Genomic DNA, 57671 nt, shown 5'->3' on the forward strand with positions numbered 1-57671 from the left:
GCTGACCAATACTAATCGGTCGAGGGCTTATCCAAATTTCTAACACGCAGATTCGTTTCGGATTCAGTTTTCAGGAATCAAGTTCCTGTGCGGATTTACATGGCTACCATTAATTTGGAGAGATACCCAAGTGGCTATAAGGGGACCCTCTGCTAAGGGGTTAGACTGCGTAAGCGGTGCGAGGGTTCGAATCCCTCTCTCTCCGCCATTATAAATCCAATACTTGTAGTGTGGCGGCGTAGCTCAGCTGGCTAGAGCGTACGGTTCATACCCGTGAGGTCGGGGGTTCGATCCCCTCTGCCGCTACCATACATACCCGGAGGCTTAGCTCAGCTGGGAGAGCATCTGCCTTACAAGCAGAGGGTCGGGGGTTCGAACCCCTCAGCCTCCACCATTTTTATTTTTGAATTGTATTGCCTTACACCGTGCCGGTGTAGCTCAACTGGTAGAGCAACTGACTTGTAATCAGTAGGTTGGGGGTTCAAGTCCTCTCGCCGGCACCATTTTTAAGAGCAAATTGTGGAACCGTGGTGTAGTTGGCCTAACATGCCTGCCTGTCACGCAGGAGATCGCGGGTTCGAATCCCGTCGGTTCCGCCATTTTTTTGTTTTTCAGGCTTTTTTCATGGCTCGGTAGCTCAGTCGGTAGAGCAAAGGACTGAAAATCCTTGTGTCGGGGGTTCGATTCCCTCCCGCGCCACCATACATGGAGGCTTAGCGAAGTGGCCAAACGCATCAGACTGTAAATCTGCTCACGTACGTGTTCGGTGGTTCGAATCCATCAGCCTCCATCCCTTTTTATGAGCCATTAGCTCAGTTGGTAGAGCACCTGACTTTTAATCAGGGTGTCGAAGGTTCGAGTCCTTCATGGCTCATCTTAAATCAAACGGTCATCACTTTAGGTGGTGGCCTTTTTTTGTATTTGATATATGTTTCAATAATGCTCATAAGCGCAAATTCCGCATTTTACAGCAAAATATGATAAAATAAGCGAAAAAAGCAAAAGTGGTGGAGAATGGTGATGATGGATAGTGAGGGTTTGCGTCAAAAATTGGAGCAACTCACCGGAAAGAGGACCGGAATCAAGCAGCTGGGGAGGCAGCATTCCGCTTCACTTTTTGGCATAGGTACGGATAAGGATCAGGAATTGCCGGTCATTCATGAGGGATATCTTTGGCTTCCCCTCTATGAGAATGATGGCCGTGTTACAACAGTATGGGTGGAGACAGAAGGGCTGTCACCGCTTGAGCTGCAATTGGTGAATTATGCCGGGCGCAATTTTGCGGTAGCACTGAAGGCAACCGGCTTCAAGGAAGAAGGAGAGATGGAGGCAAGGCAGCTTAGCGGATGGCTGAACGCCCAACTGGAGCAGGAGAAGGACGATGCGGAGATCCCGGATGAAATCTCACTGAAGGGCCGGCTGTTCGGAGATATGATTCCCTTCATGCTGGTAAGCGAGAATGTTCATAATCCGCAAATGACGTATCGCTCCTTAATGAAGCTGCTGCGCAGTTATTTCGAGAATGATGTATTGCTGGTTCCTCTGCAGGATAAGGAATGGTTAATTTTAGCCCGTAAGGAACTCCTCACTGACGGAGATGATAAAGAGGATGAGGAAGAGAGTGCTGAGGATTTGCTGTCACAGACTTCTATGGGGCTGCATGAACTGATTGCGAGCGAGTGGGTGGGCGTCTTTCATCTTGCAGTCTCTCCAGCCATTATTCCGGTTAAAGGTCTGACAGGAGCAGTCGCCTTGCTGCGGGAGACTATTATTCTTGGCCGCATCTTCCAGGTAGGGGATTACATTCATCTGCCGTGGGAGCTGCACATGGAGCGGCTGGTTAACAGTATTCCAGATGACCGGCGGAGACAACTGCTGGGCCAGATCGGTGATTATACAGCGGTACTGGCGGATAAGGAACTGCTACTGACGCTGGATACCTTTTTTGAAATGGACTGCAATGTCAGTGAAACCGCCAAGAAGCTGTACATTCACCGTAACACGTTGCTCTACAGGCTGGACAAAATCAAACAGGAAACGGGTGCCGATGTCCGCAGCTTTGGGGATGCCGCTATTGTGAAGCTTGCCATGTTATTGTATAAAGTGACGAAAAGAAAATAGGTTTTTTGTGAACCTTACAAATAGCCATGAGGCCGGCTCTGGGGTAAGATAAGTGTACAAGAAAGCGTTTGATTTTCTAATCCAATAATAGACTCGAGGGGGAAATACAATGGCAGGCGTACGTTTAGAGCATATTTTCAAAAAATACCCGGGTTCCGATAAAGCAACAGTAATCGATATCAATCTTGATATTAAAGATAAGGAATTCCTCGTACTGGTTGGTCCTTCCGGTTGCGGTAAATCCACAACCCTGCGTATGATCGCTGGTCTGGAAGAAATCTCTGAAGGTAAAATGTACATTGGTGACCGTGTAGTGAATGACGTTGCTCCTAAAGACCGTGATATCGCGATGGTATTCCAATCCTACGCCTTGTACCCGCACATGAGTGTATATCAGAACATGGCTTTTGGTCTGAAACTGCGCAAAGTGAAGAAAGAAGAAATCGACAAGAAAGTGCGCGAAGCAGCAAGAATCCTGGATATCGAGCATTTGCTGGATCGTAAACCTAAGGCACTGTCTGGTGGTCAACGTCAGCGTGTCGCTCTAGGCCGCGCTATTGTCCGTGATCCACAAGTCTTCTTGATGGATGAGCCTCTTTCCAACTTGGATGCTAAACTTCGTGGTCAAATGCGTGCTGAAATCACTAAGCTGGTTAAACGCCTTGAAACCACTTGTATCTATGTAACGCATGACCAGACAGAAGCAATGACAATGGGTGACCGTATCGTAGTTATGTACGACGGTATCATTCAGCAGGCTGCTTCCCCTGAAGAACTGTACAATGAGCCTACGAACCTGTTCGTAGCCGGATTTATCGGTTCCCCTACAATGAACTTTATCAACGGAACTCTTTCCGAAGTGAACGGCGCTGTTCGTTTCCGCGCAGAGAACCTTGATGTTGAAGTTCCAGGCGGCAAAGCTACAATCCTGCGTAACAAAGGCTTCATCGGTAAAGATGTAATTATGGGCGTTCGTCCAGAAGACATCCATGAAGAGCCAGTATTCCTGGAAGCTTCCCCTAACACAATCTTCACTTCGATGGTTGATGTTACGGAAAACCTTGGTCATGAAATGCTTCTCTACTTGAGCGGTCTTGGCAATAACACTGTAATTGCGCGTGTAGATGGACGTTCCACTACCCGTGAAGGCAGCAAGCCTAGATTGGCCATCGACATGAACAAAGTCCACATCTTCGATAAAGAATCCGAACTTAACGTTCTGCTGGGATAAGATCTCTGCAGGGTGAACATAGTTTATAATGAAGAAAGCCGCCTGGTTAGGCGGCTTTTTCTTGTAATGATCATGGTGGATTGGAACGATAACAGCTGGGGTTAAGATTGCATTCACTGGCATAATCCATTAAGATAGCAGGAGAATTACCTGTAGCTGGAATGGATAAAGATGTAACCGGTATGCGGGGAAGCGGCATAAGCCGCGGGTGACGAAAGGACGGACATATATGGCTAAGAAGGTAAAAGTATCGGAATTAGTGCAGCATTTTCAATTAGAGGTAGTATCCGGACATGATGGTCTGAAGAGACCGATAACAGTGGATGATTTGAACCGTCCCGGGCTGGAAATGGCCGGTTATTTCGAATATTATCCGGAAGAACGTGTGCAGTTATTAGGCAAAACAGAGCTGGCGTTCTTCTCTATGCTCTCAGAGGAAGAACGGAAAAGCCGGGTACGCGGAATCTGTAACGACAATACCCCGTGTATCGTCATTACTCGTGGGCTGGATATTCCGCAGGAGCTTGTGGATATCAGCAACGAAAAGGGACTTCCGGTGTTGCGCAGCTCAATGGCGACTACGATTTTCTCAAGCAGACTGACCAGCTTCCTTGAGGGCAGACTGGCACCGACAGCAACAATTCACGGTGTTCTCTGTGATGTGTATGGGGTAGGGATGCTGATTACAGGCACCAGCGGCATTGGTAAAAGTGAAACAGCGCTTGAACTGGTTAAGCGCGGTCATCGCCTGATTGCCGATGATGCGGTGGAGATCCGCCAGACCTCGGATAATCAGCTTCATGGTACCGCACCGGAATTGATTCGTCACCTGCTGGAGATTCGCGGTGTAGGGATTATCAATGTTATGACGCTCTTTGGGGCAGGCGCTATCCGTAACCACAAGCGGATTACACTGGTGGTTAGACTGGAAGCCTGGCAGCAGGACAAGCAGTATGACCGTCTGGGACTTGATGAGGAGACGACACGGATTATTGATACCGATGTGCCCCTGGTTACCATCCCTGTCCGTCCGGGACGTAACCTTGCTGTCATTATCGAGGTGGCTGCGATGAATTACCGGCTCAAGCAAATGGGCTTCAATGCCGCGCTGCAATTTACAAATAAACTTACAGCCACCATCTCAGAAGATATGGATGATCTGGATTAGGAGTGTGAGAGCATGTTTTATTCACTAGCGATTAACCCGATTGTCTTCTCTATTGGATCGCTGCCGGTTCACTGGTATGGCCTGATTCTGGGTCTTGGTGCGCTTACCGGGTTATTCCTATGTATTCAAGAAGGCAAACGCTTCAACATTCCACAGGAGTTCTTCATGGATATGCTGTTGCTGGGTTTGCCATCGGCTATTATTGGGGCGCGTCTATACTTCGTAGCCTTCAAGTGGGAAGACTATAAGGATAACCTGCTTGATATCTTCAAGGTGTGGAATGGCGGTATTGCGATTTATGGCGCCTTAATCGGTGCGATTATCTGCGCGATTATTTATTTCCGCTATAAAGGCTACCCGTTCTGGCGTATCGTGGATATCTGTGCTCCCGGACTGCTCGCCGGCCAGATGATCGGCCGCTGGGGGAATTTCATCAACCAGGAAGCCTATGGCGGCGTGGTAGAGGAATCGTTCCTGCGGGATAAGCTGCATTTGCCGGACTTTATCGTTAATCAAATGTACATAGGGGATGCTTTTCACCATCCAACCTTCCTGTACGAATCACTCTGGAGTCTGCTGGGCATTTTGCTCCTCTTGGTGCTGCGCCGCCAGAAGTTCGTACGTGCCGGAGAAATCTTCATGTCTTACTTCATCTGGTACTCCATCGGCCGCTTCTTCATTGAAGCTCTGCGTACGGACAGCCTTGCCTTTGACGGCAGCAGCGGTGTGGCAGCCTTCATTAACGGGCTATGGAGTCCGATGAAGTGGATGGGCTTCGAGCAAGGATACCTTGATCCGGCTTACGGGAATATCCGCATCTCTCAGCTGCTCGCGCTATTCATCATTATTGCTGCCGTTGCCTTGATTATTGTTCGGCGGGTAAGTGGTCAGCCGAAGGATCATTACCTGGACCCGATCATTAGCACCAAACCGGCAGCAGCGGATACTGTGGTTCCAGAGAGTGCTGCTAATACGCCTCAGAAGCCTTCTCAGCCTGTTCAGCAGGTGGAAGATCCCTCTGAAGATAAGGAAACAAAGGAGTAATACAATCAATGATAGAATGCGTGTTATTTGATCTGGACGGAACGATTGTGAATACGAATGAGCTGATTCTTAATTCATTCATGCATGCGCTGAAGGAGAATAATCTGCCGGTTCTGACCCGTGAACAGATCATTCCCCTGATGGGAACTACACTTCAGCAGCAGCTAGGCGCGTTCTCCGGCCTGGAGCCGAAGGATATAGAAGTGCTGGAACGGTCCTACCGTTCGTACAACAATGCGCATCACGATGAGCTGGTCCGTTCTTTTCCAGATGTGAACGAGACGATGGAGGAGCTGCAGCGCCGGGGGATCAAGCTTGGGGTGGTGACCACCAAGATCCGGCCTAACACATTGAAGTCGCTGGAGATGTTCGATCTGCTAAAATATATGGAGACGATTGTTACGGTGAATGATGTGACTCATCCGAAGCCACATCCGGAACCGGTGCTCACGGCAGTTGCCAATCTGGGTGTTGATCCGGCCAAGACACTGATGGTAGGTGACAGTGCTGTCGATATTCAGTCTGCGAAGGCAGCAGGAGTTCGTGTAGCCGCTGTAGCCTGGTCGCTTAAGGGTGAGGCTGTGCTGCGCACCTATGAACCGGATTACATCATCCAGGAGATGAAGGACTTGTACTCTATTGTGGAGCAGGAGACTATGCAGCCGTGAGAAAGATAAGCCGTTATCCCGTGGAGGGGCATAATTCGCTCTGGCATATTTACCGTACGGTCAGCCCATGGAAGGGTGTGCGCAATTTTATTTTTATCCAGATTGCCCGTTATTGCCCGATTCTGCCGCTCAAGAACTGGATTTACCGCCGGGTGCTCGGGATGAAGGTAGGCAAGCATACTGCGTTTGGACTTATGGCGATGGTGGATGTTTTTTTTCCGGAGAAGATCTCTATTGGGGAGAACACGGTTATCGGCTATAACACTACGATCCTGGCCCATGAGTACCTCATCAAGGAGTACCGGCTGGGTGAAGTTATTATCGGCGAGAATGTAATGATTGGAGCTAACACGACTATTCTCCCTGGGGTTACGATTGGGGATGGGGCTACGGTTGCGGCGGGATCGGTGGTTCACAAGGATGTTGCTGCCGGTTCGTTCGTCGGGGGGAATCCGCTCCGCGAGCTGCGTAAACAGGAGGAATCATAATGGCTCAAAAAGAAAGAATACCACAGCTTGATATTTTTCGGGCAATCGCTATTTTTGCGGTGATCGCCATTCATGCCACTTCACGCACGTTGGCTGAGACACTGGGCACTTCCATGTTCGCTCCGTTTCTGTTCATAAATAAGTTCAGCCAGTTTGCGGTGCCTTCCTTTATATTCTTAAGCGGGTTCGTCCTCTTCTACAATTATATTGACCGTCCGCTGGGCGGGAAGGTGCTGGCCAAATTCTACAGCCGCAGGCTGATCTATATTATTGTGCCTTATCTTGTGTTTACGGTACTGTATTTTGGACTGAAAATGACGGCTGGTCATACCTGGGGGATGCCTCTTCAGGAGATGGGCGGGAAGTTCTTCAAGTATCTATGGACGGGTACGGCGTATACGCATCTCTACTATATCATCATCATTATCCAGTTCTATCTGCTGTTCCCGCTGATACTCTGGTGTCTGCAGAAAGTCCGGCATCTCGCGGCCTGGGCACCAGTGATTGGGCTTGCGTTACAGTGGGGCTTCGTGCTGCTTAACAAATATATGGTGAACCACGGGTATTGGCAGTTGTCCAAGGGGAGTCTGGCCATTACGTATTTCTCGTATTTCCTGCTGGGTGCGGCGATTGCGATCTACTACAGCTCTCTGAAAAAGTGGCTGATTCCCTCCCGCGAAGGCTGGCGTTCAGGTAAAGGTATGGGCTGGATGGTACTGTGGCTCTTATGGGCCGCTGCCGGGGCTTACCATGTGGTATTGTGGTATAACAACTATACGAAGAAAACATTAATCAACAGTCTGTGGTATGAAGGGTTCTCGAACCTGCATGCCTTACTCTCTTGTCTGGTACTGTTTCAGCTGTCCTTCCTGCTGTACGGTGCAGGACGAAGCGTGCTGACAAGATTGCTGCTCTCGGCTGGGGCGTGCTCCTTCGGTATCTATCTGCTCCATCCGCTGCTGCTGTTCATGTACCGGAAGCTGCCGTTCCACGGCGGATCGCTGGCCTATACGGCGGCAATAGCGGGCGGCTGGCTGGTAGCCCTCGTGGGCTCCTGGCTGGTGGTTGCGCTTGCCTTCCGTTATGTGAAGCCGGCCTGGATGGTGTTCGGCTCCGCACCGCAGAAGCCGGCAGCAGCGCCAAAGGCGACAGTGTAGACTTAGTAATATATTAAAAGCGCCGGCTGGCCGCAGATGCGGCTGTCCGGCGCTTTTGCTGTAAACAGGCGGTTCTGAAGAGCACATTAGCCGCGCTGTTCCCCGGCCTGCTCGCGCTGGAAGTCGGCGATAGCCTGATACTGATCCTCCAGACTGCGGGATACTGAGATGAAGATGGGCAGCAGCTGTTTGTAGGCTTTGGCATGGGCAGTAACCGGCTCATGCCGGTGAGTGGAGCCAATCATGCTGTAGACAGCATCGAAGGAATCAATCCGCCGGATGGCGTATAATCCCAGGACGACTGCGCCGAGGCAAGAGCTCTCAAAGCTCTCAGGGACGACTACCTCCTGATCAAAAATATCCGCCATCATCTGCCGCCATAACGCCGAGCGGGCGAAGCCGCCGGTAGCCAGGATTCTAACGGGCTCGCCGATGCATTCCTCCATGGCCAGCAATACAGTGTACATATTGAAGATGACACCTTCCAGCACCGCACGAATCATATGCTCCTTACGGTGATGCATGCTTAGCCCGAAGAAGGAGCCGCGGGCATCGGGATTCCACAGCGGTGCGCGTTCTCCGGTTAGATACGGGTGGAAGAGAAGTCCGTTGCTGCCGGGCGGCACTTGCTCAGCGATCCTGGTTAATACTTCGTAGGGATCAATGCCCAGGCGCTTCGCGGTCTCTACTTCAGATGCGGCGAACTCATCACGCACCCAGCGGAAGAGCATCCCGCCATTATTCACGGGGCCGCCGATTACCCAATGCTTGTCTGTCAGGGCGTAGCAGAATATCCGTCCTTTGGGATCGGTCAGCGGATGGTCAACTACAGTACGGATGGCACCGCTTGTGCCTATCGTTGCAGCGATTACCCCCGGCTCCATGGCCCCTACGCCCAGGTTAGACAGAACGCCGTCACTGGCGCCTGCGACAAACGGAGTGTCCTTGAGCAGACCGAGCTTTCCGGTAAGCTCAGGAAGCAGTCCCTGCAGGATATGGGTGGTCGGGACCGGACGGGATAGGCGCTCCGGAGTAACACCGGCAATCTGGAGCGCCTCCTCGTCCCAATCGAGCTTCTCCAGATTGAACATGCCGGTGGCAGAGGCGATGGAATGGTCAATCACATATTCGCCGAACAGCCGGAAGAAGATATATTCTTTGATGGAGATGAACTTGTAGGTCTGACGGAACAGCTCGGGCTGCTCCTCCCCCAGCCACATCAGCTTGGTGATTGGAGACATAGGGTGTATGGGCGTTCCTGTCCGCAGGTACAGCTCATGTCCGTTCAGTTCGTCCTTCAACCGCCGGGCACAGCGGCTGCTCCGGTTATCGGCCCAGGTAATGCAGGCGGTCAGCGGCTTACCCGCAGGATCTACAGCAATGACGCTATGCATAGCGGAGCTGAAGGAGACCAACAGAATGTCTTCAGGTGCGGCAAGGCTCTCCTGCATGACCGCTGCTATGGTATGAATTACGGCTTCCAGAATCTGCTCCGGGTCCTGTTCTGCGACAGAGGGGGAGGGCTGATGCAGCGGATAGCCCTGATTGCTCTGAGCGACAATCGTTCCGTTCTCCTCAAAGAGGACAGCCTTCGTGCTGGTGGTTCCAATATCAACGCCAATCATATAGGATGTACTCAAGCCGTCAGTCCTTCTTTCTGCTTCTGAATTAGATACCGGGAATACTTCATGGAGGAAATAAAGTACAATCATATTAACCTATTATATTCGCCGCTTATCCCGGTGGCAAAAGGAACTCTGTAATTCAAGCGAATTGTTGACGCAAAAGGATAGTCCGTGATACGATATTGCCACTGCTTTACTTTGCTACCACTTTACCATGATAAAGTATTCAAAGATACTCTTTAACATATCCGATGAGGTGAACAATGAAGATGGCCAAACCAAAAGGATTTGAAAAGCCTGCCGGCGTAAGGGATTATCTCCCGCGTGCGGTAACGAAGCTGCGCAAGATCGAGAAGGATGTACTTCACTGTATGAGCCGCTGGGGCTACCGGCAGATGATTACGCCTACTCTTGAATATTACGATACGGTCGGTGTAGCCAGCTCTACCTCCGATCAGAAGCTGTATAAATTGCTTAACAACCGTGGGCAGGCGCTGGTGCTGCGTTCAGAGATGACGGCACCTGTAGCCCGAGTAGTCTCCTCATTATTGAAGGATGAGCCGCTGCCGCTGCGTCTGTCCTACCATGCCAATGTCTTCCGGGCGATTGAAGAAGAGGCCGGGCGGGAGGCGGAATTCTTTCAGACCGGTGTGGAGCTTGTCGGTGATGATTCACCGGAGGCTGACGCAGAGGTAGTCGCGCTGGCGATTGCTTCACTACAGGCGGCAGGCGTAAAGTCTTTTAAAATAGCTATTGGACATGTCGGCTTCCTCGACGGTCTGTTCCAGGAGGCGGTATCCGGCTTACCGCAGGCTCAGGAGGAGCTGAAGAGCCATCTGCTCAGCCGCGATTATGTAGCCTTCCGCGAGACGCTGCGGCGTCTTGAGCTATCCACTGCACAGAAGCAGGAGCTGGACGGACTGCTGCGGCTGCGCGGCGGGAAGGAGATCTGCGGACAGGCGCTGGAGCTGAGTAACCATCCGGTGGCGCGCGCGTCGATCGAGCATCTGTGCAAGGTATGGGAGGTGCTGGTGGCTTACGGTGTCTCGCAGCATGTGCTGATTGATCTGACGATGATCGGTGATTTCTCTTACTATACAGGCATGACCTTCGAGGGATATGCTTCCGAGCTGGGCTTCCCGGTATGCAGCGGCGGCCGGTATGACAACCTGTTGCAGCAATTCGGGCGTCCGATTCCCTCTACCGGCTTCTCTCTGAAGACCAACCGTATTTTGGATGGAGTCTCCGGGCTGCCAGAAGAGGAAGAGCTGCCGGTTCTGGTCCAGTATGATGCACTGCGGCGCCAGGAGGGTCTTGCCGAAGCAGCGAGGCTGCGGTCGGAAGGGCATGTTGTGGTCACGCGGCTGGCAACCGGTCCGGAGGAGCTGAAGACCGTGAAGCGGCTGGATGCGGATACTATTCAGGCAGAGGGCGAGCTGTACGGCGAGATATACACGTTCGTGTCGTTTGTCAGCGAGCATGGGTGAGCGGAGCTGCTACAGGTAATTTTGAAATGATGATTTAACATGAAACGGGGGCGGGTATTGATGGCACAGATTCTTAAGGTAGCCATGCCGAAAGGCCGGATTTACAATAAAGCGGCAGAGCTGTTCCGCCAGGCGGGACTGCCGATTCCTCCGGACGGAGAAGAGTCGCGCAAGCTGGTAATTTCATTGCCGGAGGCCGGAATGGAGTTCATTCTGGCCAAGCCGGTGGATGTGCCCACTTATGTAGAGTATGGAGTGGCGGATATCGGTATTGTCGGTAAAGATGTATTGCTGGAGGAGAGCCGTGATGTGTACGAGCTGCTGGATCTCGGGATTGCCCGTTGCCGGATGTCGATTATCGGGCTTCCGAACTGGCAGCCGGGCATTCAGCAGCGGGTAGCCACCAAATACCCGAACGTGGCTTCGCGGTATTTCCGTGAGCAAGGCCAGCAGGTGGAGGTTGTGAAGCTGAACGGCTCCATTGAGCTGGCACCGCTGATCGGGCTGGCTGACCGGATCGTAGATATGGTAGAAACTGGCCAGACACTGAAGGATAACGGTCTGGTGGAGATGACGAGCATCTTCGAGATTACCAGCCGCTTGGTGGCGAACCGGGTGAGTTACCGGATGAAGAATGCTGAGATTCAGCAGCTGTGCGACCGGTTGCAGGCTGTTATTGCAGAACCGGGGTTGCAGGTACAATAATATAAGCAAAACTATAGAGCTCAAGGGGGAAGCGGCGGTGAAGATCCAGTCCAGTAAGGAATTTAAGCTGCAGCGTGAGGTGGAATATGGCACGCCGGAGCAGAACAAGGCCGTACGTGAAATCGTGGCCGATATCAAGCGGGAAGGCGACGCGGCACTGCTCCGGTATACGGAGCGCTTCGACGGCGCTGCACTGACGCCAGCGCAGCTGTGCGTAACGCCGGAGGAGCTTGAGGCCGCCTATGGCCGGGTAGAGGAGTCCTTCGTGACAGCAATTCGCGCAGCAGCCGTGAATATCCGTGCGTTCCATGCGCGGCAGAAACGCAATTCCTGGATGGATCTGCAGCCGGACGGCACGATTCTCGGCCAGATCATCCGCCCGCTGAAGCGCGTGGGCGTCTATGTTCCCGGCGGCAAGGCGGCCTACCCGTCCTCGGTGCTGATGAACGTGATACCGGCACAGATTGCCGGGGTGCCGGAGATCGTGATGGTGACGCCGCCTTCGACGGGCGGCTCTGAAGGCATTGATCCTTATATTCTCGTGGCCGCCGCTGAGGCGGGCGTACACGAGATCTACCGCGTAGGCGGCGCGCAGGCCGTCGCCGCTCTCGCCTTCGGCACGGAATCCATCGTGCCGGTCGACAAGATCTGCGGGCCAGGGAACATCTACGTGGCCCTGGCCAAGCGCGAGGTCTACGGCGCTGTCGACATCGACAGCATCGCCGGACCGAGCGAGATCGTCGTGCTCGCCGACGATACCGCCGAGGCCGCCTACATCGCGGCCGACCTGCTCTCGCAGGCCGAGCACGACGAGATGGCGTCGGCGATCCTCGTGACGCCGTCGCAGCGTCTCGCGGAGGCGGTGGCTGCCGAGGTTGAGCGGCAGCTGCAGGCATTGCCGCGCGAGGCGATCGCGCGGGCCTCGGTGGAGAACTACGGCGCGATTATCGTCGTAGACTCGCTTGAGGAGGGCATCTCCGTGGTGAACCGGCTGGCGCCGGAGCATCTGGAGATTGTGGTGAACGACCCGATGGGGCTGACCGGCGCAATTGAGAACGCCGGGGCGATCTTCCTCGGGCCGTACAGCTCGGAGCCGGTCGGCGACTACTTCGCCGGACCGAACCATATTATACCGACGAATGGCACAGCGCGGTTCTCCTCCCCTGTAGATGTGGACGACTTCATCAAGAAGTCCAGCCTGATCTATTACAGCAAGGAGGCGCTGCTACGGGACGGGGCGGCGATTATGGAGCTTGCCCGGCGCGAGGGGCTGGAAGGCCATGCACGCGCCATCGAAATCCGGCTTACGAACGAAGCGAAAGGTGGAGATACTAATGGAGAACAATAACAACGAATCGGCGCTGCGTAAGGCCGGACTTAGCCGTACAACCAATGAAACGGACATCAAGCTAACCTTTGCCGTGGACGGCAGCGGGGACTGCGAACTGGAGACTGATGTGCCGTTCCTGAATCATATGCTGGATCTGTTCACGAAGCATGGACAATTTGACCTCTCGGTGCAGGCGCGGGGAGATATCGAGATTGATGATCACCATACGGTGGAGGATATCGGTATCTGTCTCGGACAGGCCCTGCGTGAAGCGCTTGGCGATAAAAAAGGTATCAAGCGGTACGCCAGTGTCTTCGTCCCTATGGATGAGGCGCTTGCCCAGGTAGTGATCGATATCAGCAACCGGCCGCATTTCGAATACCGGGCAGCCTATCCTTCCCAGCAGGTAGGCAGCTTCTCAACAGAGCTGGTAGAAGAATTCCTCTGGAAGTTCGCGCTGGAGGCGAGAATTACGTTGCATGTCATCGTTCATTACGGCTCTAATACCCATCACATGATTGAAGCGGTCTTCAAGGCGCTGGGACGGGCACTGGACGAAGCGACTATCGTTGATCCCCGGGTGAAGGGCGTGCCTTCAACGAAGGGAGTGCTGTAGGATGGCCGTTGCAATCGTCGATTACGGCATGGGCAACCTGCACAGTGTCAGTAAGGCCGTAGAGCGGCTGGGGTATACGAGTCTTGTAACCTCGGACGCCGCCGAGATCCTGGCGGCAGACAGTGTCATTCTGCCGGGAGTCGGTGCCTTTGGCGATGCGATGGAGCACTTACGGGAGAGTGGAATGGACGATGTTGTCCGGGCCGCGGCGTCAGCGGGCCAGCCGGTGCTGGGCATCTGCCTCGGAATGCAGCTGCTGTTCAGCAGCAGCGAGGAGCATGGCGAGCATAAGGGGCTGGAGCTTCTGCCCGGCGCAGTGGTGCGCTTCGCCCCCCGGGACGGCTACAAGGTACCGCATATGGGCTGGAACAAGCTGAGCTTCCGTCAGCCGGAGAGTCCGCTGCTGGCAGGTCTGACGGAGGGCCATGTGTACTTCGTGCACTCCTATCATGTACTCGCGGCGGACAGCGATCTGCTGGCCGTCACAGACTATGGACATCCGGTAACGGCTATAGTGGCGCGCGGCAATGTCTACGGCATGCAGTTCCACCCGGAGAAGAGCGGGGAGCTTGGCATCAAGCTGCTGGGTAATTTCCTGCAGCTCCGGGCACAGCAGGCGTAGCCTGCCTGAATCACTAATTTGCAATGAAAGCGGGGAGTATTCATGTCTTCTTTTATCCTATATCCGGCGATTGATATCCGGGACGGCAAGTGTGTCCGGCTGCAGCAGGGTGATTATGCCCAAGAGACGATCTATAACGATAGTCCGGTAGAGGTGGCTAAGTCATGGGAAGAGCAGGGCGGGCAGTATATCCATCTTGTGGATCTGGACGGAGCCAAAGCAGGCTGTCCTGTGAATGATGCCATTATTGGAGCTATTGCTAAGCATGCGAATGTTCCTGTACAGGTCGGCGGCGGTCTCCGTACACTTGCCGATGTCGAGAAGCTGCTGGGCCTCGGCGTCAGCCGGGTGATTATCGGAACGGCTGCCATCAATGATCAGACTTTTACAGAAGCGGTTCTTGCCAAATACGGCGACAAAGTTGCCATCGGTATCGATGCGCGTAACGGCTTCGTGGCAACCCACGGCTGGCTTAATACCTCGGAGGTGCGCGCGGAAGACCTGGCTAGAGAGCTGGCTGCCAAGGGCGCTGAGACTTTCATCTATACCGATATCTCCCGCGACGGGATGATGCAGGGGCCGAACGTGGAAGGCATTCTGTCTATGGCCAAGGCAAGCGGCCGCAGCGTAATCGCCTCCGGCGGCGTGACCAGCCTTAATGATCTGCAGCGCCTGAACGTACATAGCGGCAGCGGGATCGGCGGGGCGATTGTGGGCAAGGCGCTGTATACCGGCAATATTAATCTGGCTGAAGCGCTGCAGACCCTGGGCCAATCCTCTGGATTGCGGTAAGTCTATACTAAGGAGGGGTCTTGGCATGTTGGCGAAACGGATTATTCCCTGTCTGGATGTGAAGGACGGGCGTGTGGTAAAAGGTGTGAATTTTGTGAATCTGCGCGATGCCGGAGATCCGGTGGAGCTTGCTGCACTGTACGACCGCGAGGGAGCGGATGAGCTGGTATTCCTCGATATTTCCGCTTCTGTGGAAGGCAGGGCGACCATGATTGAGGTGGTGCGGCAGACGGCGGGTGAGATTGCCATTCCCTTCACGGTGGGCGGGGGCATCTCGACCTCTGATGATATGAAGCGGATCCTGCGTGCCGGAGCGGACAAGATCGGCATTAACACAGCTGCTGTAAATAACCCCCAGCTGATTCTGGAGGGGGCCCGTCACTTCGGCTCCCAGTGCATTGTAGTGGCGATGGATGCCAAATATAATGAGGCTTGGGGCGAATGGGAAGTGTATACGCACGGCGGACGTACGCCCACGGGTATCCGGGCTTTGAACTGGGCTAAGGAAGCTGAGCGGCTGGGGGCCGGCGAGATTCTGCTTACAAGTATGGACGCGGACGGGACCAAGGACGGCTTCGACCTGAAGCTGACAGCGGCGGTCAGCGACCTGCTGAGTATTCCTGTCATTGCTTCTGGCGGGGCCGGGAGAATTGAGCATTTCTATGATGTATTTACGGAAGGCCGGGCAGATGCCGGACTTGCGGCAACCATTTTTCACTATAAAGAGATTGCTATTCATGATCTGAAGGCTGATCTGAAGCAAAGAGGAGTAGAGATCCGATGAGCGAGGACAAGAAGGATATCGTACTAAGCCAGCAGGAGGCAGTGTCCGGCATCCGCTGGAATGAAGCAGGCCTGCTGCCTGCTGTCATTCAGGATGCGCGCACCCTGGAGGTATTAATGTTCGCCTATATGAATCCTGAGTCGCTGCAGCGCTCACTTACGAGCGGCCAGACCTGGTTCTGGAGCCGTTCACGCAGCGAGCTGTGGCATAAGGGGGGGACGTCCGGCAATACGCAGGCGATTACCTCGATCCAGTACGATTGTGACAACGATACGCTGCTGGTGAAGGTAGTGCCGGAGGGTCCGGCCTGCCATACCGGGGAGAACAGCTGCTTCTTCCGCGAGATTCCGCTTGATTCACCGGCAACCGTAACTGACACTGCCGGGGCTGCCGTGAATGCTGCTGAAGCAGAGAGCGGCCGATTTGCGGTACTCGGTGAGCTGGAGCGTGTCATTGCCGAGCGTGAGGTGAACCGTCCGGAGGGAGCGTATACCACCTATCTGTTCGACAAGGGCGTGGACAAGATCCTGAAGAAGGTCGGTGAGGAAGCCTCCGAGACGATCATTGCCGCCAAAAACAAAGATAATGCTGAGCTTCGCCTGGAGGTCAGCGATCTGATCTATCACCTGCTCGTGCTGCTGCAGGAGCGCAAGCTTCCGCTGGATGAGATTCTGGAAGAGCTGAGCGCCCGCCATGAACGGCCGCGTCGGGATTAGGAGGAACTTTCAGCATGCACATCGATTATCATACCCATCATGAACGCTGCGGCCATGCGGTCGGGAAGCTGGAGGAGTATGTGCAGCGGGGCATCGCTCTGGGGCTTGAGCAGCTCGGGCTGTCGGATCATCTGCCGCTTATCCATGTCGACCCGGACCGCTACTATCCCGAGATGGCTATGCCTCTTGCGGAGCTTCCGCGATATGTGGAGGAATGCCTGTCGCTGAAGGAGCGCTACCGGGGCACGATTGAGCTGCGGGTCGGGCTGGAGGCGGATTATATTGAGGGGTATGAGGAACAGATCCGCGAGCTTTTGGCACCCTATCCGTGGGATTACCTGATTGGTTCGGTGCATTTCCTGGGAGAATGGGACATTACCGACCACCGGCAGACCCATGGCTGGGAAGGCCGGGATGTAATGGCGGTATACCGCCGTTATTATGATGCTGTACAGAAGTCGGCGTTATCGGGATTATATGATATTATAGGACATATGGACGTCATCAAAAGGTTCGGTTACGGCCCCCGGACGCCGGAGGACCTGGCGGAGGCCAGAGCGCTTGAGCTGGATACGCTGAAGGTCATCGCCCGCAGCGGAATCGCCATGGAGCTGAATGCTTCCGGGCTGACCAAGCCGTGCGCCGAGATGTTCCCGGCAGAGCATGTTCTTGTTCAGGCGCTGGAGCTGGGCATTCCGCTCACGGTTGGCTCTGATGCGCATGATCCCATGAAGCTGGGAGACGGCTTACCAGAGGCCCGGGACATGCTCTGGCGCACCGGCTTCCGCGAGCTGGCCGTTTTTGAAGGACGCCGCCGTACCAATGTGCCGTTAGCATTATAAATTATAATCCCAGGAGGGTACTATGCATCATCAATTACGGATTTTTTCCGGTTCGTCGAATCCGAAGCTTGCCGCTGATATTGCGGAGCGCCTTGGTGCGCCGCTTGGCCAGATCAAGCTGACCCGTTTCAAAAGCGGCGAGATTTATGTGCATTATGAAGAGAGCATCCGGAACTGCGACGTATTTTTGGTGCAATCCCTGGCTCATCCGATTAACGAGCTGTTTGTTGAGCTGCTGGTCATGATTGATGCCGCCAAGCGCGCATCGGCCAGAACGGTGAACATTATCGTTCCTTATTACGGGTACGCCCGGCAGGAGCGCAAATCAGCACCGCGTGAACCAATCTCGGCCAAAATGGTCGCCGATGTGCTGACCACCGCCGGTGCAACGCGCGTAATTACCATTGATCTGCATGCCGCAGCCATACAGGGATTCTTCAATATTCCGGTCGATCATCTGACCGCGCTTGATCTGATCAGCGGTTATCTGAAGGTGAAGGGTCTTACCGATCTGGTCGTGGTCTCCCCGGATGCGGGACGCGCATCCATGGCGGAGAAGCTGGCCAGCCGCCTGGATTCGCCGTTCGCCATCATGATTAAGAAGCGTCCGGCTCATAATGAATCGGTGATCACCCATGTCATTGGTGATGTGGAAGGCAGGACGCCGATCATTATCGAGGATCTTATTGATACCGGAACGACTATCGTCAATGTGGTGGAGGGCCTGAAGGAGCGGGGGGCGCGGAACAGCATCGTCTGTGCTACACACGGACTGTTCTCCGGAGATGCGCTTGCGCGGATGGACCATCCCAATATCGACGAGATTGTCATTACCGATTCCATTGCCCTGCCGGACGAGCATTCCAGCAGATTCGCAGTGCTCTCGGTAGCCCCCATGCTGGCGGAGGCCACGCGCATTATCATCGAGGGCGGTTCCATAGATAAGCTATTCAGAGACGCGGGGATTTAACTCCCGCGTCTTTTTTGTGAATGAGATGTGAGCAGGCCCTAAGGCTGTATTTTTCCAATCTTTTCACTCCCGTTAGCACTCTCTTGAGATTGAGAATCTCGTTGCCACATGTGGTATACTGTGTGAAGAAGACAGCCGAGACCATAAATGGAAACGAACAGGTAAGGCTAGGGAAGCTGACAAAAGGGAGGTGCCTTGCTTCCATGATTGAGAGAACTTCAGAGAATGTCGCGGAGAACAGTAACATCATTCCGGTCACTCTGGATGCCAATTTTTTCTTTGAAAGAGCCGTTCGGTCGCTGGACCGCTTTCAATATGATAAGGCATTAAGAAATTTTCGCAAAGCTGTTGAATATGAGCCGGATAATCCGGTGAATCATTGCAATATGGCGGGTATATTATCTGAGATGGGCAATTATACCGCATCTAACGAGATTCTTATCCATGTTCTGGAGAAGATCGACCCTGCTATGACGGAATGCCATTTCTATATGGCTAATAACTTCGCTAATATGGAAAGCTTTGAAGAGGCGGAGCGTTCGCTGGTCACCTACTTGGAAGAGGATGCTGACGGCGAGTTCATGACCGAATCCGAAGAACTGATGGAGCTGCTGCAATATGAGCTGAACCGGCCTGCTCCGCTGGTGCGTATCCGCAGCCGTGAGGGAGTCGTAGAGCATGACCAGGCGCGAAGTCTGCTGGAGGAAGGCAAGTTCCCTCAGGCTGTAGAGCTGCTGGAGGAGATCATTGCAAGCACCCCGGATTTTTTGGCTGCGCATAATAATCTGGCACTCGCCCATTTCTATATGGGCCGGTTCGCCAAGGCGAAGGAATGTCTGAATGAAGTGCTCAAGCAGGACCCTGGCAATCTGCACGCTCTGTGCAATATGGCCATCTTCCTGCAGTATGCAGGGGACAAGGGGCAGCTTGAGACGCTGCTGGGGATGCTTGAAGCAACGGTGCCGTTCCATCAGGAGCATGTATTCAAAATGGCCACAACCATGGGTATCCTGGGCCGGCACACCGCCGCTTACAGCCATTTCCGCCGTCTGCTGAAGGACGAGGAGGTCGCCGGAGACGCCGGGCTGTATCATTATTGTGCAGCGGCGGCAAGCAATAGCGGAAGACTTGATGAGGCGCTGCGCTGCTGGAGACAGGCAGCCAAGCTGGACCCAGCTTCCGCTGTCCCTGCGTTCTTCCTGTCCCAGCTCCAGCAGGCCCGTGCAGAAGGACATCCTATGCCTACTGTCAGCTATAATTATCAGCTGCCCTTCCAGGAGCAGCTGAAGCAGTGGAAGGGCAATACAGGCAGGTTCACTGAAGAAGTGCGGAATAATCCGCTGCTGCGCGCCTCGTTCTTCTGGGCGCTGCGCTACGGCGATTCCGCTACGAAGCTCCAGGTGACCGAGGCGCTTCGCTGGATTGAGGACGAGGAGATGTCAGAGGTGCTGCGCGGAGTTCTGGAGCAGGAGCCGCTGCAGGAGGACCGCCTGCAGGAGGCAGCATTGTTCAGCCTCCAGCGGCTGATCGGGGAGAACCTGAATGAAGCCGGCAGCTCGCCGGGTGAAGAGCAGGAGCCTGCGGCTGCTCCCGGACCCAAGGGGATACTGCCCGGAACCGGCGGCTTAACGCCGTCCACTACCCGTATTTGAAGCAATTGCTGTTGTAAGAACATCTACTTGTAAGGAGGCCAATGTAATGTACAAAACGATTGTAATCGGAACAGGCCCGGCCGGGCTGACTGCTGCCATTTATCTGGCGCGTGCGAACCTGAGCCCGCTGGTAATTGAAGGCTTGCAGCCTGGGGGACAACTGACAACGACAACAGAAGTGGAGAACTTTCCAGGCTTCCCTGAAGGGATTCTGGGTCCGGACCTGATGGACAATATGCGCAAGCAGGCAGAACGCTTCGGCGCTGAATTCAAGAACGGCTGGGTGGAGTCGGTGGACTTCTCACAGCGTCCGTTCAAGGTAACAGTGGACGGAATGGGTGTACTGGAAGCGGAGTCAGTCATTATTTCAACCGGGGCCTCTGCAAGATATCTGGGCATCCCGGGCGAGCAGGAGAATGTGGGCCGTGGGGTCAGCACCTGTGCGACCTGTGACGGCTTCTTTTTCCGTAATAAAAAGATTGTCGTCGTCGGCGGAGGTGACTCTGCCATGGAGGAAGCCAGCTTCCTGACCCGTTTTGCTTCCAGCGTAACGCTGGTTCACCGCCGTCCCGAGCTGCGGGCCTCGAAGATCATGCAGGACCGGGCGCGTGACAACAGCAAGGTAACCTGGGCCTTGAACCGCACACCGGTAGAAGTAACGGTAGGAGAGACCGGAGTGAAGGGTCTTACGGTGCTTAATAATGAGACAGGTCTGACAGAGCTGGTAGAGGCAGACGGTGTGTTCGTAGCGATTGGACACACACCGAACACAGCCTTCTTGGGCGGGCAGATCAATACGGATGCTAATGGCTATATCGTGGTGAATCCGGGTACCACCGAGACCAACATCCCGGGTGTATTCGCCTGCGGCGATGTGCAGGACACCCGTTACCGCCAAGCGATATCGGCAGCGGGAACCGGCTGTATGGCCGCTATGGATGCCGAGAAGTTCCTGGAAGGCACAATTGTGCACGACTGGAGCGAATCGCTGGACAAATAACGGGTTTACAACAATTACCCGCACAGGTAAAATGTACTTAATTAGATAAGATACCCACTAGGGGAGCCTGAATAGGCTGAGACGGGAAAATTGAATTTCCGGACCCTTGAACCTGATCTGGATCATACCAGCGTAGGAAAGTGGAGTCGGACCTTTTTTGAGTACAGTCTTATTTGGCTGTTTCTTTAATAAAGCCGCTCCAGGTGGAGCGGCTTTTTGACTTGCAGGAATCTATAGATTCTTCAGCTCAATCTGCTGCGTGACCTCTTATCTGATGAGTGTACAGAGCGAAGAGGAGGAGATTGAAATGACAGGAATGGGTAAAAACGAAGAGGTGGATCTTTCCGGATTCCCCGCAAGCCGTAAAGTGTATGTGGAGGGCTCACGCCCGGATATCCAAGTTCCGATGCGTGAGATCAGCCTTAGCAGAACCGAAGGCGTTGCCGGGGAAGAGGAGAATGCTCCGCTGCGTGTCTATGACACAAGCGGTATTTACACGGATGCCGCGGAAGAGACTGACATTCGGAGGGGGCTGCCGCCGCACCGTTCAAGCTGGATTGCGGAGCGTGGCGATTCGGAGGAATACACCGGAAGAGCCGTCCAGCCGGAGGATAACGGAATCCGCAGACAAGGGGCTGCCGCCGAAGCTTGTCCAGGACTGCGCAGGAATCCCCAGCGGGCCTATACAGGCGGTAATGTAACTCAACTACATTATGCAAGGCAAGGGATTATAACGCCGGAAATGGAGTATATTGCGATCCGCGAGAATACCCGGCCGGAGTTCGTACGGGATGAAGTGGCAGCGGGCCGTGCCATTATCCCGGCCAATATAAATCACCCGGAGAGTGAGCCGATGATTATCGGCCGTAGCTTCCTGGTGAAGATCAATGCGAACATCGGAAATTCTGCGGTCACTTCTTCTATAGAAGAGGAAGTGGAGAAGATGCGGTGGGCGACCCGCTGGGGGGCTGACACCATTATGGATCTCTCCACCGGTTCCAAGATCCATACCACCCGGGAGTGGATTATCCGCAATTCTCCTGTGCCGGTCGGTACAGTGCCCTTATACCAGGCGCTGGAGAAGGTGAACGGCATTGCCGAGGACTTAACCTGGGAGCTCTATCGTGACACGTTGATTGAACAGGCGGAGCAGGGAGTGGATTACTTCACCATTCATGCAGGGGTGCTGCGGCGCTATATTCCGCTGACTGCCCGGAGAATGACTGGCATCGTATCCCGGGGCGGATCGATTATGGCCGCCTGGTGCCTGGCTCATCAGCAGGAGAACTTCCTGTACACACACTTCGAAGATATATGTGAGATTATGAAGACGTATGATGTGGCCTTCTCACTTGGGGATGGCCTGCGTCCCGGCTCAATCGCCGACGCCAATGACGAAGCTCAGTTCGCCGAGCTGGAGACGCTGGGAGAACTGACCCTACTAGCCTGGAAGCACGATGTTCAGGTCATGGTTGAAGGTCCGGGGCATGTGCCGCTGCACAAGATTAAGGAGAATATGGACAAGCAGCTTGAGATTTGCCGGGAAGCTCCTTTCTATACGCTTGGGCCGCTGACTACGGATATTGCACCCGGCTATGATCACATCACTTCGGCCATCGGAGCCGCGATGATCGGGGGGCTCGGCACGGCGATGCTGTGTTACGTTACCCCTAAGGAGCATTTAGGCCTGCCTGACAAGAATGATGTGCGCGAAGGCGTCATTACCTACAAAATTGCTGCACATGCTGCAGACCTTGCCAAGGGACATCCGGGAGCGCAGGACCGTGACGATGCGCTGTCCAAGGCGCGGTTCGAGTTCCGCTGGCGCGACCAGTTCCATCTTTCCCTCGACCCGGAAAGAGCGCTCGCGTATCATGACGAGACCCTGCCGGCGGAGGGGGCGAAGCAGGCGCATTTCTGTTCGATGTGTGGTCCTAAGTTCTGCAGCATGTGGATTTCGCATGATATCCGTAATTCCCATAGATGGAGCAAATCACTCTAACTTAGCTGCTAATACAGCGGAATCGTAACATTCTCAGGCTATCTCCCAAGCTGAAAGGCTTGCGGGGATAGTCTTTTTATAGTTAGTGATTACAATCACAATTCACCTCTGTACCCTATGCTAAGCTATTGCCTGAGAAGAATTCTCATTAGTGAGGTGTGCAAAAGGATGAGCAAAGCGTTGAAGCTGGATGAATCGGTCTTTGAGCTGGTAACTAGGCACCCGGAAATTGTTGAGATCATGGTGGAGCTGGGTTTTCGTGATATTGCAAAGCCTGGAATGCTGCAGACTGCAGGACGATTCATGACCCTGTCCAAAGGAATGAAATTAAAGAAAATAGAGCTAGAAACCGTTCGGCTGGCCTTTCAGCAGCATGGTTTCGAGATTATAGAATAGAAGGAGAGATTACGATGAGCGAACTGATTAATAACCGCGAGGTCGATATTCCGGAACAGACACGCCGCCAGGCTATGCTGAGAGAGATCATCAAGGAGCTGCATGCGGGCAAAAGCGTGGAGGAGGTTAAGGCACGATTTGAAGAGGCGGTAGGCGATGTTACGGTGGAGGAAATCTCCGCCATGGAGCACTCCCTAATGACCGAGGAAGGCATTCCGGTAGAGGAAGTACAGCGCCTCTGCTCCGTGCATACGGCGATTTTCAAAGGCTCGATTGAACAAATTCACCGTTCTTCTAAGCCCGAGGAGCAGCCCGGTCATCCCGTGCATACGTTCAAGCTGGAGAACCGCGAGATCGAGCGTCTGGTCAACTTCCGGCTGGAGCTGCATGCGGATAAGTTCAAGAAGAACGCCAGCGATGAGATTATTTTCAAACTGCTGGAGGACCTGAGTCTGCTGCTGGATCTCGACAAGCACTACAGCCGCAAGGAGAATCTCCTGTTCCCTTACCTGGAGAAGTACGGTATATACGGTCCTACGAAGGTAATGTGGGGAGTCGATGACGGAATCCGCAATATGATCAAGGAAGCCAAGAAGGCGCTTAGCGCCTATAACGGGGACAGCGGGCAGATTACAGCCGCACTTGAAGAGATTATTAAGGAAGTCAATGAAATGATCTTCAAGGAAGAGAATATTCTGCTACCGATGGCGCTGGATAAGCTGACTGAGGATGAGTGGGTCAAAATCGCCCGCGAAAGCGATGAAATCGGCTTCTGCCTGACTGCGCCGGATCAGGAATGGGTACCGGAACGTGCGGCGGAGCCTGAGGGCGCTGATGTTCCGGCGGAAGAAGGGGAAGGTCTGTCCCCCCAGGGCTTCATCCGGTTCGAGACCGGGCTGTTGTCGCTCCACCAGCTTGAGACGCTGATGAATCATCTGCCGGTGGATCTCACCTTTATCGATGAGAACGATGTCGTCCGCTACTTCTCGCATGGCAAGGAACGGATCTTCGCCCGGACGAAGGCTGTCATCGGCCGCACCGTGCAGAACTGCCATCCGCCGCAAAGCGTGCATGTTGTTGAGAAGCTGCTGGCGGATTTCAAGGCCGGAGTGAAGGATGCTGAGGATTTCTGGATTAACATCAAGGATAAATTCATCTATATCCGTTATTTCGCCGTGCGGGATGCAGACGGCCGTTATATGGGGACGCTGGAATTCACCCAGAATATCGCACCGATCCGTGCCCTTGAGGGCCAGAAGCGGATTTTGTCGGAATAGCAGTAATACGTCCGGTGCCTTACAATAGAAGAGAATGAACGGACTTTCTTGCCTGCCTGGTGAGAAAGTCTTTTTGTTAAAAAATAAGAATTTATATGTTTTGGGGTTATGTTATGCGGGTTGCCGCCGGGCTGAAGCTGCCAGTGAGCGTTCCGGCCAGCTTCCTCAAGCCCATTGCCCCGGGTGTATCGCCTTTCCTTGACCGCAGGGGAGGCTTCTATTATAGTGGGTACGTAGGATTAACTATTTTAGCATAGAAAAAGGTGGCTTGTAACATGTCTGAACATATCTACGTTGGCGTGGATTTAGGTGGTACCACGATTAAGGTTGGAATCTGTAATGCCGAGGGAAGCCTGCTGCACACTTACGAAGGTCCGACAGGGACTGCGGATGGCGTCGATGCTGTCATCGATAATATCGAGAAGTATGTACGCCAGATTGTGGAGGACTCTCCGTACTCCTGGGACCAGTTGGCTGGTGTGGGTGCGGGACTGGCCGGATTTACGAATATTCGTGAAGGTATCATCATCCTTGCGCCCAACATAGGATTTAGAGATGTGCCGATCCGCTCCATTCTGGAGGGTCGTCTGAACAAGCCAGTCAAAATAGACAATGATGCTAACGTGGCTGCACTGGGCGAAGCCTGGAGCGGTGCAGGGCGCGGCATAGAGAATTGTGTCTGCTATACGCTCGGTACGGGTGTCGGCGGCGGTATTATTATTAATGGTAAGGTGTATCAGGGCTTTGCCGGTCTTGCCGGCGAGCTGGGACATATCTCTGTGGTGCCCGATCTGGAAGCGATCCAGTGCGGCTGCGGGAACATGGGCTGTTTGGAAACCGTTTCCTCAGCGACAGGCATTATCCGCATGGCGAATGATGCTGTAGCACGCGGGGACCGGACCTCCTTGTCCACCGTTGAAAAAATCGCTGCGAAGGAAGTATTCGATGCCGCTAAGGCAGGCGATGAGGCTGCGCTGCGTATTGTGAACCGGGCGGCCTTCTACCTGGGCAAATCGATGGCTTCCGTTGCAGCGGTTCTGAACCCAGAAGTATTCATCGTCGGTGGCGGAGTCTCCAAGGCAGGCGATATTCTGTTCGATGAAGTCCGCCGGGTGTTCGCTAAGCTGGCGCCTGCCCCTCTGCAGACCGGTGTTACGATTGTACCTGCAGCACTTGGCAATGATGCCGGTATTATTGGTGCAGCAGGGCTGCTGCTGCGTTCTTAAAAGACTGGAATTATTCATATACTAATTATAGGGAGGGATGCTGTAATGACTGACCTCGAGCAAACCCTGCCCGCCCATGCCACCCTGATTATCATTACAGGCATGTCGGGTGCGGGCAAGACGATTGCCGTGCAGAGCCTGGAGGATCTGGGGTTCTTCTGCGTGGACAATCTACCGCCTGTGCTAATCCCGAAATTCGCTGAGCTGATTGAGCAGTCCAAAGGTAAAATCGCCAAGGTCGCGCTGGTCATCGACCTCAGGGGGCGGGAATTCTTCACCGCCTTGTCGGAGTCTTTGGCCTATATCAAGGACGAGTCAACGATCGGGTGTGAGATCCTTTTCCTGGATGCCACAGATTCAGTGCTTGTACAGCGTTACAAGGAGAGCCGGAGGCATCATCCGCTTGCTCCCAAGGGCATGCCGCTGGACGGCATCCGCATGGAGCGCCAGATGCTGGAGGAACTGAAGAATTCAGCTACTCTGTGTCTGGATACCAGCAGCATGAAGCCGGTGCAGCTCAAAGAAAAAATAGTGTCACGCTTCTCCCACCTCGGGAAAAGCACCCTCTCGGTTAACATTACTTCGTTTGGATTCAAGTATGGAATTCCGATTGATGCTGACCTGGTGTTCGACGTCCGCTTCCTGCCTAATCCACATTATGTGGATCAGCTGCGGCCTAAGACAGGCCAAGACAACGAGGTGTACGACTATGTAATGAAATGGCCTGAAACGCAAGAATTTCTGACCAAGCTGCTAGATATGCTTCAATTCCTTATTCCGCAATACCGCAAGGAAGGCAAATCCCAGATTATTATCGGCATCGGCTGTACAGGCGGCAAACACCGCTCGGTAGCCATCGCCGAATACCTGGGCAAAATGCTGGGAGTTAGCGAGACGGAAGCGGTAGCAGTCAGCCATCGGGACTCCGAACGCGACCGGCATTGATGAGAGAAGGGATGATTAGTGGCTGAAGAACAAGGACAGCGTCCGAAGATCGTCGTGATGGGCGGCGGGACCGGACTCTCCGTGATGCTCCGGGGGCTGAAAGAGAAGCCGCTGGATATCACGGCGATCGTAACTGTCGCAGATGACGGGGGAAGCTCCGGGATTCTGCGCAGTGAGCTGCAGATGCCGCCGCCCGGGGATATCCGCAACGTACTTACAGCTATGGCTGACGTTGAGCCTCTGATGGCGCAGATTATGAAGTACCGCTTCAGCAGCGGAGAAGGCTTAGCCGGACATAGCCTGGGCAATTTGATTCTGGCTGCACTGACCGACATCTCTGGGGATTTCGTTACAGCAGTCCGGGAGCTGAGCCGGCTGTTCGCCGTTCGCGGCCGGGTGCTGCCTGCGGCCGGAGAGGCGGTAATCCTGCATGCCGAGATGGCGGATGGGACGCTGATTACCGGCGAATCCAAAATTCCGGAGGCAGGCGGCGTCATTAAGCGCGTGTTCCTGGAGCCTGTGGATGTAGAGCCGCTGCCGGAGGCGCTGGAGGCTATCCGCAACGCAGATGCTATTCTGCTTGGTCCGGGCAGTCTGTACACCAGCATTCTGCCGAATCTGCTGGTGCCGAAGCTGGCAGAGGCCGTAGTGGCTTCAGAGGCGATTAAGATTTTTGTATGCAATGTGATGACCCAGCCGGGCGAAACGGATAATTATACAGTTAATGACCATCTTCAGGCCGTATATGACCACATCGGGCTGCATCTGTTCGATTATGTAATCGTGAATGACGGGGAGATCCCGGAGCAGGTTCAGCTTAAATACGCCGAGAAGGGCGCCCGCCCGGTGCAGCTTGACCGTGAGGCTGTGGATGGCAACGGGTATAAGGTGATTGCCGACAAGCTGGTATTATTCAAAACCTATTTGCGGCATGATACAGATAAGCTCAGTCACCATATTTTCCAGCTGGTGAAGGATTGGATTGACAGAAAGAGTTAAATGAAAGAGGTGAGCCCCTTGTCTTTTGCGGCCCTTACCAAAAAAGAGCTGACGATGGTCGAGAGCCCGCCCTGCTGCGAGAAAGCGGAAATGTCAGCGCTGATCCGAATGAACGGTTCGGTGCAGCTTTCAAGCAAAAAGGTGGTTCTCGACATTTCGACGGAGAACGCCGCGATTGCAAGGCGGGTATATTCTTTGCTTAAGAAATATTACCAGGTCCATATCGAGCTGCTCGTGCGTAAAAAAATGCGTTTGAAGAAGAATAACGTCTATATTGTAAGAATTCCGAACCAGGTCCAGGAGATCCTTAAGGATCTGCGGATTGTCTCTGAAGGTTTTATTTTCACGGATGGGATTGATGAGGAGATTGTCGGCAAGAATTGCTGCAAGCGTGCCTATCTGCGCGGAGCCTTCATGGCAGGCGGTTCAGTCAATAACCCGGAGGGCTCTTCGTACCACTTGGAAATCGCTTCCATGTATGAGGAGCACTGCAAGGCGCTCGTTGAGCTGGCTGGTGAATTTCACCTGAATGCCCGCTGTATAGAACGCAAAAAAGGCTTCATCCTATACATCAAGGAAGGCGAGAAGATCATCGAGTTCCTCAGTCTGATCGGCGCTCATCAGGCGCTGTTCAAATTCGAGGATGTGCGGATCATGCGCGATATGCGCAACTCGGTCAACCGGATTGTGAACTGCGAAACGGCCAATCTGAATAAGACGATCAGTGCGGCGGTACGCCAGATTGAGAACATCAAGCTGCTGCAGCGCGAGGTGGGTCTGGAAAGTTTGCCGGATAAGCTGCGGGAGGTTGCCGAGATCAGATTGGCTCACCCGGATATTAACCTCAAGGAAGTCGGGGATATGCTGGGCGGGACGGTCAGTAAATCGGGTGTTAACCACCGTTTGCGCAAAATTGATGAGCTGGCGGACAAGGTCCGCGGCGGCTGATTATTTTTTTTCTAGTGCGGTATGCGTTATAATGATATAATATTATAAAATTAATGTGAAATTTTTGGGCAGATCTCAAATAGGGGGTAAGCGTTTCATGACAAAGCACCCGGTAGTTGTTCGGTTGAAGACGGGGCTCCATGCTCGGCCGGCAGCATTGTTTGTGCAAGAAGCTAATAAGTTTTCGTCGGAGATTTTCGTGGAAAAAGACGATAAAAAAGTGAACGCCAAGAGTATCATGGGCATTATGAGCCTTGCGATCAGTTCCGGTACGGAGATTCATATCAGCGCAGATGGTGCAGACGCGGAACAGGCTGTAACCGCTTTGACCAGTCTGGTAAGCAAGGAAGAGCTTGAGAATCAATAAATGCTACATGGTCTTACCAAAAGCCCCTTAGGGGCTTTTTTTCATATCAGCTATACTGGATAAGGCGGGGGATAGGAATGCAGATTCAAGGCAATGAAGTATCATTAGTGGAACCTGCTGAGATGTTCAGAGAGTCGTATTTAGCCTTTTATAAGGAGTGGAAGGCCAGCGGTGAGCCATTTGTCCCCTGGGTAACAGAGATGGACCCGGCTGACTTTGGCGGTATGATTCAGGCTCTTCGCGGGTATGCCCATGGTGCAGAAATCCCGGACGGGTGGGTGAGTAGTTCAACCTTCTGGCTGGTGACTACGGACAAGCGGGTAGTGGGAGCTGTGAACATCAGGCATCGGCTGACGGAGAGGCTGCTCCATTCTGGCGGGCATATCGGTTATGGCATCGTCCCCTCTGCACGCAGACAGGGCTATGCAAGTGAGCTTCTGAAACAGGCTCTCCTGAAGGCAGGTGAACTGGGTATTGAGCAGGCACTCGTGGTCTGTGACGCCGTCAACACCGCATCGGAACGGACAATCCGCAGGAATGGCGGTATCGAGGATAGCGAATATATAGAGGAGGACGGAAATGTCATCCGCCGCTTCTGGATCGGGACGGGGAGCAAATAAAAAAATATCGTACATTGCTCATGCAACTTTTACCATGCTGTCCCGTCTAGAGGGTACTAACACTTAAACGAATCGAAAGGGGATGGCAAGCATGAGAAAATGGGGTAAATCGATTGGAGCAGTATTGCTGGCAGGGAGCTTGATGATTGGAGGAATGGGGTTGAGCGGAGTGCTAAAGGGTCCTGAAAAGGCTTACGCTGATGAGGTGCAGAAGAATATTGTGAACGTGGTGGGCAAAGGCGAGCTGTCGATCAAACCGGATATCGCGTATCTCTCCATCGGGGTAACGACAACTGCCGAAACCGCGCAGGAAGCACAGAAGGGCACAGCCGCGAAGGTCTCCAAGCTGACCGCCTTGTTCAAGACCACTTGGGGCATTGCGGACAAGGACATTCAGAGCACCCAGTTCTACGTACAGCCTAACTACACTTACAGCGAGAAAGACGGCCAGAAGGTAAAAGGCTATAACGCCCAGCATACCCTGGAGGTCGCTTACCGGGATCTGACAAAGGTTGGACAATTGCTGGACGCTGCCTCGGCGGCTGGAGCGAACAACATCGGCAATGTGCGGTTTGCCATTGAAGATCCATCGGCTTTTGAAGCACAGGTAATCGAGAAGGCTATGCAGAATGCAGATGTCAAAGCAGCGGCTATTGCCAAAGCAGCCAAACGCGGACTGGGCCAGGTAGTCACAGTCGTTCAGAGTGATGACGGGAATAACCCGGTGGTCTACGCTGAAGCAGCGCAAAAGATGGCAATGGATTCTGCTGCCGGAAGCTCCGTTGAACCCGGGCAGGTCAAGGTCACTACCCAATTGAATGTAACATATGAACTGAAATAAACGTTTCGCAAGAGGCGCTTGCTCTGCTGTTATAGCGGGGCAGGCGCTTTTATATAATTATATGAATGTATATATATGCACATATGCGCTATCGAAAGCTCTCAATTTGTTTAAATTGAGGTAACAGGATCTTTAGATAATCATGGCAAACCTTAAGAAACTGTAAAGCGGATTGTAACAATCCCCGCGTATTCTTTAACTATAATAGGAACAGTGATACTGAGGAACACACATCATGACTAATCATACCACTAGGTGGAAGGGGAAATAACAATGAGTACGAACTCTAAGAAATACATCCGCAGATGGGGTGCAGGAATGCTCGCAGCAGGAATTCTGCTGGGCGGAACAGGAATCCTCAATGCAGATATTACGGAGGCCGCTCCGGCAACCGTTCAGGCCAAAGCCAAATCCTCCTCTGTAGTGCTCAAGGTAAACGGTAAAAGCACAGCCCTAACGGGCCTGCTCCAGGAAGGAAAGGTATGGGTGCCGGTAACCTTCCTGCGCGATGCGCTGGGGATGCCGCTATCTTATGATAAAGCAGGGAAGACCTACACGATCGGTACCGGTGCTGCGCAAACGAAGCTGGTACTTTCAGAATATGGAATCGCTATTAAGGTGAACAATTATTACATCAATGAATATGACGTCAAACAACAGAACAACCGGCTGTACGTCCCGTCTCAGCTCATTAACGATTACCTGGGCTATAAGGTGGACTGGAACGCGGCAGCAGGACAGCTGAATCTGACGAAAAGAACGCAGAATGCGATAACTATCAAGACTGTGAGCTATGTGAAGGATCATAAGGATGCGCCTGTCCGGCTGGATTATCCGCAGGTCAGCGGTCTGGCAAGTGCAGAGGCTGAGAAGGCAATCAATGATACGATTAAGCAGACCGTTCTGAAATTCGCAGCCGAATCTGAGGATGTAATTTCCAAGCGCCAGAAGGATGAACAGCCGTATGAATTTGAAGGCGGCTATGTAGTCACCTACAATCAGGATGGCGTACTTAGTCTGGTGACTAATCAGTACGAATATACCGGCGGTGCTCACGGGATGACGTACCGCAATGCCTTCACCTTCTCGCTCAAAGACGGCAAACGCCTGCTGCTGGGCGACCTGTTCGGGGCCAACCCCAATTACAAGAAGCAGCTTAACAGCAAGTTGACTACTGAGCTCAAGGCTCATGGAGGCTATCTGGGCGGGTTCACCGGCCTGAATACCGAGAAGTATTTCTATTTAAAAGATGGAAAAGCGGTGCTCTTCTTCCAGTTGTATGAATATACCGTCTATGCTGCAGGCTTCCCGGAATTCGACTTCAGCTTCAAGGAACTTCTGCCTGACGGTAGCAGTCCGTTCACAGCGCTGAAATAATAGATCTTCATAAGAATGCTCTTGTGTCTCCTCCGGGAGACGCAGGGGCATTCTCCATGTGCAGTGCCTAATCAGCCTGCCCTGCCGTTACCACTTTACCCGGATAGTCATAAGCTATAGAAGGCAAGCAGCTTATAACGGGGAGGTAAGGTTATGGTCTATGCGTATACGGCTATCGGAGATTCACTCACAACCGGCTTCGGGGCGCTGCCCGGGAACGGGTTTGTCCCCATCTATCGTCGGATGGCAGAAGGGAGGCTGGGCACGCCAGTGGCGCCGGCGAATCTTGGCGTCAACGGTCTGACCACCGGGGGGCTGAAGCAACGGCTGAGGACCTCTAATGTCTACCGGGCAGCAGTGAAGGATGCGCAGATCATTACGATGTCCATTGGCGGCAATGACTTGATTAAGGCAGCCCGGGCAGCGGGGCCCAGGCCCGGTGAATTCCAGGGCTTGCTTCAGCAGGCGCTCCGGGATTGCAAGCACAATTACAGCGACATCATGGGCACCCTTACACAGCTCAAGGCTGGTACGCGTAGCCCCTATATCATCCGATTGGTAGGCCTCTATAACCCATATCCCCAGGTGGATGAAGCAACAGAGTGGGTGCGGGAGTTCAACCGCTATGCCGCAGGCTATAGCAGTAATAATGTAGGTTTTGCTTCGATATATCATGAATTTGCCGGTAATGAGCGGGGGCTGCTGTTCCTGGACCATATCCACCCGAACGGCAGAGGCTACCGCGTAATCGCAGGCAAGCTGGATGCCCTGGGGTACGGGGGCTTAAGGTAGGCATGAAGAAAGAGGCTGTAACATGACCGGACCGGTCTGTTACAGCCTCTTGGTGTATTCATTGGGATAGATTACTTATACGCCTGTCGGCAAAGTCTTCTCAATTACCTTGTCCACGATACCATATTCGGCAGCGTCTGCAGCACTCATGAAGTAATCGCGGTCGGTATCCTTCTCGATCTTCTCCAGCGGCTGGCCTGTACGCTCGGACAGGATGCGGTTCAGCTTCTCACGCAGCTTGATGATGCGGCGGGCGCGGATCTCGATATCCGAAGCCTGGCCCTGGGCACCGCCTAGCGGCTGGTGAATCATGATCTCGCTGTTCGGCAGGGCGAAACGCTTGCCCTTGGCACCGGCGTTCAGCAGGAATGCTCCCATAGAAGCGGCCATACCTACACAGATGGTAGATACATCCGGCTTAATGTATTGCATTGTATCAAAGATTGCCATACCCGCTGTGATGGAACCGCCTGGGCTGTTCACATACAGGTGAATATCCTTATCCGGGTCCTCGGCAGCCAGGAAGAGCATTTGTGCGATGATGGAATTGGCTACCACGTCATTAACCTCCGTTCCAAGGAAAATGATGCGGTCCTTCAGCAGGCGGGAATAGATGTCATAAGCGCGCTCACCGCGGTTGCTCTGTTCTACTACCATAGGAATATAACTCACGTGGAAAACCTCCTTGAAATTGGTGCTTCGAATGTGTTCATTGTTTACTGTTACCGTAATAACCACATGATAAACAAATTCAAACAAAAAGTCAAAGAAAGTCAAACTTACTTTCAAAAAAAAGAGCCCTCAAGCGGCTCATTGGTTAAAAATAATATATCCGGCACTAAATTATGTACAAGCTTGAAAATAATGGCGCGCCCGCCAAGAATCGAACTTGGATCTCAGGCTTCGGAGGCCTACGTCATATCCATTGGACCACGGGCGCAACAGAAATTATTATAATACACATCTCGGATAAAAGCAATGTGTATTAAGCATGCTGCTTAAAAATAGTTTTGTCCGTTTTCATTAAGAGAGCCGGAGATACGCCTCCTGCCTGCTGTGCGCCGGACAAGCCCATGTATAAGATGAAAGCGGGCTGAGAATTATAGTCTCGGAACACTTGCACTCGGCGTCAGTTTTGGGTAGAATATGGGTGGGACTTAAAAAGTTAACCCGGGACATTTTGAGACCACGAACAAGGGATAAGAGAAAGACGAAGTTGCAGGAGTGAAAGCATGCGTAATTTATTGGAAATCCAAAAGCAGCTTCTGCCTGATCTCATGGAAACCCTTAAGAGACGGTATACGATTCTACATCAGATCATGCTGTCAGATATTATTGGGCGCAGGACGTTAGCCGCATCGCTTGATATGACTGAGCGGGTGCTGCGCGCCGAGACGGATCTTCTGAAATCGCAGGGGCTCATTGAGATCGAGAGCGTCGGTATGCGCATTAGCGATGCCGGTCGCGGACTGCTTGACCTGCTGGAGCCGATCGCCAAGAGCCTATTCGGCCTGGATGATCTGGAAGAGAAAATTCGTACTACGTACGGTCTCACCAAAGTCATTGTGGTGCCTGGCGATTGTGAGACATCGCCCTTCACCAAGCGTGAACTGGGGCGCGCAGGCTCCAAGGCACTGCTCAGCGTACTGCGCAGTGACGACACGATTGCCGTCACAGGCGGATCAACCCTGGCCGAGATGGCCGATCAGCTGACCCCGCCGCTATCCCTTTCCTATAAGAACGCCTGGGTTGTTCCGGCGCGCGGAGGACTGGGAGAGAGCATGGAGATACAGGCCAACACCATAGCTTCAACCATGGCCAAACGGATTGGCGCCAATTACCGTCTGCTGCATGTGCCCGATCTGCTTAGCGGAGACGCCTATCAGTCGCTTGCGCAGGACTCTAATATTGGAGAGATTGTACAAATTATCCGCAGATCGCGTATTATTGTACATGGAATAGGTGATGCCATTGAAATGACCCACCGCCGCAAGCTGGACTCCGGGACAATCTCAGAGATTCAGGGCGAGGGTGCTGTAGCCGAGTCCTTCGGATACTATTTCAATGAGGACGGCGAAGTGGTTCACACTATGCTGACCATGGGGCTGCGCCTGGAAGACATTATCCGAACCGAAGTCGTTATCGGCATTGCCGGAGGCAAACGCAAGGCGAAGGCTATTCATGCGATGCTGCGGTTCGGGCAAGAGGATATTCTCGTCATCGACGAGGCGGCGGCTGTCGAAATTGGCAAGGAAATCGACACACAGCTACAAAAGGTCCTATAGATTCCATTAAATGGGGCGCGCGCAAAGGGTTTATGCATTATACTTAACATTGTTGTCTTGACGAGCCTCACGGCCTGTCTTGAATAAATAAAACGAACTCTAGGAGGAACTATTCAATGAGTGTAAAAGTTGGTATTAACGGTTTTGGACGTATTGGACGCCTTGCATTCCGCCGTATTCAAAATGTAGAAGGTATCGAAGTGGTAGCAATCAATGACTTGACTGACGCTAAGATGCTTGCTCATTTGCTTAAATATGATACAACTCAAGGTAAATTCCAAGGCGATGTTGAAGTGCATGACGGCTTCTTCAAAGTTAACGGTAAAGATGTTAAGGTTCTGGCGAACCGCAACCCTGAAGAACTTCCTTGGGGAGAGCTTGGCGTTGATATCGTTCTGGAATGTACTGGTTTCTTCACAACTAAAGAAGCCGCTGAGAAGCACCTGAAAGGCGGAGCTAAGAAAGTAGTTATTTCCGCTCCTGCTACAGGCGACATGAAAACTGTTGTGTACAACGTTAACGATGACATCCTTGACGGTTCCGAAACAGTAATCTCCGGTGCATCTTGCACAACGAACTGCCTGGCTCCTATGGCCAAAGTCCTGAACGACAAGTTCGGTATCATCGAAGGTCTGATGACTACTATCCACGCTTACACAGGTGACCAGAATACTCTTGATGCTCCACACGCAAAAGGCGACTTCAGACGCGCCCGCGCTGCTGCTGAGAACATCATCCCTAACACTACCGGTGCTGCTAAAGCCATCGGCCTGGTTATTCCAGAACTGAAGGGCAAACTTGACGGTGCAGCACAACGTGTGCCTGTAGCTACAGGTTCCCTGACTGAGCTGGTTACTGTTCTGGACAAGAGCGTAACCGTTGAAGAAATCAATGCAGCCATGAAAGAAGCTTCTGACCCAGAAACTTATGGCTACACTGAAGATGAAATCGTATCTTCCGACATCAAGGGTATGACTTTCGGTTCCCTGTTCGATGCAACTCAGACTAAAGTACTGACTGTTGGCGACAAACAGCTGGTTAAAACTGTTGCTTGGTATGACAATGAAATGTCCTATACTGCACAGCTGGTTCGTACTTTGGAGAAATTCGCTAAGCTTGCTAAATAAGACCGATTTCATATAAGCAGTACAATAGAGCGGAAACAAGGAAAGTCTGTTTCCGCTCTTTCTAAAAATATAAGACTTTATAGGCTGGTCGCTATAAAGTATCCTTCTATTTCTCGCTGAAACGGTACCGTCCTAAAGAGGACGGTAAAGGTCGTTTCAACTTGATGAACTGGATTCGTGTGAAATGGCTTTGTGAAGGAACCAATTTTGGGTGTGGAGGAAATGTTAATCATGAACAAAAAAAGTGTCCGTGATGTAGAAGTAAAAGGCAAACGCGTATTCGTGCGTGTAGATTTCAATGTGCCAGTGGAAGACGGCAAGATCACTGATGATACCCGTATCCGCGAAACCCTTCCAACAATTAAATACCTGATTGAGAACGGTGCAAAGGTCATTCTGGCCAGCCATATGGGCCGTCCTAAAGGCGAATTCGTCGATTCCATGCGGTTGACTTCCGCTGCAGTCCGTTTGTCTGAATTGCTCGGCAAACCGGTAGCCAAGGCTGATGAGGCCATCGGCGAAGCGGTAAAAGCGAAAATTGCTGAACTGAACGATGGCGATGTGCTTGTGCTTGAGAATGTCCGTTTCTACAAAGGCGAAGAGAAGAATGATCCTGAACTGGCTAAGCAGTTCGCTGAACTGGCTGACCTGTTCGTCAATGACGCATTCGGCGCAGCTCACCGTGCCCATGCTTCGACAGAAGGAATCGCTCACTTCCTGCCTGCAGTATCCGGTCTTCTGATGGAGAAGGAATTGTCCGTCCTCGGCAAGGCTCTTTCTAACCCGGAACGTCCTTTCACTGCCATCATCGGCGGTTCCAAGGTTAAAGACAAGATTGACGTTATCGACAACCTGCTGAATCTGGCTGACAATGTACTGATTGGCGGCGGCCTCTCTTACACGTTCACCAAGGCTCAAGGTTTCGAAATCGGTAAATCCCTGGTAGACAACGACAAGATTGATGCAGCACTTGGATTCATTGAGAAGGCCAAGAAGCTGGGCAAGAACTTCGTGCTTCCGGTTGACGTTGTAGTCGCTGACAAGTTCGGTGCAGATGCCAACACCAAGATTGTAGATGTAACCGAGATTCCTGCAGACTGGGAAGGTCTGGACATCGGTCCTAAGACTCGTGAAATCTATGCCGATATTATCAAAAACTCCAAGCTGGTTGTATGGAATGGACCTATGGGCGTATTTGAAATCGATAAATTTGCTGAAGGTACTATTGCCGTAGCTCAGGCTTGTGCAACTACTGAAGGCTACACAGTTATCGGCGGCGGAGATTCCGCAGCAGCTGCTGAGAAATTCCACCTCGCAGACCAGATGGATCACATCTCCACTGGCGGCGGCGCATCGCTCGAGTTCATGGAAGGCAAGGCTCTTCCAGGTGTAGAAGCACTGAACGACAAGTAATACCGAAGAGGGAGGCAATACATCACTATGAGTAGAACACCTATTATTGCAGGCAACTGGAAAATGTTCAAAACCGTTCCGGAAGCTGAAGGCTTCATCGCTGAAATTAAAGGCCAGGCAGAAGTGGCAGGTGTAGAGACTGTTATCTGCGCGCCATTCACTAACCTGCCAGCACTGGTTGCAGCGGTACAAGGCACCACCATCAAGATTGGTGCACAGAACCTGCACTTTGAAGATAACGGCGCTTATACAGGTGAGATCAGCGGCGTAATGCTGAAGGATCTTGGTGTAGAGTATGTTATTATCGGTCACTCCGAACGCCGTGCTTATTTCGGTGAGACGGACGAAATCGTCAACAAAAAAATGCATGCGGCATTCCGTCACGGCATTACTCCAATTGTCTGCGTAGGCGAAAAGCTTGAAGAGCGTGAAGCTGATCAGACTAAGGACGTATGTAAGGTTCAGACTGAAGCGGCATTTGCCGGTCTTAGCGCAGAGCAGGCAGCAAGCGTAGTTATCGCTTACGAGCCAATCTGGGCGATTGGTACAGGTAAATCCTCCACTTCCCAGGACGCCAATGAAGTTATTGCTTATATCCGTACCCTTGTTAAAGGTCTGTACGATGAAGCAACCGCTGAAGCAGTACGTATCCAATACGGCGGCAGCGTGAAGCCTGAGAATGTAACGGAGTACATGAGTCAAAGCGACATCGACGGCGCTCTTGTCGGCGGTGCCAGCCTGCAGCCTGCTTCCTTCGTTTCACTCGTTGAGGGGGCGAAGTAAGAATGTCAGCTCCAAGACCTGTAGCACTGATTATCATGGACGGCTTCGGACTGCGGAACACGGATGAAGGCAACGCTGTTGCCCAAGCCAACAAGCCGAACTACGACCGTTACCTGAAGCAATATCCGAATACTACGCTTACCGCTTGCGGCGAAGCTGTAGGTCTGCCGGAAGGCCAAATGGGTAACTCTGAAGTAGGACACCTTAACATTGGTGCCGGCCGGATTGTATACCAGGACCTGACCCGTATCGACAAGTCGATACGCGACGGAGAATTCTTTGAGAACGAAACGCTGGTGGCTGCTGTAAGAAGCGCTAAATCAACCGGCAAAAAGCTTCACCTCTATGCCCTGGTATCCGATGGCGGCGTACACAGCCACATCAATCACCTGTTCGCCATGCTCGATCTGGCCAAAAAAGAAGATCTGCATGAAGTCTATATTCATGCCTTCATGGATGGCCGTGACGTACCTCCCGACAGTGGACAGAAGTTCATTCAGGATCTGGTCGCCAAGATTGAAGAGGTTGGCGTAGGAACGATTGCTACGGTATCCGGACGCTATTTCGCGATGGACCGTGACAAACGCTGGGACCGTGTAGAGAAGGCTTACCGTGCAATGGTATATGGCGAAGGCCCTAAATATACCGATGCCCTTCAGGCCATCACTGCATCCTACCAGAATTCTGTGTTCGATGAATTCGTGGAGCCAAGTGTAGTTGTGGACAGCCAGAACAACCCGGTAGCGACAGTGGAGAGCGGCGATTCTGTCATTTTCCTTAACTTCCGTCCTGACCGTGCGATCCAGCTGTCACAAGTGTTCACAAACTCGGATTTCCGCGGCTTCGACCGTGGTCCTAAGTTCCCGCAAGGCCTGCACTTCGTATGCCTGACTACCTTCAGTGAGACCGTTCAAGGCTTCGTGGCGTACTCCCCGAAGAACCTGGACAACACGCTCGGTGAAGTGCTGGTTCAGCAGAACAAGAAGCAGCTGCGTATTGCGGAGACAGAGAAGTATCCGCATGTGACCTTCTTCTTCAGCGGCGGACGCGACGAGGAGCTTCCTGGTGAGACCCGCATCCTGATCAACTCGCCCAAAGTGGCAACCTATGATCTGCAGCCTGAGATGAGCGCATACGAAGTGGCGGCGGCCTGCGTAGCGGAGATCGAAGCGGATAGACAAGATGCCATTATCCTGAACTTTGCTAACCCTGATATGGTAGGACACTCCGGCATGCTGGAGCCTACGATTAAGGCAGTTGAAGTTACGGACGAGTGCGTAGGCAAAGTTGTGGATGCTGTGGTTGCCAAGGGCGGCGTTGCTATTATCATTGCCGACCACGGGAATGCGGATATGGTATTCGATGAGAACGGACGTCCGTTCACAGCCCATACCACCAACCCGGTTCCATTCATCGTTACCACTGAAGATGTAGTTCTGCGTGAAGCTGGTATTCTCGCAGATGTGGCACCGACGATCCTGGATCTGATGGGACTTCCGCAGCCTGCGGAAATGACCGGACAATCCATGATTGCCAGCCGCAAATAAGCAAGACATCTGTTTTTGTAAACCCAAAACCATTGTATAAAAGGAGATTAAACTTACATGACTATTATTTCTGATGTGTATGCACGCGAAGTCCTTGACTCCCGTGGTAACCCTACTGTAGAGGTTGACGTATATCTGGAGTCCGGTGCAAAAGGCCGCGCTATCGTTCCTTCCGGCGCTTCCACTGGTGCTCATGAAGCTGTAGAGCTTCGTGACGGCGACAAATCCCGTTACATGGGTAAAGGCGTTCTGAAAGCTGTTGAGAACGTAAACGAAATTATCGCTCCAGAAGTAATCGGGATGGACGCTCTTGACCAAGTGGGCATCGACAAGCTGATGATCACTTTGGACGGAACTCACAACAAAGGTAAGCTGGGCGCTAACGCAATCCTGGCTGTATCCATGGCCGTAGCACGCGCTGCTGCAACTGCTCTGGACATTCCTTTGTATGTATACCTGGGCGGATTCAACGCCAAGACTCTTCCAGTACCAATGATGAACATCATCAACGGTGGTGAGCATGCCGATAACAACATCGACGTTCAAGAGTTCATGGTTCTTCCAGTAGGGGCTTCAAGCTTCAAGGAAGCTCTGCGTACAGGTGCGGAAATCTTCCACAACCTGAAATCCGTACTGCAATCCAAAGGCCTGAACACAGCTGTTGGCGACGAAGGCGGTTTCGCACCGAACCTGGGTTCCAATGAAGAAGCGATCACTACAATCATCGAAGCTATCGAAAAAGCCGGTTACAAGCCAGGCGTTGACGTATTCCTCGGTATGGACGTAGCTTCCACTGAGTTCTACAAAGATGGTAAATACACACTTGCAGGCGAAGGTAAATCTTACACTTCCGCTGAGTATGTTGACCTGCTTGCTTCATGGGTTGAGAAGTACCCAATCATCACAATCGAAGACGGTATGTCCGAAGATGACTGGGATGGCTGGAAATTGCTTACTGAAAAATTGGGCGATAAAGTCCAGCTGGTTGGTGACGACCTGTTCGTTACGAACACTGAGCGTCTGGCAACAGGTATCGAAAAAGGTATCGGTAACTCCATCCTGGTTAAGGTTAACCAGATTGGTACACTGACTGAAACCTTCGATGCGATTGAAATGGCGAAACGTGCCGGTTACACAGCTGTAATCTCCCACCGTTCCGGTGAGTCCGAAGACAGCACTATCGCTGACATCGCTGTAGCAACCAACGCTGGCCAGATCAAGACTGGTGCTCCTTCCCGTACAGACCGTGTGGCTAAATACAACCAACTGCTTCGCATCGAAGACGAGCTGGGTGAATTGGCTCAATACAATGGCCTGAAATCCTTCTACAACCTCAAAAGATAATTTCTTTTGAATCAATGAGCCTGCCGGTTTCCGGCAGGCTTTTTTGTTGCTTCTACCTGCGATAGATGGCAATAATGAGATTTTCATAGTGAGATAGGGCGTGAATGCCGTCTGGAAGGTTGTATTCATTCTGTGGCTATGATAAAATAAAAATGCTGTTTATGAAACGGAAATTCTAATTTAGCATAGATAGTGATGCTTGGACGTAGGAGGTGGAAGTGAATGGATATCTTTTTGAAAGTGGTGCTTCTGATTTTTGCCGTAGGTCTGATTGCGGTCGTTCTTCTGCAAAAAGGGAAAAGTGCAGGTCTTTCCGGTGCCATCTCCGGCGGTGCCGAGCATCTCTTCGGTAAAACAAAGGCACGCGGTATGGAGCTTGTGCTGCAGCGTGTAACAGTTGGTCTGGCAGCTGGATTCTTCATCATGTCAATTGTTGTTGCCATTGTTGTTGAATAACGGGTCTATAGTAAGCCTTCGCTCTGTTCTTAATGGAATAGACGGGGGCTTTTTTGTATGGAGATATAAAATTGTGAACATCATAACAGGGATGCCCGGGATTGATTTCGTGTATACTAGGGTATGAAGTATATAAAGGTAAATTTTACTTGAAATGATTACTGTGCAATAGGACAAGGCATACAGTATGCCGATGCATAGGAATGCAGCAGGAGGCTGAGGTGACGAACATGATAACACAGGAAATCTTACTTGATTTCATGCGGGAGACCGCTTATAAACCACTAACTTATGAAGAACTGGTGAGCCATTTCGCCGTGGAGGATAGTGCCGATTTCAAAGCCTTTGAGGCTCTATTAATTGACCTGGAAAAGGACGGCCGGATCATTTTGACCCGGAGCAGCCGCTATGGTGTGCCTGAGCGGATGGATTTGCTGCGCGGACGGCTGCAGGTACATGCGAAGGGCTTTGCTTTTCTGATTCCCGATAACCGGGAGCACCCGGATGTGTATATCCACGCGAACGATCTGAAGGGTGCAATGAACGGCGATATCGTCTTGATCCGTATTACCTCGAAGAGCCCGTCCGGCGGGCGCATGGAAGGCGAAGTGGAACGGATTCTGATCAGAGGCGTGTCGCAGACGGTGGGTGTCTTCCAGAGCCTGGAGACCTATGGCTTCGTGCTGCCTGACGATAAGCGGATTAACCGGGATATTTTCATCCCCAGGGAGTCTTTCAAGGGTGCGGTTGACGGGGAAAAGGTGGTTGTCCGCATTGTAAACTATCCGGAGGGCCGTGCTGCGGCTGAGGGCGAGATCATTGAGATCCTTGGCCATAAGGATGATCCGGGCGTGGATATTCTGTCGGTGATCCGTAAGCATCAGCTTCCGGAGGCTTTTCCGGCTGAGGTGATGACGGAAGCAGAGCAGGCGCCGGATTCGATCACAGATGAAGAGATTATCGAGCAGGGGCGGCGTGATCTGCGCGGGCTCAATATCGTAACGATTGACGGCGCGGATGCCAAGGATCTGGATGATGCGGTCAACGTAGAGCGTCTGGAGAATGGTCATTATAAGCTGGGCGTTCATATTGCTGACGTAGGCTATTATGTGCGTGAAGGCTCTGAGCTAGACAAGGAAGCCTATGACCGCGGTTGTAGTGTGTACCTGGTGGACCGTGTCATTCCGATGCTTCCGCACCGGCTGTCGAACGGTATCTGCAGCTTGAATCCGCAGGTTGACCGTCTGACGATGTCCTGTGAAATGGAATTTGACGAGCAGATGAAGGTCGTGAAGCACGATGTCTTCACCAGTGTCATCCGCACGAAGGAGAGAATGACCTACTCTGACGTACGGAAGATTGTCGAGGATGAAGATCCTGAGCTGCTGGAGCGTTATGCTCCGCTAATCGGGGATTTCCGGCTGATGAAGGTGCTGGCGATGAAGCTGCGCGATGCCCGGATGCGGCGCGGGGCGGTGGATTTCGATTTTGAAGAGAGCAAAATTATTGTAGATGAGGCCGGTAAGGCTATCGATATTGTAAAACGTGAACGCTCTGTGGCAGAGCAGATTATTGAAGAGTTCATGCTGGTCGCTAATGAGACGGTGGCAGAACATTTCCACTGGCTGAAGGTTCCGTTCCTGTACCGGATTCATGAAGACCCGGACCCGGAGAAGCTGCAGAACTTCATGGCTTTTGCGGCTAACTTCGGTTACCACGTGAAGGGCCGTGGGAATTCGGTTCACCCGCGTGCGCTCCAGGATCTGCTGGAGCAGATTCAGGGAACGAAGGAGCAGACGGTGATCAGCACGATGATGCTGCGCTCCATGAAGCAGGCGAAGTATGATGCCGAGAGTACCGGGCACTTCGGGCTGGCAGCGGAGTTCTATTCCCACTTCACCTCACCGATCCGCCGTTATCCCGATCTGGTCATTCACCGCGTTATGCGTGAGGTCCTTGAGAATGGAGGAGCGCTGAGCGAGAAGCGCCACGAATACCTGGCCTCCCGGATGCCGGATATTGCCCAGCAGTCCTCGGAGCGTGAGCGTGTAGCTGTTGAAGCCGAGCGAGATACCGAGCAGCTGAAGAAAGCGGAGTTCATGCAGGACAAGGTCGGCGAGGAATTCGAAGCCATGATCAGCAGCGTGACCAGCTTCGGGATGTTCATTGAGCTGGATAATACGGTCGAAGGTCTCATTCGCCTCAGTGCGCTGACGGATGATTACTACCACTTCGATGAAGCTCATATGGCGCTGATCGGCGAGCGTACCTCCAAGGTCTTCCGCATCGGCGATGAAGTGAAGATCCGCGTGGCCAAGGTCAATATGGATGACCACACCATTGACTTCGAGCTGGTTGATATGAAGCCGCGCGCGGCGGGAGATCACCGGAGCTACGGTGGACGGGGCGGCAAAGGCGGCCGTCCGGACGCTGGAGGCATCAGCAAGCCGTTCGCCGGTAAGGCTGGAGGCGGCAAGGGGCGTGGCGGTAAAGGCAAGCCCGGCAGTGCTGCTGCCGGAGGCAAGAACGGCGCCGGCAAGAAGAAGGGCGGCGCGGGTTCAGGGGGCAGCTTCGGCGCTGCCGGTAAGGGCAAGGGCGGTGCGGCCGATGGCTTCGGCGGCGCTGTAGCCGAGCCACGCCCGGATGGAGCGGCGGCGTGGGACATCGCCGGCGCAGCAGGCAGCGGCCGCAAGCGTGGCCGCGGGCCGGAAGCGGCAGCACGGCGCGGTCTTGCCGCCGCAGGCGCAGCAGGCGGGGCGAAGGCGGACCGCCGGGGCGAAGCCGGCGGGTCTGGCGCTCCGCGCGAGGGCGGTAGAGGCCGCGGCGCGGAGGCCGGTGGCGGTGCCGGGGGACGCGGCATCGCGTTCGGCTTTGGCTCGGGCAAGGGCGGCTACGGCGCGCCGAGCGGTGGCGGGTCTGAGCAGGCGGGCGGTGAGCTGCGCGGCGTAGACGCGGGCACACGGTTCCGCAGCCGCGAGGACCTCGGGGCCGAAGGGCGCGGTGCAGCGCCGGAGGGCAAGGGCCGCCGCAAGAAGAAAGGCGGCGTGTTCATTAGCCCCTCCGTGACGCCAGGCAACGGGGAGTCCGCAGGCCAGGCAGGTGCTGACACTGGCGAGAAGAGCGGGCGCCGTAAGCGTAAGAAGAAACCTAAGGCGTAGGCTGAACGATATGAGGCACTGTTCCTTTAGGGGAACAGTGCTTTTTAATAAGAATTTGGCTTCATACAACCGCAGCATAGAGCGATCCTTCCTTGCGCTGGCAGCTCCGCTTTTGATACAATATAGACCTGGTGTCCGTGAAGGATTGCCGGGAATTCGATTCAAGGAGTGACGCTCATGGGTAAAAAAGCAGACGGGAAAGTGCTCGCCCAGAACAAAAAAGCTTCCCATGACTATTTTATTGAGGACACCTACGAAGCTGGTTTGGTTCTTACAGGAACAGAGATCAAATCGCTGCGTAATGGCCGCGCCAACATAGGGGATGCGTTCGCTACGATCCGCAATGGCGAGATTCATATCCACAACATGCATATCAGTCCTTTTGAACAGGGCAACCGCGCCAATCCTACCGACCCTACGCGTACACGTAAGCTGCTTATGCATAAGGAGCAGATACACAAGCTGCTGGGCTCGTCCAAACGGGATGGCTTCACCATTGTGCCGCTTAAGATATATGTGCGTAATGGCTATGCCAAGCTGCTGATTGGTCTGGGTAAAGGTAAGAAAGAATACGACAAACGGGATTCCGCCGCGAAGCGTGACGCACAGCGTGATATCCAGCGCGTGCTGCGCGACAAACAGAAGGTAGCCAGATAGACGGACTGCTGCACCTGCGCGAAGTGGTTCCAGATTCAACCTTCAATTCCTTTAACCCGCGTGTTAAAGTGTTGATAAATGTGCTATACTAGGTAAGTAGATTTTTTGCTTCTGAACAGCCATCTTAAGTCAGATCGCTGTGTACCGGATCAGCATTTGTGCTTGTGATTGATCCGTTAATCCGAAGCGCCCTTTCTAATGAGGGGCCGTTCTTGGATTCGACGGGGATAGTTCGAGCATGAGTAGCGAGTAGTGGGGACGCGTCCGCTTCATCAACGCTAAAGCCTATTAAACGGCAAACAACAAAACAACTACGCTTTCGCAGCCTAAGAAACTGTGTGCGTGCTTCTACTCTGCATCGTCCATGTGACAGGGCTAGGGGCTAACAAATAGTGGAATACGCTGTCTCATCTCCGCCTGGGGTGAGCTGAAGAAGATAATCAGGCTGACCCGAAGGGGACCCGGTTACGGGGGGCTTCTAGGGTGACATCAAAACTGTAACTACACTCGTAGAAGCTTATGTGCCGTTATCTTCGGACAGGGGTTCGACTCCCCTCGGCTCCATCGTGTAAACCCGCTAATTTAGCGGGTTTTTTGCTGTCTGTAGGCTGAATTGTAGACCAAATGTAGACATGAGATTATTGAGATTTTATTCTTGTTCATCTGAGTAGACAGGATGTCTACACAAATGGGATCTATCTGGTATCACGCACTCCACTCATGTGGAGATTTGCTCACTGTTGGTTAGAAAATCTAATAGCTGAGGTGTATTAGTGTATACAGCAACGGAGCGGGTAAAGAGCAGCTCCGTTTTTTGTACTCATTATGATTAGGGTTGGCTTAGGAAGCAGCTCTTATTTTGCTCTGCTAAACTTATAATGTTCATTTCGCTCATTGAACATTGAGACAGGATAGTTGAGTAAAATCATGACATTATCATAAAAATATTATATCTGTTTGGTTTAACCATAAATGATTATTTTATTTATGAAGTTACAAATGTTATCGGAAACTATATAATTGAAATAGGTATGTACGTTCTTATTCACCTATCAATAAAATATCATTCTTTGTATAAACTTTATCCCCATAGGAGCTGGACTAATTGGCTAATGAAAGAATAACCGAAGATATTGTTAGAGATCATTTTAAAAATGATCCACTTTTTACTTCTATAAAGTTTGAAGAACAAAAATCAAGTAACATTAGGGTAGCTGAATGCTTAGCCACAGCTTCTAAAAGTTTAACTGGAAATGCAGGGATGCCCGAATTTATAATTACTTTCCCTTCACAAAGCATGGAATATGTAATCATAATCGAGTGTAAGTACGAAACAATAAAACATGAAAGTAAAGATCGCAATATTCCTAAGAATTACGCTGTTGATGGAGCAATACATTATTCTAATTTTTTATCAAAAGAATTCAACGTCATTTCCATTGCTGTTAGTGGAGATAATGAAACAGGCCTGCAAATAACTCAATTTATTCAACATAAAAATAGTAAGGTAATAACGGAATTTAAAGATAACAAATTATTAAGTATATTTGATTATGTAAAAACCTTTAAGAACGAACAGTTTGCATATAACTTAAAGGATATAAACATTATTGAAAAAGCTGTGAAATTAAATGTTGATTTTCAAGCTTGTTCAATATCCGAAGGAATGAGAAATACACTTGTAAGTGCGATATTACTAGCACTTCAAAATGATGTATTTAAAGCTTCGTATCCTATTTCAGAATCTTCTCAGGACATTGCTGATCTATTGATAACTGCTGTAGAGAAAGTATTGAAAAAAGCAAAAGTTAGAAGAATTGAGGATATGTTAGGTGTGTACCGAGGTATATACAATGAACCATTAGTAAGACAAAAGACACTCAAACAAAAGAAGAAAAGTATTCTTTCCGTAGAATTTTTTAAAGAGACAATTAAATATTTGGAAACCCAAGTATATCCTTTATTAAGTTATGAGGATAGTGGATATGATATTTTAGGACGATTTTACACGGAATTTATCCGTTATGCTGCTAGCAAACAGAAGCAAGGGCTAGTCCTTACTCCTTCTCACATAACCGATTTGTTTTGTGATCTAGCAGATTTAAAAGTTAATGATATAGTTTACGACCCTTGTTGTGGTACAGGGGGATTTTTAATAGCAGCAATGAAACGAATGCTTTCATTAGCTGGAAATGACTCTATAACGAAAGATAACATTAAAAAAAATCAATTAATAGGAATTGAATTGAGATCCGAAATGTTTACTTTTGCATGTTCAAACATGATGCTACGAGGTGACGGGAAATCGAATATCGATTGTGGTGATTGTTTTGATGACAGTAAAGTCAAAACAATTAGAGAAAAAAAACCAACGGTATCCTTTTTAAACCCGCCATATGATTTGGGACCTGCTGATCAAATGAGATTTGTTGAAAAGGCATTGGAAGTTGTTGCACCTCAAAACGGAAGAGTAGTTGCTATTGTTCAAATGAGCTGCGCAGTACAGGATGAGAAAGAACTAAAGGCTGTAAAAAAAAGATTGCTTAATAATTATACATTAAAAGCAGTTATTTCAATGCCTGATGAGGTTTTTTATCCAGTCGGAGTAATAACTTGTATAATGGTATTTGATGCTTTTAAATCTAACTCCAGTTATAAATCTTGGTTTGGTTATTTAAAAGATGATGGATTTGTTAAGCGGAAAAACAAGGGGAGAATTGATGTTTTTGACAGATGGAAAGAAGTAAGAAAAAGGTTTAAGGATGCATATATTAATTCTGAAGAAATTGTAGGTTTTTCAGTTAAACAGCATGTGGAATATGATGACGAGTGGTGTGCAGAAGCATATATGGAAACAGATTATTCAACTTTAAATGCAAAGGACTTTGAGAATATTTTAAAACGTTATGCCACATTTAAAAAGGTTGGCATAACAGTAGAGGTAGTGGACGAAGATGAGTCATAAGAGATTAGGTGAGTTATTTATTGTGAAATATGGACTTAATTTAGAATTAAACGCCTTAAATTTATGTTCACCTGAAGATAAAAATGCAGTTAAATTTGTAAGTCGAACTACTAAAAATAATGGTGTATCCGCAGTTGTCGAGAAAATAGCTGATCTTGAACCAATCCCAGCAGGTACGATATCAGTTCCAACTGGGGGTAACGGAGTTTTGACGGCTTTTCTACAATTTGAACCCTATTATTCTGGTAGAGATTTATATTACCTAACTCCTTGTGCTCCAATGAGTGACAAAATAAAGCTCTTTTACTGTCTTTGCCTTAGAGCAAATAGATATAAGTATAACTATGGAAGGCAAGCGAATAAAACTTTGGAAGATATTTTAGTACCTGATATTACAAGTATCCCTAAAGAATTCTTAGATATCGAAATCGAGGACTACTCCAATTTATCCAATGCATTCGCCGAACAAAGTTTTTCAATAGATCCAAAAGATTGGAAAGACTTCAAATACAGTGAACTCTTTGATATTAAAAAAGGTTATTATAACAAAAAACCAGAACACAAGATTCCTGGAAACATTCCTTTTATTGGTGCTAGTAGAGAGAATAACGGAATAACTGAATTATATAGTTTAGATGATATTGCACTATACAAAAAAGATGGTAGTACGGATTTTGAAGAACCTGATAAGAAAATTTTTAAAGGTAATTGTATTACTGTCGTTAATAATGGTGCAAGTGTTGGATATGCTTTTTATCAAGAAGATGAATTCACATGTAGTCATGATGTTAATCCAATATATTTAAAGAATCACGTTTTGAATAAATATATAGCTTTTTTTCTCATTCCATTAATTGAAAAAGAAAAATCTAAATGGTGTTATGGAAGAAAGTGGAGACCAGCTAGAATGATACATTCTACTATGAAGTTACCAGCAAAAAAAGATAGGAATGGACAATTGATTAAGGACGAGTATGGTGGCTATATACCTGATTGGGAAAGTATAGAAAGCTATATTAAAACAATTCCATATAGTAGTAGTATATAAAATACGGCTGTTGATGGTGTTGAAGGGAAACGCAGAATAATTGGATTCCTAGAGACAATTATAGCAATTCTATCAAAGGGATTTTATTTTTTTCCATTATTAAGTACTTTAGTCATGTTGAGTGCGTAATATTGATGAATAGATAAGATATGGCAGTATTGCTCAAGATACAAACCGGAGAATTAAAGTTTGTTGACAAATATTGTATTTTCACGGTAATATACAAACGCTTGTTGCCGTGGAGGGGAAGTAGATGGAGACTCGTAGTTGGCCAAACTGGTTTGAACCTGCTTTTGAACAACGCTTTAATGAGTTAGCTCGATTAGCTGGAAAACAGGCTGTGACCGAGCAATTAAGAATACAAGGCGGTGTGGTTGAGAAAGCTCTCAGGGAAGGCTTGTCAGATAAGCAGCTAGAGTTGCTGTTAGCTTGGGAGGCGGTCTTGAACCACCGGAGTTCACTGGAGAAGGAGTGGCTGTATACTCTAGGAGTTGAGGATGGAATGCGTCTTGTTCGGTCTGCTATGGGCTTATAAGTGGCGAAAATTTAAGGGAGCTAAGATAAAGGTTGCAGTACTATAATAAGAGCGGCACGTAGGCTAGCATGCCTGACGTCCCGCTCTTATTTGCTGTCTTAGCCTTTATTTTGATTATTCTCATATTCTCCCTCTATCATCTTGAAAAAGTCAGAGGGCCGTATATTAAGTCCCTTACAGAGATCAAATATCTTTGTGACCGAGGGCTCATTACGCCCTACCTCTATCATAGAGATATAAGATCGATCTACATCGCATTTATCTGCCAAATCCTCTTGGCTCAGGCCTTGCTTCATACGTATTGCTTTAATAGTTTTCCCGATAATTTGTTTGAGGATGGGCTGACTCAAGAGGAATTACTCCTTTTAAGTCAATTATCAATCTGCTATACTAAGCACAACAGATAAAGTATTCAACAAAAAGTAAAATTATTACATAATAATGAATTAGATATGGAGGTTGCTCAATAGTTTCTAGTTTTTTTTTATAACAACAGGAGTAGGTTCATTTGGTGTTAGTTTTATGTCGAATGTTTTGTTTAATATTATTGCATCGGGTACTGGCAAGCGAACAGATTCTATGGTTTCCTTCAGCTCGGTTGCAAAGTTGGGGTTAATACTGTGGGTCATATCAATTCTCTTTTTGGTCTAAAAAGCTGCGGTTTGTAATACTATTTTGGATTTGTTTATACATACTATAAAAACTCAAGAGGAGACGGGAACTATGTTGAAATGGAATCGGGATAAGATTAAGGGGTTTGCGATGGGGGCGGTCACTGTTGCCTTATTTGGTTCATTGATAGGTACTGCCTTTGCTTCCGGAAAATTAACTACTATTAGTGTGGTGCAGGGGGGGATCAAACTCTTTGTGGACGGGAATCTGGTCAAACCCACAGATGCTGCTGGTAAAGCAGTTGAACCGTTTATTTATGATGGAACGACTTACCTGCCGCTTCGCGCTTTATCTAATGCCCTTACAAATAACCAGAAGGCTGTTAAATGGGATGCGGACTCATCATCTATTTATGTAGGACAAGAACCAACAGCGGCACAGACTGATATTGCTGACATTGCTCCTTATGGACAAAATGGCTCGGTCTTAAAATCTGGCGATGCTGGAATTGGGTTTGCTTTATTAGATCTTAAGATTTCTCCCTTTAATCGGTTAGCATCGGGTTTAGTTTATTCAGACGATGCTACTTATACATATATGCTAAAGTCAAAATATAGTCAGTTGAACGCGCAGTTTGTTATTCCTTACACGACTTTAGGTGCTAAGGAGGAGGCTAAAGTTTCGTTCTATAATGTAGATAAGAATGGTACAGAAACTCTAATTAAAGAGGTCAGTACAAAAACTGCAGATGATATTATGTCTGTAACTGTAAATCTAACAGGTGTAGAAATTTTTAAAATTAGATTTGTAGGTAGGAGTGCCTTTTATAATGTTTTACTCTCTAGTCTTTAACTGACTACTGAAAGGTTAGTTGCTGGCTCACTTACTGGCTGTCTTTCCTAATTCCATTTCTTTTCAAGCTCTCTACTTAGTTAGAGGGCTTTTTTCTTTAAAGGTCGAGTTCTCTGCTCGTAAAACTCGACCTTTGAGGATGTGAAGCGAATTTTAGTTCAAAAAAGTTTTTTATTTATGGACATTGCAACAGAAGCTCCTTAATAAGTTTAGGGTTGACGCTCAAGATTCAGCACTGTTTGAGGCACAGATGCTTGAGGTTTAAACATATGTTTGAAATAACACGCTCCCCATCTACTCCGTATAAATTGTTCTGAGGATACGGTAGGTCCGTTTTCCAGTAGCGCCGGTTAGAATTGGGCTGGCCCTCTATCTATCTGTAAATTCTCTGCCGGAGAGGCTATCCTACTCAAACTCTTCTCGCCTATTTAACGTTGAAGCACCATGGCTTTAATTTGCGATACCAACCGAAGGAAATATTTGATACTATCATATATAAGAAGCTACGGAATGAAGAGGTGCATACTGTATGAATATGAACAGGCTAACAATTGTTAAAGATCGGGGAGTTACTACAAGTGACAAGCAGCCAATGGCGAACCCTGTAGGGGATTTGTGGGATATTGAATTGTTCTACGGCAAACATCCAAACTATACCGAACTTACATACTCAGTAAATTTCATGAGCCTTCTAGAAGGTAGGGCATCAAAGTGTTTTTTGGTGATTGAATTACGTGAACAGTTTGATATTTTTTTAAGGGATCTCAATGTATTCGGCTGCATGGAGAAGGCCGAGTTCCACAAGGCTATAGATTATGTAAAATACCTCAAAATTAACGGTCTGTTTAAACGGGTGCCCAATCTGCTCAGTGTCATGGAGGGCAAGGCTAGTGCTGATGAGAGCAACGAACTGTTTTCAATGGTTGAGGACTGTATCCTAAATAATTTGGAGGCGTTCCCAACAGTCAGCAGTGACGAATACCGTCCTGGGGAATGCTTCGGGGTTATCCTAGATACTGAGCAATACGTAGAGAAGTATGGGGTGAACGCAGTAGGAGTGACCTCGGACGCACTAATAGAATTTTTAAACTTGGAAGGCGAATCTAAAATAATTCGGCTGTTGGAAATCGCACGGGGGTGGCGGGATCAGGAGCTTTTACTGCATTTCACCAAGCAAGCCCGTCTTCAAGAGCCGATCAAACCTAACGTGACAAGCAAGGCCGTCAAGCGCTTTTATATATTTAGAGTGAACGGATTGAGCACCTTATAAAACTGGAGGTGGGGACTATGGCCAGCAGTTCTGCGCAATTGCAAAGAAAACCCAAGCAACGCCCCGCTTCAGCAATATCCTATATTGGCGGGAAATATGCCTTAGTCGGCAATATCATCCCGGTGATTGAGTGGTGTGCAAGTGCGTACAAGCTGGATGGCTATTTAGAAGTCTGCGGCGGCGGATGCAGAATGCTCTTAAATCTAGATGAATCCCTCTTTAAAAACCGTTCTTATAACGATATGGACATAGGTTTATGCAATCTTTTCGCTTGTCTAGGTGACCATGATCTGCTCTACCGTTTAATCGACACGCTGGAGGAGCGCGGCTGTAGCGAGGAGGTATTCTTACAGGCGCAGGCGGCGCGAGAATACGCATCGGATAGGTTGATTAATCATGGTGAGTACCCGTTAGACCAGGTGACTTCCGCAGCGGACGTATTCATTCTAGCTGGACTTAGCCGTGCATCATGTATGACGATTTACGACCAGACAAGGGTTAATAACCTAGACCGCCGCCATTCTTACTATCGGAAAATCCACCGATTGGAACAGCTTTACTCCACGATGGAAGGGGTCGAGGTTACGCATGGGGATTGCCGTGAAGTACTTCGTTTACACCAGAGGCACAGTAATTACTTCGCTTATATCGACCCACCCTACGTTCCCTCAGCAATGGAAGGGGAAAATCATTACGCACATTCCTGGTCAGCAGCGGACCATAGGCAACTGGTAACTCAGCTATTAAATACTCAAATGAAAGTTGCCCTTAGTGGGTACGACACCCCGCTATACGATCCTCTGCTTGAGGCTGGGTGGTACAAGCTGTACTTGAAGGACACACCTGTGGCCAGTTCTTGCGGAGGGCAGCGTAAAGCCGAATTCCTATGGATTAACTTCAAACTACCATCTTCCCTAGAGGATTTGGTATGCCGGGTTGATTATTCGCAGGGGTAACACTGGTTTTAGAACCAGCTGCGCTCGTTGCTAAACCAGTAAAACGGTGGCAAAAACCACCGAAACCACTGAATGCCACCAAAACCACTAAACACCCTATGCTGGACCCGTGCACATTACCTGTGCACGGGTCTTTTTATTTTTAAAGAGTCTGACACAAACCAATCTATGGGGAGGTGGCAGCAGATATTAAATATTTAGGTGTACTAACATACGAACTCTTGGGAGGTGTGATTCGATGCAAAGCTTAAAAGTCAAGCAGCAAGGAATGCGAAATCAGCGCAGACCTACGCGGTACGACTTAATGGGCTTAACTTTGCGGTATTTATTTTCACTCTGCGGACATCCGCAGTAAAGGGCGGATTACTACGTTCAATCTGCTCATATGTCTAGTGTTGGGATGGTTCTGAACAATGTTCAGGCGAGAGGAACGGTAATGAAAAGAGGCTGCTCCGCTGCCAGTGTACGTATTTACATTCTAACGGTTCTATATTTTTATGACCTAATAAGCCATGGGGTGACTGTTTGTAGGGCTGCACAAGTGTAACTCGGTATTTTTTTGCTTTTGGTATCGCATGTCTATTGTAAGAGGCTCAATGTACGTATGGACTTTACGCTCTGTTCGGGGTTATCTTAGTCGAATTGAAATAAGGAGTGGTGCTTAAAATGGGCAAGGGAAAAACTCGCTATTTAAAGGATAGAAAGCAGCTTTTGGGCCACTTAAAGAAGAAGACGAAACGACTATCTCAGTCTTGTTTCATAACACGTGCTCGTGGGGTATGGATTTTTATCGATGTGTACGGATTAATATATTCGGGGTCGGGGAAAGGGCTCTGCCTCCGCGTAAACGCAGAAGGTAATGTAATTATTTTCGTGAAGTACAAAAACTACAAGTCGACGATGGTCTACTCCCAGCTTGAGGATAGGTTTGATGCCTGGGCACTGGCTGAACTAGGGTTTAAATTGCATGTGAAGTGCATGCGGGCTTGTGTCAATTTCCCATCACCATTTGGGGACAAGTGGGGGAGACAAACGGTAACTTGCCGCTCTTTGGTTACTGCTATGTGGTATGGCTGGGAAAAACATTATTGGACTTGGGGCGAGCAACAGGAATTTCGGATTTATCGTTCTGACAAAGACAATACAAGTTATGGTATAGATAACCTTGTGGTAGATAAAATTCAGACGCGTAAAAAGAACAGCTTGTCTAGGGAGTTTGTTTACTACCCGGATACCACTAATGACGGTCGCTGGGACGATGTTGCTCCTGTAAACAGCGATTTGTTTACTCCATTTAATCGCGAAGATTTAAATTACAGTTAAAATAAAGAGAAATAAAAAGTTAAAAATAAGCGCCCTTAGTTACAGGGTGCTTATTTTGTTTCGTAAATTCACGTTATATAGCCTGTTTTTTTTTGTGGGGTAATAATTTCAAAATTAAAAGTTAAAAATTCATGTGCGGCTGTAGATTTTCTATCTATGGTCGTATGGTTCACTTGAATAGCTCGTGCTGGTATATTTACAATTTTCATCATCTTGTTGATAGTTCATGAACCTTGGAAAATTTTTACGCATATAAAAATACTCTCCTTAAGAACGAAAGGGAGGTATTAATTATGGCTGAATTGTTTAACTATGTTGATGCTCCAATCACACAGCTTCTAGCAAGTGACAACGGTCTTCATGACCATCTCGCTCAGCGTAGTCTGAGGGGCCGCTTGCTTAATTTCAGGAATACTCCTTGTACTACTTTTAAAGTACTGGACGTTGCGAAGATTAAAGCTGGGAATATGTCGCTGAAAGGTGCTATTGCTCTGCATAGTGCCGCTCTGCTTCGTGAGATGGGTCTTCCGTTACCGATTGGCATTGAACGGCAGTACGCCCAGTCTCTTGTTGACTCGTATTTACTGAACAGCTCACTGTGCTATGTTGAGACTATACGCAAGGGACAGAAGGAAAGCTACTTTGCTACAAAATCTTCTGCCGTGTACAAGGCAATGCTCCCCGAGTTGGTTAAGACGAGACGTTACGTGGATTACACTCCACAGTTTACACCTACGCATGAGGAACTAAAAACTGGGAACTTCAATGTAATGAAGATGGCGCTGGACTATGGCGGATTCCACGTTTCTCAGCAGCGCCTTCGCGCCCAGCAGAACGGAACCATTATTATTCCGATGTATGCGATTGCGCACTACATTGATTACCTTATTTCTCTAATGCACTCTGGGGCGGTAGAGGTTGAGTTTATGGAAAACGGGGTCGCTCGGCGTTTGCTTACTTCGCTGCATTGCGATGTACTGGCTCAAGCGTGGGGACTGGACAATGCTGCGGTTGAAAAGGTTCAGGGTTCTTGGCAGAATGCTTTTCATTTTGGTGAGCTGATTCTTCCGGTTCTCAAGCGTCCCGGTAAATTTGCAACTGTACAGGTTTACGATATTCTGAATATTAAAAATCGTTAATCTTTTTTGGTTCCTTCCTGCCTCCCTTTTTGGGAGGCTTCTTTTTAATTTGCGGTTCCCAAAAACTATTGATTGCGGGAATCAGAGCGGCATTGTTAATTTAGCTTAAATAGCGGGTTTTTCCTTCCCTTAACTATTCCCACAAGCTTCTTCCCGTTAACCCCGTTATCGGGACTCCCGGTATTCGCTTCTAAGCGTCTGGGTTCCCTTTAAACTGGTTAGTGGGATGTTTTTTCTAGTCTCTCGACTAGACTTTGATATCTGTAGGGGTCTGAAAATATGATACGGGGAGGTAAGTTCATCTTGAACAACAAAATATTTGGCTATGGCCGTGTTAGCAGCATCGAGCAAAATCTAGAGCGACAAATTTCTATGTTGAAAGAGTACGGGGTTGAAGAGTCCGACATGTACCTAGAAAAAGTGAGCGGCGTTGCGGCTCGGCGACCTATACTGGAAGATCTACAAAAGATGCTACGTGCCGGTGATACGGTCATATGCGAATCGTTAAGTCGTCTTTCGCGCTCCACCTCTGATTTGCTGTTATTGCTTAATGATTGGGAGTCGCGGGATATTACCTTCATCTCCTTAAAAGAAAATTTAGATTTCTCAACCGCTGCCGGTAAACTGATGCTTACCTTTTTTGCCGCCATGAGTCAATTTGAGCGTGATAACCTTCGTGAACGAGTAGCCGAAGGAATTGCAGCTGCTCGCAGTAAAGGTCGGGTCGGTGGAAGAAAGCCTACGAGTAAGCAATTACGTGCCAAAGCGATCAAACTTCACCATGCTGGAGCGCATTCAATCAAGGAAATTTGCGAAATCACTGGGGTTTCTAAGTCCGTTCTGTATCGTGAACTCTCATTATTGAAGAAACATGAAATGATTGCTGCCGATAATCCTCCGAAAAATCGTTGTTAATACGTTGTGGGGTCAATATTCCTTCTCTTAATATTTTTTATATAGCTTTTCTCAGCTTGTTGTAACGGACATAATTCTTTTACTGCGGAATAGACGTATCGTTATGTAGGTGGGGTAAACGCTATATTCGTATCTTTTTGGCTAAAGCAGATACTGAGTTAGATGCTATGTAGCGTTCTAACTGGTCTCTGTTTTTTTTTATGCATATTCTCGCTGAAAGCCTGTATAGGGTGGTAAAAACATTCACATCAATTAGATGCGATAGGAGGGAAGCAGTCGGTTTATTAGGGGTCTAGCGGTCTTGGGGCGAAGAGGTCAACAAACATTTTTCTAAGCAGACATAGGTGCCCATGGGTTTTATAGGGTAGTACAAACATTCACATCAATTAAACGCGATTGGGGGGGAAGATCGGTTCATTAGGGGGCTAGCCGTCTTGTGGCTGGAGGTCAACAAATATTTTTCTAAGCAGACATGAGC

At 50.3% G+C, this 57671-nt stretch carries 52 protein-coding genes, 9 tRNA genes, 1 other RNA gene and 1 riboswitch; of the genes, 58 read left to right on the forward strand and 4 right to left on the reverse strand.

What is annotated here, in order from left to right:
• The first annotated feature begins 116 nt into the window (after positions 1-116).
• The 15 genes from C162_RS00005 (at position 117) to C162_RS00075 (ending at position 7877) form a co-directional block, all read left to right on the forward strand.
• A tRNA-Ser gene (locus C162_RS00005) sits at positions 117-208 on the forward strand.
• A gap of 24 nt (positions 209-232) precedes the next feature.
• A tRNA-Met gene (locus C162_RS00010) sits at positions 233-309 on the forward strand.
• Between the two features lie 9 nt (positions 310-318).
• Positions 319-394: transfer RNA gene (locus C162_RS00015), tRNA-Val, on the forward strand.
• Positions 395-427: 33 nt separating this feature from the next.
• Positions 428-503, forward strand: a tRNA-Thr gene (locus C162_RS00020).
• An 18-nt stretch (positions 504-521) separates the two neighbouring features.
• A tRNA-Asp gene (locus tag C162_RS00025) sits at positions 522-599 on the forward strand.
• A gap of 27 nt (positions 600-626) precedes the next feature.
• A tRNA-Phe gene (locus C162_RS00030) sits at positions 627-702 on the forward strand.
• Positions 703-707: 5 nt separating this feature from the next.
• Positions 708-790 (forward strand) — tRNA-Tyr (locus tag C162_RS00035).
• 11 nt (positions 791-801) lie between these two features.
• A tRNA-Lys gene (locus C162_RS00040) sits at positions 802-874 on the forward strand.
• Positions 875-1020: 146 nt separating this feature from the next.
• The gene (locus C162_RS00045) at positions 1021-2121 is read left to right on the forward strand and encodes a PucR family transcriptional regulator (protein WP_036690032.1); all 1101 of its coding nucleotides are present in this window, start codon (positions 1021-1023) and stop codon (positions 2119-2121) included.
• 109 nt (positions 2122-2230) lie between these two features.
• Complete coding sequence (locus C162_RS00050; RefSeq protein ID WP_036690034.1) at positions 2231-3352, forward strand: ABC transporter ATP-binding protein; 1122 nt, start codon at positions 2231-2233, stop codon at positions 3350-3352.
• 229 nt (positions 3353-3581) lie between these two features.
• Complete coding sequence (gene hprK / locus C162_RS00055; protein WP_036690036.1) at positions 3582-4520, forward strand: HPr(Ser) kinase/phosphatase; 939 nt, start codon at positions 3582-3584, stop codon at positions 4518-4520.
• A gap of 12 nt (positions 4521-4532) precedes the next feature.
• Positions 4533-5564 carry a prolipoprotein diacylglyceryl transferase gene (gene lgt, locus C162_RS00060; RefSeq protein WP_036690037.1) on the forward strand — a complete coding sequence of 344 codons (1032 nt, stop codon included), beginning with the start codon at positions 4533-4535 and terminating at the stop codon, positions 5562-5564.
• An 8-nt stretch (positions 5565-5572) separates the two neighbouring features.
• On the forward strand, positions 5573-6232 hold the full coding sequence (gene ppaX / locus C162_RS00065) for a pyrophosphatase PpaX (RefSeq protein ID WP_036690039.1): 660 nt from the start codon (positions 5573-5575) through the stop codon (positions 6230-6232).
• On the forward strand, positions 6229-6720 hold the full coding sequence (locus C162_RS00070; protein WP_036690040.1) for an acyltransferase: 492 nt from the start codon (positions 6229-6231) through the stop codon (positions 6718-6720). Before ppaX ends, C162_RS00070 begins: the two co-directional genes overlap by 4 nt.
• Positions 6720-7877 (forward strand): acyltransferase, encoded by a 1158-nt coding sequence (locus C162_RS00075; protein WP_036690042.1) that lies wholly within the window; start codon positions 6720-6722, stop codon positions 7875-7877. The genes C162_RS00070 and C162_RS00075 overlap by 1 nt, the downstream gene beginning before the upstream one ends.
• Positions 7878-7963: 86 nt before the next feature.
• On the opposite strand, the gene gntK is transcribed toward C162_RS00075, so the two are convergent.
• On the reverse strand, positions 7964-9502 hold the full coding sequence (gene gntK, locus C162_RS00080) for a gluconokinase (protein WP_036690121.1): 1539 nt from the start codon (positions 9500-9502) through the stop codon (positions 7964-7966).
• Positions 9503-9771: 269 nt separating this feature from the next.
• Between gntK and C162_RS00085 the strand changes: the two genes are divergently transcribed.
• The 24 genes from C162_RS00085 (at position 9772) to C162_RS00200 (ending at position 32808) form a co-directional block, all read left to right on the forward strand.
• Positions 9772-10989 carry an ATP phosphoribosyltransferase regulatory subunit gene (locus tag C162_RS00085; RefSeq protein ID WP_036690122.1) on the forward strand — a complete coding sequence of 406 codons (1218 nt, stop codon included), beginning with the start codon at positions 9772-9774 and terminating at the stop codon, positions 10987-10989.
• Between the two features lie 60 nt (positions 10990-11049).
• Positions 11050-11694, forward strand: coding sequence for an ATP phosphoribosyltransferase (hisG, locus tag C162_RS00090; protein WP_036690044.1), 645 nt, complete (start codon positions 11050-11052; stop codon positions 11692-11694).
• 37 nt (positions 11695-11731) lie between these two features.
• Positions 11732-13042, forward strand: coding sequence for a histidinol dehydrogenase (gene hisD / locus C162_RS00095; protein WP_036690045.1), 1311 nt, complete (start codon positions 11732-11734; stop codon positions 13040-13042).
• Positions 13029-13640, forward strand: a complete 612-nt coding sequence (gene hisB, locus C162_RS00100) for an imidazoleglycerol-phosphate dehydratase HisB (protein WP_036690047.1) — start codon at positions 13029-13031, stop codon at positions 13638-13640. Before hisD ends, hisB begins: the two co-directional genes overlap by 14 nt.
• A 1-nt stretch (position 13641) precedes the next feature.
• Positions 13642-14262 (forward strand): imidazole glycerol phosphate synthase subunit HisH, encoded by a 621-nt coding sequence (hisH, locus tag C162_RS00105; protein ID WP_036690049.1) that lies wholly within the window; start codon positions 13642-13644, stop codon positions 14260-14262.
• Positions 14263-14304: 42 nt separating this feature from the next.
• The gene (gene hisA / locus C162_RS00110; RefSeq protein ID WP_036690050.1) at positions 14305-15054 is read left to right on the forward strand and encodes a 1-(5-phosphoribosyl)-5-[(5-phosphoribosylamino)methylideneamino]imidazole-4-carboxamide isomerase; all 750 of its coding nucleotides are present in this window, start codon (positions 14305-14307) and stop codon (positions 15052-15054) included.
• A 25-nt stretch (positions 15055-15079) separates the two neighbouring features.
• Positions 15080-15838, forward strand: a complete 759-nt coding sequence (gene hisF / locus C162_RS00115; protein ID WP_036690052.1) for an imidazole glycerol phosphate synthase subunit HisF — start codon at positions 15080-15082, stop codon at positions 15836-15838.
• On the forward strand, positions 15835-16554 hold the full coding sequence (gene hisIE, locus C162_RS00120; protein ID WP_036690054.1) for a bifunctional phosphoribosyl-AMP cyclohydrolase/phosphoribosyl-ATP diphosphatase HisIE: 720 nt from the start codon (positions 15835-15837) through the stop codon (positions 16552-16554). The genes hisF and hisIE overlap by 4 nt, the downstream gene beginning before the upstream one ends.
• Before the next feature lie 14 nt (positions 16555-16568).
• A complete protein-coding gene (gene hisJ / locus C162_RS00125) occupies positions 16569-17396 on the forward strand; it encodes a histidinol-phosphatase HisJ (protein WP_036690055.1) in 828 nt (275 codons plus the stop codon).
• Positions 17397-17418: 22 nt separating this feature from the next.
• Positions 17419-18366: a ribose-phosphate diphosphokinase gene (locus tag C162_RS00130; protein WP_036690058.1), complete on the forward strand. Its 948-nt coding sequence runs from the start codon at positions 17419-17421 to the stop codon at positions 18364-18366.
• Positions 18367-18569: 203 nt separating this feature from the next.
• Positions 18570-20018, forward strand: coding sequence for a tetratricopeptide repeat protein (locus tag C162_RS00135; protein ID WP_235218322.1), 1449 nt, complete (start codon positions 18570-18572; stop codon positions 20016-20018).
• Positions 20019-20064: 46 nt separating this feature from the next.
• A complete protein-coding gene (trxB, locus tag C162_RS00140) occupies positions 20065-21018 on the forward strand; it encodes a thioredoxin-disulfide reductase (protein ID WP_036690059.1) in 954 nt (317 codons plus the stop codon).
• Between the two features lie 49 nt (positions 21019-21067).
• Positions 21068-21174: riboswitch (TPP riboswitch) on the forward strand.
• A 151-nt stretch (positions 21175-21325) separates the two neighbouring features.
• Positions 21326-23020, forward strand: a complete 1695-nt coding sequence (gene thiC, locus C162_RS00145) for a phosphomethylpyrimidine synthase ThiC (RefSeq protein ID WP_036690061.1) — start codon at positions 21326-21328, stop codon at positions 23018-23020.
• Positions 23021-23188: 168 nt separating this feature from the next.
• On the forward strand, positions 23189-23416 hold the full coding sequence (locus C162_RS00150) for a DUF1858 domain-containing protein (RefSeq protein ID WP_036690062.1): 228 nt from the start codon (positions 23189-23191) through the stop codon (positions 23414-23416).
• Positions 23417-23430: 14 nt separating this feature from the next.
• The gene (locus tag C162_RS00155) at positions 23431-24693 is read left to right on the forward strand and encodes a DUF438 domain-containing protein (protein ID WP_036690064.1); all 1263 of its coding nucleotides are present in this window, start codon (positions 23431-23433) and stop codon (positions 24691-24693) included.
• Positions 24694-24968: 275 nt separating this feature from the next.
• Complete coding sequence (locus tag C162_RS00160; protein WP_036690067.1) at positions 24969-25919, forward strand: ROK family glucokinase; 951 nt, start codon at positions 24969-24971, stop codon at positions 25917-25919.
• 45 nt (positions 25920-25964) lie between these two features.
• Positions 25965-26864, forward strand: coding sequence for an RNase adapter RapZ (gene rapZ / locus C162_RS00165; protein ID WP_036690069.1), 900 nt, complete (start codon positions 25965-25967; stop codon positions 26862-26864).
• Positions 26865-26921: 57 nt separating this feature from the next.
• On the forward strand, positions 26922-27863 hold the full coding sequence (locus C162_RS00170; protein WP_179090418.1) for a gluconeogenesis factor YvcK family protein: 942 nt from the start codon (positions 26922-26924) through the stop codon (positions 27861-27863).
• Between the two features lie 18 nt (positions 27864-27881).
• Positions 27882-28811 carry a DNA-binding protein WhiA gene (whiA, locus tag C162_RS00175; protein WP_036690073.1) on the forward strand — a complete coding sequence of 310 codons (930 nt, stop codon included), beginning with the start codon at positions 27882-27884 and terminating at the stop codon, positions 28809-28811.
• A gap of 97 nt (positions 28812-28908) precedes the next feature.
• On the forward strand, positions 28909-29178 hold the full coding sequence (locus C162_RS00180) for an HPr family phosphocarrier protein (protein ID WP_036690075.1): 270 nt from the start codon (positions 28909-28911) through the stop codon (positions 29176-29178).
• 77 nt (positions 29179-29255) lie between these two features.
• Entirely contained in the window at positions 29256-29798 is a 543-nt protein-coding gene (locus C162_RS00185) for a GNAT family N-acetyltransferase (RefSeq protein ID WP_036690077.1), read from the forward strand.
• A gap of 91 nt (positions 29799-29889) precedes the next feature.
• On the forward strand, positions 29890-30639 hold the full coding sequence (locus C162_RS00190; RefSeq protein WP_036690079.1) for an SIMPL domain-containing protein: 750 nt from the start codon (positions 29890-29892) through the stop codon (positions 30637-30639).
• Between the two features lie 273 nt (positions 30640-30912).
• Positions 30913-32016, forward strand: a complete 1104-nt coding sequence (locus tag C162_RS00195) for a PdaC/SigV domain-containing protein (RefSeq protein ID WP_051493100.1) — start codon at positions 30913-30915, stop codon at positions 32014-32016.
• A gap of 153 nt (positions 32017-32169) precedes the next feature.
• Positions 32170-32808, forward strand: coding sequence for a GDSL-type esterase/lipase family protein (locus C162_RS00200; protein ID WP_036690081.1), 639 nt, complete (start codon positions 32170-32172; stop codon positions 32806-32808).
• Between the two features lie 75 nt (positions 32809-32883).
• On the opposite strand, the gene clpP is transcribed toward C162_RS00200, so the two are convergent.
• Positions 32884-33480 (reverse strand): ATP-dependent Clp endopeptidase proteolytic subunit ClpP, encoded by a 597-nt coding sequence (clpP, locus tag C162_RS00205; protein WP_036690083.1) that lies wholly within the window; start codon positions 33478-33480, stop codon positions 32884-32886.
• A 193-nt stretch (positions 33481-33673) separates the two neighbouring features.
• Positions 33674-33748 (reverse strand) — tRNA-Arg (locus C162_RS00210).
• Between the two features lie 292 nt (positions 33749-34040).
• Here C162_RS00210 and C162_RS00215 point away from each other — a divergent pair.
• The 13 genes from C162_RS00215 (at position 34041) to C162_RS00270 (ending at position 50126) form a co-directional block, all read left to right on the forward strand.
• Entirely contained in the window at positions 34041-35093 is a 1053-nt protein-coding gene (locus C162_RS00215) for a sugar-binding transcriptional regulator (RefSeq protein WP_036690084.1), read from the forward strand.
• A 116-nt stretch (positions 35094-35209) separates the two neighbouring features.
• Positions 35210-36220, forward strand: a complete 1011-nt coding sequence (gene gap, locus C162_RS00220) for a type I glyceraldehyde-3-phosphate dehydrogenase (RefSeq protein WP_036690087.1) — start codon at positions 35210-35212, stop codon at positions 36218-36220.
• A gap of 231 nt (positions 36221-36451) precedes the next feature.
• Positions 36452-37633, forward strand: coding sequence for a phosphoglycerate kinase (locus C162_RS00225; RefSeq protein ID WP_036690089.1), 1182 nt, complete (start codon positions 36452-36454; stop codon positions 37631-37633).
• A gap of 27 nt (positions 37634-37660) precedes the next feature.
• Positions 37661-38416, forward strand: a complete 756-nt coding sequence (tpiA, locus tag C162_RS00230) for a triose-phosphate isomerase (protein ID WP_036690091.1) — start codon at positions 37661-37663, stop codon at positions 38414-38416.
• 2 nt (positions 38417-38418) lie between these two features.
• Positions 38419-39963, forward strand: coding sequence for a 2,3-bisphosphoglycerate-independent phosphoglycerate mutase (gene gpmI, locus C162_RS00235; RefSeq protein WP_036690093.1), 1545 nt, complete (start codon positions 38419-38421; stop codon positions 39961-39963).
• Between the two features lie 57 nt (positions 39964-40020).
• Entirely contained in the window at positions 40021-41307 is a 1287-nt protein-coding gene (gene eno, locus C162_RS00240) for a phosphopyruvate hydratase (RefSeq protein ID WP_036690094.1), read from the forward strand.
• Between the two features lie 222 nt (positions 41308-41529).
• Positions 41530-41763 carry a preprotein translocase subunit SecG gene (secG, locus tag C162_RS00245; protein WP_036690096.1) on the forward strand — a complete coding sequence of 78 codons (234 nt, stop codon included), beginning with the start codon at positions 41530-41532 and terminating at the stop codon, positions 41761-41763.
• Positions 41764-41993: 230 nt separating this feature from the next.
• Positions 41994-44921, forward strand: coding sequence for a ribonuclease R (rnr, locus tag C162_RS00250; protein ID WP_036690098.1), 2928 nt, complete (start codon positions 41994-41996; stop codon positions 44919-44921).
• A gap of 177 nt (positions 44922-45098) precedes the next feature.
• Complete coding sequence (smpB, locus tag C162_RS00255; RefSeq protein WP_036690100.1) at positions 45099-45578, forward strand: SsrA-binding protein SmpB; 480 nt, start codon at positions 45099-45101, stop codon at positions 45576-45578.
• A gap of 202 nt (positions 45579-45780) precedes the next feature.
• Positions 45781-46145, forward strand: a transfer-messenger RNA (tmRNA) gene (gene ssrA / locus C162_RS34935).
• Positions 46146-46683: 538 nt separating this feature from the next.
• Positions 46684-48543 (forward strand): HsdM family class I SAM-dependent methyltransferase, encoded by a 1860-nt coding sequence (locus tag C162_RS00260; RefSeq protein WP_051493101.1) that lies wholly within the window; start codon positions 46684-46686, stop codon positions 48541-48543.
• The gene (locus C162_RS00265; protein ID WP_036690102.1) at positions 48533-49591 is read left to right on the forward strand and encodes a restriction endonuclease subunit S; all 1059 of its coding nucleotides are present in this window, start codon (positions 48533-48535) and stop codon (positions 49589-49591) included. The genes C162_RS00260 and C162_RS00265 overlap by 11 nt, the downstream gene beginning before the upstream one ends.
• Before the next feature lie 253 nt (positions 49592-49844).
• A complete protein-coding gene (locus C162_RS00270; RefSeq protein WP_036690104.1) occupies positions 49845-50126 on the forward strand; it encodes a hypothetical protein in 282 nt (93 codons plus the stop codon).
• 98 nt (positions 50127-50224) lie between these two features.
• Here the strand turns inward: C162_RS00270 and C162_RS00275 are convergent, their stop codons facing one another.
• A complete protein-coding gene (locus tag C162_RS00275) occupies positions 50225-50476 on the reverse strand; it encodes a helix-turn-helix domain-containing protein (protein WP_036690106.1) in 252 nt (83 codons plus the stop codon).
• A 373-nt stretch (positions 50477-50849) separates the two neighbouring features.
• Here C162_RS00275 and C162_RS33940 point away from each other — a divergent pair, with 373 nt between their 5' ends.
• The 6 genes from C162_RS33940 (at position 50850) to C162_RS00305 (ending at position 57193) form a co-directional block, all read left to right on the forward strand.
• Complete coding sequence (locus C162_RS33940; RefSeq protein ID WP_051493102.1) at positions 50850-51590, forward strand: stalk domain-containing protein; 741 nt, start codon at positions 50850-50852, stop codon at positions 51588-51590.
• Between the two features lie 529 nt (positions 51591-52119).
• Positions 52120-52860, forward strand: a complete 741-nt coding sequence (locus C162_RS00285; protein WP_036690108.1) for a hypothetical protein — start codon at positions 52120-52122, stop codon at positions 52858-52860.
• 17 nt (positions 52861-52877) lie between these two features.
• Entirely contained in the window at positions 52878-53816 is a 939-nt protein-coding gene (locus C162_RS33945) for a DNA adenine methylase (RefSeq protein ID WP_051493103.1), read from the forward strand.
• A 666-nt stretch (positions 53817-54482) separates the two neighbouring features.
• A complete protein-coding gene (locus C162_RS00295; protein WP_036690110.1) occupies positions 54483-55139 on the forward strand; it encodes a hypothetical protein in 657 nt (218 codons plus the stop codon).
• A 293-nt stretch (positions 55140-55432) separates the two neighbouring features.
• Positions 55433-56278 (forward strand): hypothetical protein, encoded by an 846-nt coding sequence (locus C162_RS00300; protein ID WP_036690111.1) that lies wholly within the window; start codon positions 55433-55435, stop codon positions 56276-56278.
• Positions 56279-56581: 303 nt separating this feature from the next.
• A complete protein-coding gene (locus tag C162_RS00305) occupies positions 56582-57193 on the forward strand; it encodes a recombinase family protein (RefSeq protein ID WP_063828962.1) in 612 nt (203 codons plus the stop codon).
• Positions 57194-57671: the final 478 nt, after the last annotated feature.

The sequence above is a fragment of the Paenibacillus sp. FSL R7-269 genome, assembly GCF_000517865.1.
Lineage (GTDB): Bacteria > Bacillota > Bacilli > Paenibacillales > Paenibacillaceae > Paenibacillus_AQ.

Bases quoted from the DNA above. Each gene is read 5' to 3' on its own strand.
- C162_RS00075 (WP_036690042.1), top strand. From the start codon at position 6,720: ATGGCTCAAAAAGAAAGAATACCACAGCTTGATATTTTTCGGGCAATC.
- C162_RS00130 (WP_036690058.1), top strand. From the start codon at position 17,419: ATGCATCATCAATTACGGATTTTTTCCGGTTCGTCGAATCCGAAGCTT.
- C162_RS00270 (WP_036690104.1), top strand. From the start codon at position 49,845: ATGGAGACTCGTAGTTGGCCAAACTGGTTTGAACCTGCTTTTGAACAA.
- C162_RS33940 (WP_051493102.1), top strand. From the start codon at position 50,850: ATGTTGAAATGGAATCGGGATAAGATTAAGGGGTTTGCGATGGGGGCG.
- C162_RS33945 (WP_051493103.1), top strand. From the start codon at position 52,878: ATGGCCAGCAGTTCTGCGCAATTGCAAAGAAAACCCAAGCAACGCCCC.
- C162_RS00150 (WP_036690062.1), top strand. From the start codon at position 23,189: ATGAGCAAAGCGTTGAAGCTGGATGAATCGGTCTTTGAGCTGGTAACT.
- C162_RS00215 (WP_036690084.1), top strand. From the start codon at position 34,041: ATGCGTAATTTATTGGAAATCCAAAAGCAGCTTCTGCCTGATCTCATG.
- lgt (WP_036690037.1), top strand. From the start codon at position 4,533: ATGTTTTATTCACTAGCGATTAACCCGATTGTCTTCTCTATTGGATCG.
- C162_RS00190 (WP_036690079.1), top strand. From the start codon at position 29,890: ATGAGAAAATGGGGTAAATCGATTGGAGCAGTATTGCTGGCAGGGAGC.
- C162_RS00285 (WP_036690108.1), top strand. From the start codon at position 52,120: ATGAATATGAACAGGCTAACAATTGTTAAAGATCGGGGAGTTACTACA.
- eno (WP_036690094.1), top strand. From the start codon at position 40,021: ATGACTATTATTTCTGATGTGTATGCACGCGAAGTCCTTGACTCCCGT.
- hisH (WP_036690049.1), top strand. From the start codon at position 13,642: ATGGCCGTTGCAATCGTCGATTACGGCATGGGCAACCTGCACAGTGTC.
- thiC (WP_036690061.1), top strand. From the start codon at position 21,326: ATGACAGGAATGGGTAAAAACGAAGAGGTGGATCTTTCCGGATTCCCC.
- hisIE (WP_036690054.1), top strand. From the start codon at position 15,835: ATGAGCGAGGACAAGAAGGATATCGTACTAAGCCAGCAGGAGGCAGTG.
- C162_RS00195 (WP_051493100.1), top strand. From the start codon at position 30,913: ATGAGTACGAACTCTAAGAAATACATCCGCAGATGGGGTGCAGGAATG.
- smpB (WP_036690100.1), top strand. From the start codon at position 45,099: ATGGGTAAAAAAGCAGACGGGAAAGTGCTCGCCCAGAACAAAAAAGCT.
- hisA (WP_036690050.1), top strand. From the start codon at position 14,305: ATGTCTTCTTTTATCCTATATCCGGCGATTGATATCCGGGACGGCAAG.
- C162_RS00045 (WP_036690032.1), top strand. From the start codon at position 1,021: ATGATGGATAGTGAGGGTTTGCGTCAAAAATTGGAGCAACTCACCGGA.
- C162_RS00185 (WP_036690077.1), top strand. From the start codon at position 29,256: ATGCAGATTCAAGGCAATGAAGTATCATTAGTGGAACCTGCTGAGATG.
- hisG (WP_036690044.1), top strand. From the start codon at position 11,050: ATGGCACAGATTCTTAAGGTAGCCATGCCGAAAGGCCGGATTTACAAT.
- gpmI (WP_036690093.1), top strand. From the start codon at position 38,419: ATGTCAGCTCCAAGACCTGTAGCACTGATTATCATGGACGGCTTCGGA.
- hisF (WP_036690052.1), top strand. From the start codon at position 15,080: ATGTTGGCGAAACGGATTATTCCCTGTCTGGATGTGAAGGACGGGCGT.
- C162_RS00085 (WP_036690122.1), top strand. From the start codon at position 9,772: ATGGCCAAACCAAAAGGATTTGAAAAGCCTGCCGGCGTAAGGGATTAT.
- hisJ (WP_036690055.1), top strand. From the start codon at position 16,569: ATGCACATCGATTATCATACCCATCATGAACGCTGCGGCCATGCGGTC.
- hprK (WP_036690036.1), top strand. From the start codon at position 3,582: ATGGCTAAGAAGGTAAAAGTATCGGAATTAGTGCAGCATTTTCAATTA.
- C162_RS00300 (WP_036690111.1), top strand. From the start codon at position 55,433: ATGGCTGAATTGTTTAACTATGTTGATGCTCCAATCACACAGCTTCTA.
- C162_RS00050 (WP_036690034.1), top strand. From the start codon at position 2,231: ATGGCAGGCGTACGTTTAGAGCATATTTTCAAAAAATACCCGGGTTCC.
- C162_RS00135 (WP_235218322.1), top strand. From the start codon at position 18,570: ATGATTGAGAGAACTTCAGAGAATGTCGCGGAGAACAGTAACATCATT.
- C162_RS00180 (WP_036690075.1), top strand. From the start codon at position 28,909: ATGACAAAGCACCCGGTAGTTGTTCGGTTGAAGACGGGGCTCCATGCT.
- trxB (WP_036690059.1), top strand. From the start codon at position 20,065: ATGTACAAAACGATTGTAATCGGAACAGGCCCGGCCGGGCTGACTGCT.
- hisB (WP_036690047.1), top strand. From the start codon at position 13,029: ATGGAGAACAATAACAACGAATCGGCGCTGCGTAAGGCCGGACTTAGC.
- C162_RS00160 (WP_036690067.1), top strand. From the start codon at position 24,969: ATGTCTGAACATATCTACGTTGGCGTGGATTTAGGTGGTACCACGATT.
- C162_RS00295 (WP_036690110.1), top strand. From the start codon at position 54,483: ATGGGCAAGGGAAAAACTCGCTATTTAAAGGATAGAAAGCAGCTTTTG.
- C162_RS00200 (WP_036690081.1), top strand. From the start codon at position 32,170: ATGGTCTATGCGTATACGGCTATCGGAGATTCACTCACAACCGGCTTC.
- C162_RS00155 (WP_036690064.1), top strand. From the start codon at position 23,431: ATGAGCGAACTGATTAATAACCGCGAGGTCGATATTCCGGAACAGACA.
- gntK (WP_036690121.1), bottom strand. From the start codon at position 9,502: ATGATTGGCGTTGATATTGGAACCACCAGCACGAAGGCTGTCCTCTTT.
- C162_RS00225 (WP_036690089.1), top strand. From the start codon at position 36,452: ATGAACAAAAAAAGTGTCCGTGATGTAGAAGTAAAAGGCAAACGCGTA.
- rapZ (WP_036690069.1), top strand. From the start codon at position 25,965: ATGACTGACCTCGAGCAAACCCTGCCCGCCCATGCCACCCTGATTATC.
- ppaX (WP_036690039.1), top strand. From the start codon at position 5,573: ATGATAGAATGCGTGTTATTTGATCTGGACGGAACGATTGTGAATACG.
- rnr (WP_036690098.1), top strand. From the start codon at position 41,994: ATGATAACACAGGAAATCTTACTTGATTTCATGCGGGAGACCGCTTAT.
- secG (WP_036690096.1), top strand. From the start codon at position 41,530: ATGGATATCTTTTTGAAAGTGGTGCTTCTGATTTTTGCCGTAGGTCTG.
- C162_RS00265 (WP_036690102.1), top strand. From the start codon at position 48,533: ATGAGTCATAAGAGATTAGGTGAGTTATTTATTGTGAAATATGGACTT.
- tpiA (WP_036690091.1), top strand. From the start codon at position 37,661: ATGAGTAGAACACCTATTATTGCAGGCAACTGGAAAATGTTCAAAACC.
- gap (WP_036690087.1), top strand. From the start codon at position 35,210: ATGAGTGTAAAAGTTGGTATTAACGGTTTTGGACGTATTGGACGCCTT.
- C162_RS00170 (WP_179090418.1), top strand. From the start codon at position 26,922: ATGGGCGGCGGGACCGGACTCTCCGTGATGCTCCGGGGGCTGAAAGAG.